At 70.0% G+C, this 57,671-nt stretch carries 49 protein-coding genes and 3 tRNA genes (2 of these 52 only partly in view); 28 read left to right on the plus strand and 24 right to left on the minus strand.

The features are described 5' to 3' along the window. From BMZ18_RS01090 to BMZ18_RS01105, 4 genes are all read right to left on the minus strand, one after another. On the minus strand, positions 1–260 hold the beginning of the coding sequence (locus BMZ18_RS01090) for a hypothetical protein (RefSeq protein ID WP_068361833.1). 280 nt of this gene lie to the left of the window's left edge; the window shows 260 of its 540 coding nt (coding positions 1–260); its start codon is at positions 258–260; its stop codon lies off the left edge, out of view. Between the two features lie 246 nt (positions 261–506). Then, a tRNA-Val gene (locus BMZ18_RS01095) sits at positions 507–578 on the minus strand. Between the two features lie 36 nt (positions 579–614). After that, positions 615–1,079 carry a peroxiredoxin gene (locus BMZ18_RS01100; protein ID WP_068361830.1) on the minus strand — a complete coding sequence of 155 codons (465 nt, stop codon included), beginning with the start codon at positions 1,077–1,079 and terminating at the stop codon, positions 615–617. After that, entirely contained in the window at positions 1,079–1,501 is a 423-nt protein-coding gene (locus tag BMZ18_RS01105) for a DUF3052 domain-containing protein (protein ID WP_068100293.1), read from the minus strand. Before BMZ18_RS01105 ends, BMZ18_RS01100 begins: the two co-directional genes overlap by 1 nt. A 262-nt stretch (positions 1,502–1,763) precedes the next feature. Between BMZ18_RS01105 and aceE the strand changes: the two genes are divergently transcribed. The 6 genes from aceE to BMZ18_RS01135 all read left to right on the plus strand — a co-directional run bounded on the left by aceE (position 1,764) and on the right by BMZ18_RS01135 (position 10,435). Next, positions 1,764–4,640: a pyruvate dehydrogenase (acetyl-transferring), homodimeric type gene (gene aceE / locus BMZ18_RS01110; protein ID WP_082894946.1), complete on the plus strand. Its 2,877-nt coding sequence runs from the start codon at positions 1,764–1,766 to the stop codon at positions 4,638–4,640. A 35-nt stretch (positions 4,641–4,675) separates the two neighbouring features. Further along, on the plus strand, positions 4,676–6,079 hold the full coding sequence (locus BMZ18_RS01115) for a PucR family transcriptional regulator (RefSeq protein WP_082894945.1): 1,404 nt from the start codon (positions 4,676–4,678) through the stop codon (positions 6,077–6,079). Positions 6,080–6,207: 128 nt separating this feature from the next. Further along, on the plus strand, positions 6,208–7,125 hold the full coding sequence (locus BMZ18_RS01120) for an ACP S-malonyltransferase (protein ID WP_068361883.1): 918 nt from the start codon (positions 6,208–6,210) through the stop codon (positions 7,123–7,125). Between the two features lie 175 nt (positions 7,126–7,300). Beyond that, on the plus strand, positions 7,301–7,612 hold the full coding sequence (acpM, locus tag BMZ18_RS01125; RefSeq protein WP_068100291.1) for a meromycolate extension acyl carrier protein AcpM: 312 nt from the start codon (positions 7,301–7,303) through the stop codon (positions 7,610–7,612). A gap of 8 nt (positions 7,613–7,620) precedes the next feature. After that, positions 7,621–8,871 carry a KasA/KasB family beta-ketoacyl-ACP synthase gene (locus BMZ18_RS01130; protein WP_068105331.1) on the plus strand — a complete coding sequence of 417 codons (1,251 nt, stop codon included), beginning with the start codon at positions 7,621–7,623 and terminating at the stop codon, positions 8,869–8,871. 130 nt (positions 8,872–9,001) lie between these two features. Then, on the plus strand, positions 9,002–10,435 hold the full coding sequence (locus tag BMZ18_RS01135; protein WP_068361828.1) for an acyl-CoA carboxylase subunit beta: 1,434 nt from the start codon (positions 9,002–9,004) through the stop codon (positions 10,433–10,435). Between the two features lie 36 nt (positions 10,436–10,471). Here BMZ18_RS01135 and BMZ18_RS01140 read toward each other — a convergent pair whose 3' ends face one another. Next, the gene (locus BMZ18_RS01140; RefSeq protein ID WP_068361825.1) at positions 10,472–10,975 is read right to left on the minus strand and encodes a DUF3145 domain-containing protein; all 504 of its coding nucleotides are present in this window, start codon (positions 10,973–10,975) and stop codon (positions 10,472–10,474) included. Positions 10,976–11,101: 126 nt separating this feature from the next. Continuing rightward, positions 11,102–11,947: a serine hydrolase domain-containing protein gene (locus BMZ18_RS01145; protein ID WP_244516369.1), complete on the minus strand. Its 846-nt coding sequence runs from the start codon at positions 11,945–11,947 to the stop codon at positions 11,102–11,104. 75 nt (positions 11,948–12,022) lie between these two features. On the opposite strand from BMZ18_RS01145, the gene BMZ18_RS01150 reads away from it, so the two are divergent. Beyond that, positions 12,023–14,173: a molybdopterin-dependent oxidoreductase gene (locus BMZ18_RS01150; RefSeq protein ID WP_068361822.1), complete on the plus strand. Its 2,151-nt coding sequence runs from the start codon at positions 12,023–12,025 to the stop codon at positions 14,171–14,173. On the opposite strand, the gene BMZ18_RS01155 is transcribed toward BMZ18_RS01150, so the two are convergent. Continuing rightward, positions 14,151–15,992, minus strand: coding sequence for a putative bifunctional diguanylate cyclase/phosphodiesterase (locus BMZ18_RS01155; RefSeq protein WP_068361819.1), 1,842 nt, complete (start codon positions 15,990–15,992; stop codon positions 14,151–14,153). The two genes, BMZ18_RS01150 and BMZ18_RS01155, sit on opposite strands and share 23 nt — an antisense overlap. A 181-nt stretch (positions 15,993–16,173) precedes the next feature. Between BMZ18_RS01155 and BMZ18_RS01160 the strand changes: the two genes are divergently transcribed. The 6 genes from BMZ18_RS01160 (at position 16,174) to BMZ18_RS01185 (ending at position 23,998) form a co-directional block, all read left to right on the plus strand. Next, on the plus strand, positions 16,174–16,566 hold the full coding sequence (locus tag BMZ18_RS01160; protein ID WP_068100284.1) for a PAS domain-containing protein: 393 nt from the start codon (positions 16,174–16,176) through the stop codon (positions 16,564–16,566). A 14-nt stretch (positions 16,567–16,580) separates the two neighbouring features. Continuing rightward, positions 16,581–17,372, plus strand: coding sequence for a hypothetical protein (locus BMZ18_RS01165; protein WP_068361816.1), 792 nt, complete (start codon positions 16,581–16,583; stop codon positions 17,370–17,372). Further along, positions 17,369–19,483 carry an Rv1355c family protein gene (locus BMZ18_RS01170; RefSeq protein WP_068361813.1) on the plus strand — a complete coding sequence of 705 codons (2,115 nt, stop codon included), beginning with the start codon at positions 17,369–17,371 and terminating at the stop codon, positions 19,481–19,483. The genes BMZ18_RS01165 and BMZ18_RS01170 overlap by 4 nt, the downstream gene beginning before the upstream one ends. Before the next feature lie 59 nt (positions 19,484–19,542). Beyond that, positions 19,543–21,411, plus strand: coding sequence for a putative bifunctional diguanylate cyclase/phosphodiesterase (locus BMZ18_RS01175; RefSeq protein ID WP_244516370.1), 1,869 nt, complete (start codon positions 19,543–19,545; stop codon positions 21,409–21,411). Positions 21,412–21,481: 70 nt separating this feature from the next. Then, positions 21,482–21,555, plus strand: a tRNA-Ile gene (locus BMZ18_RS01180). Between the two features lie 193 nt (positions 21,556–21,748). Further along, entirely contained in the window at positions 21,749–23,998 is a 2,250-nt protein-coding gene (locus BMZ18_RS01185; RefSeq protein WP_082894944.1) for a putative bifunctional diguanylate cyclase/phosphodiesterase, read from the plus strand. 32 nt (positions 23,999–24,030) lie between these two features. Here the strand turns inward: BMZ18_RS01185 and BMZ18_RS01190 are convergent, their stop codons facing one another. Continuing rightward, positions 24,031–24,786 carry a GAF and ANTAR domain-containing protein gene (locus BMZ18_RS01190; RefSeq protein WP_082894943.1) on the minus strand — a complete coding sequence of 252 codons (756 nt, stop codon included), beginning with the start codon at positions 24,784–24,786 and terminating at the stop codon, positions 24,031–24,033. 208 nt (positions 24,787–24,994) lie between these two features. Between BMZ18_RS01190 and treS the strand changes: the two genes are divergently transcribed. The 7 genes from treS to BMZ18_RS01225 all read left to right on the plus strand — a co-directional run bounded on the left by treS (position 24,995) and on the right by BMZ18_RS01225 (position 31,429). Continuing rightward, positions 24,995–27,178, plus strand: coding sequence for a maltose alpha-D-glucosyltransferase (gene treS / locus BMZ18_RS01195; protein WP_068361810.1), 2,184 nt, complete (start codon positions 24,995–24,997; stop codon positions 27,176–27,178). Positions 27,179–27,234: 56 nt separating this feature from the next. Continuing rightward, positions 27,235–28,179: a methionyl-tRNA formyltransferase gene (locus BMZ18_RS01200; RefSeq protein WP_068361807.1), complete on the plus strand. Its 945-nt coding sequence runs from the start codon at positions 27,235–27,237 to the stop codon at positions 28,177–28,179. A gap of 50 nt (positions 28,180–28,229) precedes the next feature. Then, entirely contained in the window at positions 28,230–29,300 is a 1,071-nt protein-coding gene (locus tag BMZ18_RS01205) for a YihY/virulence factor BrkB family protein (RefSeq protein WP_068361804.1), read from the plus strand. A gap of 134 nt (positions 29,301–29,434) precedes the next feature. Further along, positions 29,435–30,334 carry an SDR family NAD(P)-dependent oxidoreductase gene (locus BMZ18_RS01210; protein WP_068361801.1) on the plus strand — a complete coding sequence of 300 codons (900 nt, stop codon included), beginning with the start codon at positions 29,435–29,437 and terminating at the stop codon, positions 30,332–30,334. A gap of 40 nt (positions 30,335–30,374) precedes the next feature. Then, positions 30,375–30,935: a hypothetical protein gene (locus tag BMZ18_RS01215; protein ID WP_068100261.1), complete on the plus strand. Its 561-nt coding sequence runs from the start codon at positions 30,375–30,377 to the stop codon at positions 30,933–30,935. 42 nt (positions 30,936–30,977) lie between these two features. Continuing rightward, positions 30,978–31,050, plus strand: a tRNA-Asn gene (locus tag BMZ18_RS01220). Between the two features lie 142 nt (positions 31,051–31,192). Next, positions 31,193–31,429, plus strand: coding sequence for a hypothetical protein (locus BMZ18_RS01225; protein ID WP_068100259.1), 237 nt, complete (start codon positions 31,193–31,195; stop codon positions 31,427–31,429). Here the strand turns inward: BMZ18_RS01225 and dnaG are convergent. The 3 genes from dnaG to BMZ18_RS01240 form a co-directional block, all read right to left on the minus strand. Continuing rightward, complete coding sequence (gene dnaG / locus BMZ18_RS01230) at positions 31,426–33,348, minus strand: DNA primase (RefSeq protein WP_068100257.1); 1,923 nt, start codon at positions 33,346–33,348, stop codon at positions 31,426–31,428. The two genes, BMZ18_RS01225 and dnaG, sit on opposite strands and share 4 nt — an antisense overlap. A gap of 101 nt (positions 33,349–33,449) precedes the next feature. Then, positions 33,450–34,736, minus strand: coding sequence for a deoxyguanosinetriphosphate triphosphohydrolase (locus tag BMZ18_RS01235; RefSeq protein ID WP_068100255.1), 1,287 nt, complete (start codon positions 34,734–34,736; stop codon positions 33,450–33,452). Continuing rightward, the gene (locus tag BMZ18_RS01240; RefSeq protein WP_068100253.1) at positions 34,736–35,440 is read right to left on the minus strand and encodes a YdcF family protein; all 705 of its coding nucleotides are present in this window, start codon (positions 35,438–35,440) and stop codon (positions 34,736–34,738) included. The genes BMZ18_RS01235 and BMZ18_RS01240 overlap by 1 nt, the downstream gene beginning before the upstream one ends. Before the next feature lie 108 nt (positions 35,441–35,548). Between BMZ18_RS01240 and BMZ18_RS01245 the strand changes: the two genes are divergently transcribed. Beyond that, positions 35,549–37,570: a TPM domain-containing protein gene (locus BMZ18_RS01245; RefSeq protein WP_074921681.1), complete on the plus strand. Its 2,022-nt coding sequence runs from the start codon at positions 35,549–35,551 to the stop codon at positions 37,568–37,570. A gap of 60 nt (positions 37,571–37,630) precedes the next feature. Here the strand turns inward: BMZ18_RS01245 and BMZ18_RS01250 are convergent, their stop codons facing one another. Continuing rightward, positions 37,631–39,016, minus strand: coding sequence for a glycine--tRNA ligase (locus BMZ18_RS01250; protein WP_068361795.1), 1,386 nt, complete (start codon positions 39,014–39,016; stop codon positions 37,631–37,633). A 206-nt stretch (positions 39,017–39,222) separates the two neighbouring features. On the opposite strand from BMZ18_RS01250, the gene BMZ18_RS01255 reads away from it, so the two are divergent. Continuing rightward, positions 39,223–39,639, plus strand: a complete 417-nt coding sequence (locus tag BMZ18_RS01255) for an ArsR/SmtB family transcription factor (protein ID WP_082894942.1) — start codon at positions 39,223–39,225, stop codon at positions 39,637–39,639. After that, complete coding sequence (locus BMZ18_RS01260) at positions 39,636–40,043, plus strand: Fur family transcriptional regulator (RefSeq protein WP_068100239.1); 408 nt, start codon at positions 39,636–39,638, stop codon at positions 40,041–40,043. The genes BMZ18_RS01255 and BMZ18_RS01260 overlap by 4 nt, the downstream gene beginning before the upstream one ends. Before the next feature lie 16 nt (positions 40,044–40,059). Here BMZ18_RS01260 and BMZ18_RS01265 read toward each other — a convergent pair whose 3' ends face one another. From BMZ18_RS01265 to BMZ18_RS01280, 4 genes are read right to left on the minus strand one after another with little or no spacing between them, the layout of a single operon-like run. Beyond that, positions 40,060–40,464: a hypothetical protein gene (locus BMZ18_RS01265; RefSeq protein WP_068100237.1), complete on the minus strand. Its 405-nt coding sequence runs from the start codon at positions 40,462–40,464 to the stop codon at positions 40,060–40,062. Beyond that, entirely contained in the window at positions 40,461–41,270 is an 810-nt protein-coding gene (locus tag BMZ18_RS01270) for an isoprenyl transferase (RefSeq protein ID WP_068100235.1), read from the minus strand. Before BMZ18_RS01270 ends, BMZ18_RS01265 begins: the two co-directional genes overlap by 4 nt. Continuing rightward, a complete protein-coding gene (recO, locus tag BMZ18_RS01275) occupies positions 41,224–42,027 on the minus strand; it encodes a DNA repair protein RecO (protein ID WP_068361792.1) in 804 nt (267 codons plus the stop codon). Before recO ends, BMZ18_RS01270 begins: the two co-directional genes overlap by 47 nt. Positions 42,028–42,080: 53 nt before the next feature. Then, a complete protein-coding gene (locus BMZ18_RS01280; RefSeq protein ID WP_068361789.1) occupies positions 42,081–42,578 on the minus strand; it encodes an SRPBCC family protein in 498 nt (165 codons plus the stop codon). A 135-nt stretch (positions 42,579–42,713) separates the two neighbouring features. On the opposite strand from BMZ18_RS01280, the gene BMZ18_RS01285 reads away from it, so the two are divergent. Further along, entirely contained in the window at positions 42,714–45,077 is a 2,364-nt protein-coding gene (locus BMZ18_RS01285) for an FdhF/YdeP family oxidoreductase (protein ID WP_068361786.1), read from the plus strand. A 599-nt stretch (positions 45,078–45,676) separates the two neighbouring features. Here the strand turns inward: BMZ18_RS01285 and era are convergent. The 7 genes from era to hrcA all read right to left on the minus strand — a co-directional run bounded on the left by era (position 45,677) and on the right by hrcA (position 52,805). Continuing rightward, entirely contained in the window at positions 45,677–46,600 is a 924-nt protein-coding gene (gene era / locus BMZ18_RS01290) for a GTPase Era (protein ID WP_068361783.1), read from the minus strand. Further along, a complete protein-coding gene (locus BMZ18_RS01295; RefSeq protein ID WP_068100225.1) occupies positions 46,597–47,961 on the minus strand; it encodes a hemolysin family protein in 1,365 nt (454 codons plus the stop codon). The genes era and BMZ18_RS01295 overlap by 4 nt, the downstream gene beginning before the upstream one ends. Further along, positions 47,958–48,509 (minus strand): rRNA maturation RNase YbeY, encoded by a 552-nt coding sequence (gene ybeY / locus BMZ18_RS01300; RefSeq protein WP_068100223.1) that lies wholly within the window; start codon positions 48,507–48,509, stop codon positions 47,958–47,960. Before ybeY ends, BMZ18_RS01295 begins: the two co-directional genes overlap by 4 nt. Positions 48,510–48,546: 37 nt before the next feature. After that, the gene (locus tag BMZ18_RS01305; protein ID WP_068100221.1) at positions 48,547–49,557 is read right to left on the minus strand and encodes a PhoH family protein; all 1,011 of its coding nucleotides are present in this window, start codon (positions 49,555–49,557) and stop codon (positions 48,547–48,549) included. A gap of 166 nt (positions 49,558–49,723) precedes the next feature. Then, positions 49,724–50,521: a 16S rRNA (uracil(1498)-N(3))-methyltransferase gene (locus BMZ18_RS01310; RefSeq protein ID WP_068361780.1), complete on the minus strand. Its 798-nt coding sequence runs from the start codon at positions 50,519–50,521 to the stop codon at positions 49,724–49,726. Positions 50,522–50,524: 3 nt separating this feature from the next. Further along, positions 50,525–51,673, minus strand: coding sequence for a molecular chaperone DnaJ (gene dnaJ, locus BMZ18_RS01315; RefSeq protein WP_068105321.1), 1,149 nt, complete (start codon positions 51,671–51,673; stop codon positions 50,525–50,527). 88 nt (positions 51,674–51,761) lie between these two features. Next, entirely contained in the window at positions 51,762–52,805 is a 1,044-nt protein-coding gene (gene hrcA / locus BMZ18_RS01320) for a heat-inducible transcriptional repressor HrcA (RefSeq protein WP_068361777.1), read from the minus strand. 97 nt (positions 52,806–52,902) lie between these two features. Here hrcA and BMZ18_RS01325 point away from each other — a divergent pair, with 97 nt between their 5' ends. Then, on the plus strand, positions 52,903–53,208 hold the full coding sequence (locus BMZ18_RS01325; protein ID WP_068100215.1) for a type II toxin-antitoxin system VapB family antitoxin: 306 nt from the start codon (positions 52,903–52,905) through the stop codon (positions 53,206–53,208). Positions 53,209–53,225: 17 nt separating this feature from the next. Here BMZ18_RS01325 and hemW read toward each other — a convergent pair whose 3' ends face one another. Beyond that, a complete protein-coding gene (hemW, locus tag BMZ18_RS01330; RefSeq protein WP_068361774.1) occupies positions 53,226–54,443 on the minus strand; it encodes a radical SAM family heme chaperone HemW in 1,218 nt (405 codons plus the stop codon). A 258-nt stretch (positions 54,444–54,701) separates the two neighbouring features. Here hemW and BMZ18_RS01335 point away from each other — a divergent pair, with 258 nt between their 5' ends. The 3 genes from BMZ18_RS01335 to cysD form a co-directional block, all read left to right on the plus strand. Next, positions 54,702–56,405: a nitrite/sulfite reductase gene (locus BMZ18_RS01335; RefSeq protein WP_068100211.1), complete on the plus strand. Its 1,704-nt coding sequence runs from the start codon at positions 54,702–54,704 to the stop codon at positions 56,403–56,405. Between the two features lie 73 nt (positions 56,406–56,478). Continuing rightward, positions 56,479–57,210 (plus strand): phosphoadenylyl-sulfate reductase, encoded by a 732-nt coding sequence (locus BMZ18_RS01340; protein ID WP_068100209.1) that lies wholly within the window; start codon positions 56,479–56,481, stop codon positions 57,208–57,210. After that, positions 57,207–57,671 carry the 5' end (the start) of a sulfate adenylyltransferase subunit CysD gene (gene cysD / locus BMZ18_RS01345; protein ID WP_068361772.1) on the plus strand. Its footprint extends 468 nt past the window's final position, so 465 of the gene's 933 nt are visible here — the first part of the coding sequence; it begins with the start codon at positions 57,207–57,209; its stop codon lies beyond the right edge, outside the window. Before BMZ18_RS01340 ends, cysD begins: the two co-directional genes overlap by 4 nt.

Consider the following 57,671-nt stretch of genomic DNA (forward strand, 5'->3'; position numbering starts at 1 on the left):
GCCTCGTTGTAGTTCTGCGTCGGCGCACCGTTCCCGCTGCTTCCGGCGCCACTGCTGCCGGCACCGCCGATCACTTCGCTGAGAATGCGCACGCCGCCGGTGATGGTGCCGATCGGATCGTCGATCAGTCCGCTCCCGGTGCTGCTGCCGAAGGTCGGTTCCGCCGATGCCGCGACGGGCGCACCGATTCCGAGTGCCGCCACCATCACGGCCACCACGGCCACTCGCTTGTTTCCACGTCCGAAATCGTTGCGACTCATCACATTTCCTCACCGTACCGGGCGGTCCTTCCGCTACTGCCATGATGTCAGTGCGCGAATCCCGGGCTTGTCATTCGATCGGACGAAAAGCCTGACGCGAGCCCGAACGGCTCCCCGGTTCTACCCGGGCTCCCCCGATCGGGGGCGCCGGACCGTAACCGGGGCGCCACTCGACGCGGCCCCTGCCCGCGGGGCACGGGGCACGGGGAACGGGGCACGGACAAGGCGAAGACAGAAGAAACAGTGTGGGCGCAGAGGGGTTCGAACCCCCGACCGCTGGTGTGTAAAACCAGAGCTCTACCGCTGAGCTATACGCCCTCGCGTGCCGGCGTGAGAACCCCCCGGCGAACGCGGTCAAGACCCTAACGCGGCGAGCGCGTTCTCCCAAGCGCCCTGGTCACGAGCTTCGCCCGGTCCCATCATCTCCGCGAACCGGATGACGCCCTCGGTGTCCACGAGGAAGGTGCCGCGGTTGGCGAAGCCCAGCTTGTCGTTGAACACCCCGTACTGCTGCGCGACCTCGCCGTGGGGCCAGAAGTCGGACAGCAGGGGGAAGAGATAGCCCTGCTCGGCGGCCCAGATCTTGTGGGTGGGCGGCGGGCCGACGGAGATGGCGACGACGGCGGTCTCGTCGTTCTCGAACTTCGGGAGTTCGTCGCGGACTCGGCACAGCTCGCCCTGGCAGGTGCCGGTGAAGGCGAGCGGGAAGAAGATCAGCAGCACGTTCTTGCGTCCGCGGTAGTCGGACAACGAGACGGGCTGATTGTTCTGATCCTTGAGCGTGAACTCGGGCGCCTGCGCGCCCACCTCGAGGGGCATCAGCGCTTGGCGGGGCGAGCCTTGGGCTGCACCAGGCGGCTGCCGATCCAGGACCCGAGGTTGGTCGACGACGTCTGCGTCAGACCGGCCGTGGGGGCGGACTCGGCGATCTCGCTGGGCTCGACGTGCCCGGACTGGCCGGTCTTGGGCGTGAGCACCCAGACGAAACCGTCGTCGGACAGGGGCGTGATGGCGTCCATGAGGGCGTCGACCAGATCACCGTCGCCGTCCCGCCACCACAGCAGCACGACGTCGACCACCTCGTCGGAATCCTCGTCGACGGTCTCGCCGCCGATGGTCTCTTCGACGTCGGCCCGCAGGTCTTCGTCGGTGTCCTCGTCCCAACCCAATTCCTGCACGACCATGTCGTGGGTGATTCCGAGCTTGTGGGCGTAGTTCCGATCGTCCGCCGCGGCGACCACGGTCGTGTCCTCCTCATGGGTGGGGTGGTGAAGCAGGGCCGTGCAGGTCCGAGTTCGCCTCGGCCCGTGGAGAAAGTGTGCAGTAGACAAAGCGAACATGCTCGGGCGCCCCGGCGCAAGCCGACGCACCCGCGAACCGTTGAATTGATTTCACGGGTACCCATTACCAGACCACCTGCACCGGACGGGGGTCGATGGGGCAGGATTGACCTCGATCACCATGAGACCGAAAGGCGAGTCGGCGTCACAGGACCGGCCCGCGATGGAACGGGGCACCACCACGCACCCGCCAGATCGAGGAGAGACGTTGTCGGAAGCGACCAAGGAAGGGCGCGACGGGGCTGCGGCCGACGTCGGCGCAGTGGCTCGGAGTGCGAACTCGGACGGCCGGGTGCGAGTGATCCGAGAGGGGGTGGCCTCGTATCTCCCGGACATCGATTCCGAGGAGACCTCGGAGTGGATGGAATCGTTCGATCAGCTTCTCGAACGGTCCGGCCCCCAGCGTGCGCGGTATCTGATGTTGCGGATGCTCGAGCGGGCCGGTGAGAAGCGTGTCGCGATTCCGTCGCTGACCTCCACCGACTACGTCAACACCATCCCCACCGAGAACGAGCCGTGGTTCCCCGGCGACGAGTCCATGGAACGTCGCTACCGGGCCTGGATCCGCTGGAACGCGGCGATCATGGTGCACCGCGCGCAGCGTCCCGGCGTGGGCGTCGGCGGTCACATCTCCACGTACGCGTCGTCGGCGGCGTTGTACGAGGTGGGCTTCAACCACTTCTTCCGCGGCAAGGACCACCCGGGCGGCGGCGACCACATCTTCATCCAGGGTCACGCCTCCCCCGGCATCTACGCCCGCGCGTTCCTCGAGGGCCGCATTCCGGCCGAGCGGATGGACGGATTCCGGCAGGAGTACAGCCACGCCGATCAGGGCGGCGGTCTGCCGTCGTACCCGCATCCGCGGTTGATGCAGGACTTCTGGGAGTTCCCGACGGTGTCGATGGGCCTGGGCCCGATGAACGCGATCTACCAGGCGCGGTTCAACCACTACCTCGACGACCGCGGCATCAAGGACACCTCCGATCAGCACGTGTGGGCGTTCCTCGGCGACGGTGAGATGGACGAGCCGGAGTCGCGCGGTCTGGCCCACGTGGCCGCCACCGAGGGTCTGGACAACCTGACCTTCGTCATCAACTGCAACCTCCAGCGCCTCGACGGGCCGGTGCGCGGCAACGGCAAGATCATCCAGGAACTGGAGTCGTTCTTCCGCGGTGCCGGCTGGAACGTCATCAAGGTGATCTGGGGCCGTGAATGGGACGCGCTGCTGCACGCGGACCGCGACGGCGCCCTGGTGAACCTCATGAACACCACGCCCGACGGCGACTTCCAGACGTACAAGGCCAACGACGGCGGGTACGTCCGTGATCACTTCTTCGGCCGCGATCCGCGGACGAAGGAACTGGTCAAGGACCTCTCCGACAGCGACATCTGGAACCTCAAGCGCGGTGGGCACGACTACCGCAAGGTGCACGCCGCCTACGCCGCGGCGATGGCGCACAAGGGTCAGCCGACGGTGATCCTGGCCCACACCATCAAGGGCTACACCCTGGGCAAGCACTTCGAGGGCCGCAACGCCACGCACCAGATGAAGAAGCTGACCCTCGACGACCTCAAGGCGTTCCGCGACATCCAGCACATCCCGATCTCCGACGAGGAGCTCGAAAAGGATCCGTACCTGCCCCCGTACTACCACCCGGGGCCGGACGCGCCGGAGATCCAGTACATGCTCGACCGCCGTAAGGCGCTCGGCGGGTTCGTTCCCGAGCGACGCACGTCGGCGAAGCCGCTGGCGATGCCGCCGGACTCGACCTACAAGTCGATCATGAAGGGGTCCGGCAAGCAGGAAGTCGCGACCACCATGGCGTTGGTGCGCGTGATGAAGGAACTGTTGCGCGACAAGGAGATCGGGCACCGCGTCGTGCCGATCATCCCCGACGAGGCCCGCACGTTCGGCATGGACTCGTGGTTCCCGTCGCTGAAGATCTACAACCGCAACGGCCAGCTCTACACCTCGGTCGATGCGGAATTGATGCTCGCCTACAAGGAGAACGCCACCGGCCAGATCCTGCACGAGGGCATCAACGAGGCCGGGTCGACGTCGTCGTTCACCGCCGTCGGCACCTCCTACGCCACGCACGGCGAGCCGATGATCCCGCTGTACATCTTCTACTCGATGTTCGGCTTCCAGCGCACCGGCGACGGCCTGTGGGCGGCGGCGGACCAAATGGCCCGCGGTTTCGTCCTCGGTGCCACCGCCGGCCGCACCACGCTGACCGGTGAGGGCCTGCAGCACGCCGACGGACACTCGCTGCTGCTCGCCGCAACCAACCCCGCGGCCGTCGCGTACGACCCGGCGTTCTCCTTCGAGATCGCGCACATCGTCAAGGACGGGTTGCGACGGATGTACGGCGGCACCGACGGTGTCGAGGGGTTCGGCGGCGAGAACATCTTCTACTACATCACCCTCTACAACGAGCCCTACCGCCAGCCGGCCGAGCCGGAGAACCTCGACGTCGAGGGTCTGCTCAAGGGCATCTACCTGTTCCAGAAGGGACAGGTAGACGGCCCGAAGGCGCAGATCCTGGTCTCCGGTGTCGGGATGCCGTCGGGCCTGCGTGCGCAGGAGTTGCTCGCCGAGGACTACGGCGTGTCCGCCGACGTCTGGTCGGTCACCAGCTGGGGCGAACTGCGCCGCGACGGGGTCGACGTCGAGACCGAGGCGCTGCGCAACCCGGGCGAGACCCCGCGCGTGCCGTACGTGACGCAGAAGCTGCAGGACGCGGAAGGTCCGTTCGTCGCTGCCTCCGACTGGATGCGGGCGGTGCCGGATCAGATCCGTCAGTGGGTTCCGGGTGACTACGTCACGCTCGGTACCGACGGTTTCGGATTCTCGGACACCCGTACCGCGGCGCGTCGGCACTTCAACGTCGACGCCGAGTCGATCGTCGTCGCGGTGCTCTCGGCGTTGGCGAAGGCGGGACAGGTCGACGCCGACAAGGCCGTCGAGGCGGCCGAGCGCTACCAGATCGACGACGTCCTCGCCGCACCGATCTCGACGTCCGACCCCGGCGTCGCCTGACGGGTCGCTCGCGGGCGGGGGCGTAGGTTCGATCCATGACCGACGCCTCCCCCGCGCCCTCGTCCGGTGAGGACACCGACGCGTCCGCGTCCGGCGAGGAGACGGAGTCGGCGCGGGACGCCGAGCGCATCAGAGAACGTCGCGAGATCCGCAGGGCCGCGGCCGAGGTGGGAACACCCGGCGCGGCCCTGCGGCGCGCTCGGCAGGAGCGCGTGCCTTTGCCCGACGCCCTGCTGCGCCGGGTCAAGCAGTTCTCGTCGCGTCTGTCGACGGAAGCGTTGACGCAGATGGAGGGCCAGTTGCCCTTCGTGCGCGACCTGGACGCCAGCCAGCGGGCCAGCGTGCAGCTGTTGGTGCAGACGGCCGTCGTGAATTTCCTCGAGTGGCTGCAGAATCCGGAGAGCGACATCCGGTTCAGCCTCGACGCGTTCCAGGTGATTCCGCAGGACCTGGCGCGGCGCCTGACGCTGCGTCAGACGGTCGACATGGTCCGGGTCGCCATGGAGTTCTTCGAGCAGTGGCTGCCGGCACTCGCGCGCAACGACGAGCAGTTGGTGGCGCTCACCGAGGCGGTACTCCGGTACGGGCGCGAGTTGGGGTTCGCGGCGGCGTCGGTGTACGCGAGTGCGGCGGAGTCGCGCGGCGCCTGGGACACCCGCCTCGAGGCGCTGGTGGTCGACGCCGTGGTGCGCGGGGACACCGGCTCGGACATGCTCTCGCGCGCGGCGACGCTCAACTGGGACGCGACGGCGCCGGCCACGGTGTTGGTGGGGTCGCCGCCGCCCGATCAGGGTGTGTCGGTGGTCGGCACCGTGCACTCGGTGGCCAGCCGCCACGGCCGCGCCGCGCTGGCGGTGGTGCAGGGCACACGGTTGGTGATGGTGGTGAGCGGCTCGATGTCGGGGGACCCCGCGTCGGCGGCGTTCCTGAACGATCTGATGGCGAACTTCTCGACCGATCCGGTGGTGATCGGTCCGACCACCCGCACGTTGGGCGCGGCGCATTCGAGTGCGGTGGAGGCGTTCGCCGGCATGCAGGCGGTGGTCGGCTGGCGCGGTGCGCCGCGCCCGGTGCACGCGGGCGAGTTGTTGCCGGAGCGAGCGTTGCTGGGCGATCCGGCGGCGGTCGGCACGCTGAACGACGCCATCGTCACCCCGCTCGCGGCGGCCGGCGGTGGCCTGTCGGACACGCTCGACGCGTACCTCGACTGCGGCGGGGCGGTCGAGACTTGTGCAAGATCACTGTTTGTTCATCCAAATACTGTCCGCTATCGACTGAAGCGCATCGCCGACGTCACCGGTCGCGACCCCACCAACGCGCGCGACGCGTACGTGCTTCGTGTTGCTGCAACAGTGGGAAGACTGGCGCAATCGCATAACGAAAGTCCATCACCGATAACAAGCGTCACAGCCGGAACATTTGGAAACCTCATACGGTAACGAATCTTGCGCCTCGGACGATGCGTCGCTCTCTGCAGGGGGTTTGTAGGGTTCCGACAAATCGAGGTCGTGAGGTTCATCGCGGACGACATCTCCTCGAGAGGGCCTCACAGTGTTCTCTTATGTCCGTGACTGCGTTGCTCTCGCCCGGACAGGGCTCTCAGAAACCCGGCATGCTGACGCCGTGGCTCGAACTCCCCGGAGCCGCCGACCGTCTCGCCGTGTGGTCGCAGGCTTCCGGTCTCGACCTCGTTCGCCTCGGCACCACTGCCGGCGCGGACGAGATCACCGACACCGCGGTGACGCAGCCGCTGGTCGTCGCGGCCGCCCTGCTGGCGTTCGAGGAATTCGAGCGCGTTCACGGCCTCCCCGAGAACCTCGTCGTCGCCGGACATTCCGTGGGTGAACTCGCCGCCGCCGCGGTCGCCGGTGTCGTCACCGCCGACGAGGCCGTTCGCCTCGCCGCCGTGCGCGGCGCGGCCATGGCCGAGGCCTGCGCGCAGGCGCCGACCGGCATGTCCGCCGTGCTCGGTGGGGACGAGGACGCCGTGCTCGAGCGACTCACGGAGCTGGGCCTCGAGGCCGCCAACCGGAACGCCGCCGGCCAGATCGTCGCGGCCGGCCTGCTGACCGGTCTCGCCGACCTCGCCGAGAACCCGCCCGAGAAGGCACGGATCCGTCCGCTCCCGGTGGCCGGCGCGTTCCATACGCGCTTCATGGCTCCGGCCCGCGACGCCGTCGACACCGCAGCTGCCTCGATTCGACCGGCCGACCCGACTCGTCGGTTGCTCTCGAACTACGACGGCCGTGAGGTCACCACCGGCGCCGAGGTCCTCACCAAGCTCGCGGCTCAGGTCACCCGTCCCGTCCGGTGGGATCTGTGCACCGCATCCCTCAAGGCGGCCGAGGTCTCCCACCTGGTCGAACTCCCGCCCGCGGGCACCCTGGTCGGCATCGCCAAGCGCGAGATGCGCGGCACGCCCACCACGGCTCTCCAGACTCCGGAGGACATCTCCGGCCTCACCCTGCCGGTCTCGGTCGGCTAGGTTACTGCGCGCGGCGAACCCTGCCGCGCGTCCCGGTTCGCCGGGGCCCACCCGGTCGACGTCCGTCGCCCGGAACCCGGTCGGCACGCGCCGCCGGGACGAGATCTGCTTCCGATCGGTCGCGCGCGTCCGATCGGGGAACGACGCAGTCACAACCAAGAAGGGAGCCACCTACGTGGCCACGCAGGAAGAACTCATCGCCGGACTCGCCGAGATCATCGAAGAGGTCACCGGCATCGAGCCGTCCGAGGTGACCGTCGAGAAGTCCTTCGTCGACGACCTGGACATCGACTCGCTGTCGATGGTCGAGATCGCCGTGCAGACCGAGGACAAGTACGGCGTCAAGATCCCGGACGAGGACCTCGCGAGTCTGCGCACCGTCGGTGACGCCGTGTCCTACATCCAGAAGCTCGAGTCCGAGAACCCCGAGGCGGCCGAGGCCATCAAGGCGAAGTTCGAGGGCCAGAGCGGCACCGCAGGCGAGTGAGCCAGGCCGTGACCACGCCCAACACAGCCAACGGGGGCTTCCGCAACGTCGTCGTGACCTCGCTCGCGGCCACCACCTCGATCGCCGGTGACGTCGACGCCACGTGGAAGGGTCTGCTGAACGGCGAGAGCGGTATCGACGTTCTCGAGGACGATTTCGTCACCGAGTACGATCTTCCGGTTCGCATCGGCGGTCACCTCGCCGTGAACCCGTCGTCGCTGCTGTCCCGAGTGGAGCAGCGACGCATGAGCTACGTCGAGCAGATGGCGTTCGTTCTGGGCAAGGAAGTCTGGAAGAACGCCGGCAGCCCCGAGGTCGATCCGGAGCGCCTCGGCGTCTCGATCGGCACCGGCCTCGGTGGCGGCGACGCCCTGCTCGATGCGGACAAGAAGATGCGCGAGGGCGGATACCGCAAGGTGTCTCCGCTCTCGGTCCAGATGATCATGCCCAACGGCCCGTCGGCCGTCGTGGGACTCGAACTCGGCGCTCGCGCCGGGGTGATCACGCCCGTGTCGGCGTGTTCGTCGGGCTCCGAGGCCATCGCGCACGCGTGGCGCATGATCGTCATGGGCGATGCCGACGTCGTGGTCACGGGTGGGGTCGAAGGACACATCGACGCGGTGCCGATCGCGAGCTTCTCGATGATGCGTGCGATGAGCACGCGGAACGACGATCCGAAGGCCGCCTCGCGTCCCTTCGACGTCGATCGGGACGGCTTCGTGTTCGGTGAGGCCGGCGCGCTCATGGTCATCGAGTCCGAGGAGCACGCCAAGGCTCGTGGCGCGACCATCCACGCGCGACTGCTCGGTGCCGGAATCACGTCGGACGGCTACCACCTGGTGGCCCCCGATCCGGCCGGTACCGGAGCGGCGCGTGCGATGCGTCGCGCCATCGAGACCGCGGGTCTCACCGCGGCGGACATCACGCACGTCAACGCCCACGCCACGGCCACCCCCATCGGGGACACCGCCGAGGCCGCGGCGATCGGCGCCGCCGTCGGCAAGCACGCCTCGGTGTACGCACCGAAGTCGGCACTGGGCCATTCGATCGGCGCCGTGGGCGCCCTCGAAGCGGTCCTGACCGTCCTCAGCGTCCGGGACGGCATCGTCCCGCCGACGCTGAACCTGGACAACCAGGATCCGGAGATCGATCTCGACGTCGTCAAGGGCGAAGCCCGTCGCGGCGAGATCGGTTACGCGCTGAACAACTCGTTCGGCTTCGGAGGGCACAACGTCGCCCTCGCCATCGGTCGAGCCTGACCGACGGCGAGAGCAGCTCGACCCCCGGGTGGGGCGGGGCGCACGGTGAACGATCACCGACGCGCCCCGCCCCGACCCACCACTCCCGGCCCGGATCGCCTCGCGGACCGACGGCAGAAGGAGAAGTTCCGTGACCGTTCTCGCTCCCCACGCGCGCGGCGCGGCCGACGTCGATCCCCGCGATCCGCTGGCCCGTCTCGAACGACTCTTCGACTCCGCCTCCATCGCCCTGCTGCACCCCCGTGACAAATCCGGGGTCGTAGCTGCGCGTGGGGAGATCGACGGCGTCCCCACCATCGCCTACTGCTCCGACGCCACCGTCATGGGCGGTGCCATGGGCGTGGACGGCTGCAAGCACATCGTCTCGGCCATCGACACCGCGCTGGACGAGAACGCGCCGATCGTCGGCATCTGGCATTCCGGCGGCGCCCGTCTCGCCGAGGGTGTCGAGGCGCTGCACGCCGTCGGTCTCGTCTTCGAGGCCATGGTGCGCGCGTCCGGCCGCATCCCGCAGATCTCCGTCGTCCTCGGCTTCGCCGCGGGCGGCGCGGCGTACGGGCCGGCTCTGACCGACGTCGTCGTGATGGCCCCGGAGGGTCGCGTGTTCGTCACCGGGCCCGACGTGGTCCGCAGCGTCACCGGCGAACAGGTCGACATGGCGTCGTTGGGCGGTCCCGACACCCACTACAAGAAGTCCGGCGTGTGCCACATCGTCGCCCATGACGAGCTGGACGCCCTCGCCCGCGGGCGACGCCTGGTGTCGATGTTCTGCGATCAGGGCAGCTTCGATCTTGCCGCGGCCCAGCACGGCGACACCGACCTCCGCGCGCTGCTCCCGGACTCCAACCGCCGCGCGTACGACGTGCATCCGGTGATCCACGAACTGCTCGACAACGTCGAGGGCGAGTCGTCGTTCGAGGAATTCCAGGGCGGCTGGGCGCGCAGCATCGTGACCGGCCTCGGTCGCCTCGGCGGCCGGACCGTCGGGGTGATCGCCAACAACCCGATCCGACTCGGTGGCTGCCTGAACTCCGAGTCCGCGGAGAAGGCCGCACGCTTCGTCCGACTTTGCGACGCGTTCGGCATCCCGCTCGTCGTGGTCGTCGACGTGCCGGGCTACCTCCCCGGCGTCAGCATGGAGTGGGAGGGCGTCGTGCGCCGCGGAGCGAAGCTGCTCCACGCCTTCGCCGAGGCCACGGTCCCCCGCGTCACGCTGGTCACCCGCAAGATCTACGGCGGCGCGTACATCGCGATGAACTCTCGCGCGCTGGGCGCCACCGCGGTGTACGCGTGGCCCGAGTCCGAGGTCGCGGTCATGGGCGCCAAGGCCGCCGTGGGCATCCTGCACAAGAAGGCCCTCGCCGCGGCGCCCGAGCACGAGCGCGAGGCGCTGCACGACCGGTTGACCGCCGAGCACGAGGCCATCGCCGGTGGTGTCGATCGGGCGGTCGGTATCGGCGTGGTCGACGCGGTCATCGATCCCGGTACCACCCGCAGCACGCTCACCCGTGCCCTGGCCGCCGCACCGGCGCGGCGCGGGCGGCACAACAACATCCCGCTGTAGCGGCCCGCCGGGGTAGGCCCGGCGAGCCGAGCCGGATCAGCTCGCGAGCCAGGTCACCTCGGCGCCGGTACCGCCGAGACGGAACTGCTCGAGTTCGTCGTCCCAGGCCGTGCCGAGGGCGTGGTCCAGGTCGGCGGCGAGGTCCGCGCCGCCGCCGGCGAGGATGGCCTTGATGCGTTGCTCCCCCACCACGACGTCGCCGTTGGCGGACGTGATGCCGTGCCACAGGCCGAGTCCGGGAACGTGGGCGAAGCGTTCGCCGTCCACGCCCTCACCGGGGTCCTCGGTGACCTCGAAGCGCAGCATGCGCCACGAGCGCAGGACCGCGGCCAAGCGCGAGCCGGTGCCGACGGGCCCCACCCACTCGGTGGTGGCCCGCAGCTGACCGGACTGCGCGGGCTGCGCGGTCCACTTCAGATTGGCGCGCGCGTCCAGCGCATCCGACAGTGCCCATTCCACATGCGGGCACAGCGCAGCCGGAGACGAGTGGATCCAGACCACACCCGTCGTCGCGTCCGCGAACTGATTTCGTGCGTTCACCGTTGCCTCCAGCCTCGACGAGGGACGTCTTCCCCAACGGCCCGACGAGTCGACTGCGCGACGGCTGCATACCAGTGTGCCTCGAGTTACCGCTGTTACACCAGTCGTACGGAGTGTCGCGGCAGTTCAGGCGGCGAGTCGGTCGAGAACCCGGTCGGAGAGCTCGGTCCACACCGGCTTGGCCCAGTCTCCGAACGCGCGGTCCGCGAGCACGACCACGGCCAGGTCCGCCTCGGGATCGACCCAGCAGAACGTGCCCGACTGACCGAAATGCCCCACCGTGCGCGGAGAATTGCCGGTCCCGGTCCAGTGCGGCGACTTGCCGTCCCGGATCTCGAACCCGAGGCCCCAGTCGTTGGGCCGCTGCGAGCCGTAGCCCGGCAGGATCCCGGCCAATCCGGGGAACTGCACGCCGGTCGCCTCGCGCAGCGTCTCCGGTGCGAGCAGGGTCGGCGCGAGCAGTTCGGCCGCGAACGCGGTCATGTCCCCCGCGCTCGACCGGGCGCCGTGTCCCGCGGAGCCGACCAGCTCGGTCGCCGTCATCCCCAACGGCGCGAGCACCGCATCCGTCAGGTACTCGGGGAAGTCGATCCCCGTCCGCTCGGTGACGTGCTCGGCCAGGAGCTCGAAACCGGCGCTGGAGTAGATCCGCTTCTCCCCCGGCTGCGCGCTGGGCGTCCGGTCGTCGAAACCGACGCCCGACGCGTGGGCCAACAGGTGCCGGACGGTCGCCCCGGGCGGACCGGCGGGCTCGTCGAGAGTGATGGCTTCCTCCTCCACCGCGACGAGGGCGGCGTACGCGACGAGCAGCTTGGTCACCGAGGCGAGTTCCTGCACCCGATCCGCGTCGCCGTGGCGGGCGACCACCCGGACGTCGCCGTCGGAGCGTCGCAGCACGGCCGCCGAGACGGCCGGAACGGGCCAGTCGCCCAAGGGAGCCAGCAGGTCGTCGTCACCGTCGTGAGGAGTCACGAGGCGACCCTAGACGACGCGTCGGTCCGCCCGTCGGGCCGTGCGAACCGCGTCGGCGGACTAGCGTCGTGGCTCATGACGACCGACGCCGCCGGCACGCGCACCGCGTACGGCACCTGCGCCCTGTGCGAAGCGATGTGCGGACTCGAGTACACGGTGGGTTCGGCCGGTGTCGAGTCGGTCCGGGGCGACAAGAAGGATCCGCTCTCGCGGGGCCACCTGTGCCCGAAGGCCACCGCGCTGGTCGACATCGCGAACGATCCGGACCGGCTGCGCCGACCCGTCCGCCGCACCGCCGACGGTTGGGTGGAGATGGAGTGGGACGCCGCGATCGACCTCGTGGCGCGCCGGCTGTCGGAGATCCGGGACTCCCGGGGCCGCAACGCCGTGGGCGTGTACGTCGGCAACCCGAACGTGCACAGCCTCGGCGCCCTGACGCACGGTGTGCCGTTCCTGTCGATGCTGCGCACCCGCAACCGGTACTCGGCGACGTCGCTGGACCAGTTGCCGCACCAGTTGACCAACATGCTCCTGTTCGGACATCAACTGCGGCAGCCGATCACCGACATCGACCACACGCAGTTCTTCCTCGTCCTCGGCGCGAATCCGATGGCCTCGAACGGCTCGATGATGACCGTGCCGGATTTCGGGCGCCGCGTGAAGCAGCTGCAGGCCCGCGGCGGTCGGATGGTGGTGATCGATCCGCGTCGCACCGAGACCGCGGCCGTCGCCGACGAACACGTCTTCGTCCGGCCCGGCTCGGACGCCTTCCTGCTGCTGTCGATGATCCACGTGATCCTCGGCGACGGCGCGGAACGTCCCGCGGGCTATGTCGACGGCGTGGCCGAGGTGCGCGACGCGGTCGCGGACTTCACTCCGGAGGCGGTCGCCGAGGTGACCGGGGTGCCCGCGGAGACCGTCCGCCGCCTGGCCCGTGACCTGGCAGCAGCCGAGTCCGCCGCGGTGTACGGCCGGATGGGGGTGTCGACGCAGCAGTTCGGCACGGTGTGCCAGTGGGCGATTCACGTCCTGGACATCCTCACCGGCAATCTCGACCGCGTCGGCGGCAAGTTGTTCACCGAGCCGGCGGTCGACCTGGTGCGTCAGAAGATCACGGGCAGAGGGCACTTCGACCTCTGGCGCAGCCGGGTACGCGACCTCCCGGAATTCTCCGGCGAACTGCCGACGTCCACGCTGGTGGACGAGATGACCGTCGACGGTCCGGATCGCATCCGCGCCATGGTGGTCGCCTCGGGCAACCCCGTCCTGTCCGCGCCCGGTGGACGACGGCTGGACGACGCGTTCGCCGGTCTCGACTTCATGGTGTCCTTCGACATCTACGTCAACGAGACCTCGCGTCACGCCGACGTGATCCTGCCGTCGACCACCGCGCTCGAACGCGATCACTACGACCTGATCTTCTCCTCGTTCGCCGTGCGGAACGTCGCCAAGTTCTCCCCCGCCGTTCTGCCGAAACCCGACGGGATGCGTCACGACTGGGAGATCTTCCGCGACCTGGCACTGCGCTACGCCGCCCTTCGTCGCCGCAGCCCGCGCGAGCGCCTGACGCGGGCGTCGGTGATCCGCGAGGTGCGGTTCCGCCTGTCCCCGGCGCGCAGCCTCGACGTACTGCTGCGCCGCGGGCGCCGAGGGCTGTCCCTGCGCGCGCTGCGCCGCGCGCCCCACGGGGTCGATCTCGGCCCGCTCCGGCCGCGTCTGCCCGACGCCCTGCTGACCCCGAATCGCCGCATCGACCTCGCCCAGCCGCTGGTGCTGGACGACGTCGCGCGCGTCCGGGCCGCGCTCGCGGGCACCCCTGCCGCCGACGGGGGGCTCACCCTCGTCGGCCGACGACACCTGCGCAGCAACAACTCCTGGATGCACAACGCCCCGCGCCTGGTGAAGGGCAAGCCGCGGCACGCGCTGCTGATGCACCCCGACGATCTCGCGCCCCGCCGGCTGACGGACGGCGACGCCGTCGAGGTGCGCTCGGACGCCGGGTCGGTCCGCACCGTCGTGGCCGCCTCGGAGGACGTCATGCGCGGCGTCGTGAGCATGCCCCACGGGTTCGGTCACGAGCGCGACGGCGTCCGACTCTCCGTGGCACGCAGCGTGATCGGGCCCAGCGTGAACGACGTGACCGATCCGGACCGGGTCGAGTCCGTGGCCGGCAACGCCGTCCTCAACGGCGTCCCGGTCACCGTCACCCGAGCCGAGGACCGGTAGGCGGCAGGCCGGCCGTTCCGGTCACCGCGGGCACGACCTCGTCGGCCCACGGACCGACGGCCGCACCACGGGCCGGCCCGAACCCGAGCCCGAGCAGCGTGCGGGCCACCTCGGGGTTGTCGACGCCGGTCGCGACCGCGTCCAGGGACATCTCCCGCGCGACGGTCGCCAGGGCTGCGAGCACCGCGCGGTCCCCGGCGTCGCCGACGGCGTCGCGCGCGAACCGGGCGTCGACGGTGAGGACGTCGAGGGGCAGCCGCTTGAGGTGCAGCAGGGAGCCGTACCCACTGCCCACGTCGTCGAGGGCGATGCGGACGCCCGACGCGCGCACGGCGGCCAGGGCGTCGGCGGTCCGGGTCACCGAGTCGACCATGCCCGTCTCGGAGACGCCGACGCACAGCAGTCGCGGATCGACGCCGTACCGATCCAGGGCCGCGGCGACGGCGTCCGGAAACGCGACGGAGGCGACGAACCCCGGCGACAGCGTCACGTGCACGCGGAGATCGGCCCGCCCCGTGCGGCTCAGTCGCGTCGCGTGGGCACGGCACGTCTGCTCCACGATCCAGCGGCCCAGTTCCGGTGCGAGGTTGGACATGTCGGCCACCGGGACGAAGTCCGCGGGCCCGAGCAGCCCGCGGGTGGGGTGCGGCCAACGCACCGACGACTCCACCGCCGTCAGGCGACCGGTACGGAGATCGACCTCGGGGCGGTGGTGCAGCACCAGCGCGCCGGTCGCGACGGCCTCACCCAGGCTCAGTTCGAGGCCGTTGCGCGAGAGGGCCTCGTCGGCGGTGCCCCCGCTGTACTCGACCACCGCGTTGCCGCCGGAGGCCTTGGCGCGCAGAGCCGCCCGGTCCGCCCGGCGGAGCAGCTCGTACGGGTTCTCCGTCCCCACGGTGACGCCGACGCTCGCGGTCCGCGTCACCCGGTCGTCCCCGATCGACATTGGTTCGGCGATCGTGCGTCGTACCCGCTCGCCCAGGGCGACGCCGTCGGCCGCCGTCGTCACGTCACCGACGACGAGAACGAACTCGTCGCCGCCGAGGCGGGCGACGGCGGCGCTCGGCAACCGGTGCGTGAGTCGGTCGGCGACGGTCCGCAGGAAACGATCGCCGATCCCCTGCCCCAGGAAGTCGTTCAGCGCGGACAGCCGATCCACGTCGGCGAACAGAACGGCGATCGGCTCGTCGCCGCGCAGGCGCGTCCGCAGTTCCTCGGAGAGCCCGCGGCGCGCCAACAGCCCGGTCAGCTCGTCGTGCAGCGCGTGACGTCGCAGCTCGTTCTCGGCGGCGACGCGCCGGTGGACCTGGGCGAGCATCGCGCCGACGGCGGTGACCGCGTCGATCTCCTCGGTGCTCCACACGCGGTCGCGGAACGAGACGAAACCGAGCACGCCGAGCGTGCGGTCCTCGCCCACGAGCGGCACCGCGACCATCGTGGTCGACGGCTCCCCCGAGCCGGTGGTCACCCGATCTCGATAGGGACGCGGCTGATCGCTCGGACGGTAAATCATGACGGTGGTCTGGTCGCGTGTCGACGCGAAGACCGGGTCGGCATCACAGAACGGAACGTTGCCGAGCGGGTCCGGATCCGGAATCGACGGGCGCGGGGGCCATTCGGCCACCAGAACGGAGGCGTCGAGGTCGTGGTCGTTGTGGCGGAGGAAGCAGGTGTCGGTGCCGAAATCGGTGTTCAGGTCACGCAACAGCGCGGAGTAGACCCTTTCGACGTTCCGGGCATCCGCGTCGATCAGACCGGTGGCCAACTCGACGACGAGGGCGTCGAGCGGACGGCGGCGCGATACCTGGTCGTCGCCCATGACATGTCACCGAATCCTCCCCGGCTCACCACACCCCGCGAGACCCTGACCAGCCCGTACACCGGGCGGCACCCCGAACCTGTCACACCGTCTGTGACACCCGACAATAGCGTGCCGTCGGTCCGATCCGGAGACTTCCGCCGTCCCCGCGCATCGTATCCGCCTGTGCCACCATCGAGCCATGTCCGCGACTCCTCCTGCCGATTCCGAGGGCGTACCGACCGGCGGCGGGGGCCTGCCGTCGCTGTACTACGGAATCGCCCGCTCCGCCGACGCGACGACGGTGCACGACGAGTCCGGCGCTCTCACCTTCTTCAACGCCGCGTGCTCACGACTGCTGGGGTACGACGCCGACGAACTCGCCTCGCTCACCGGCGACGGCATCGTGCATCCGGACGATGCCGCGCTCCTCGCCGAGGCCACCGACCGCGCGACCCTCTCCCCGGGCGGGTCGGCCGACACGCAGCTGCGACTGGTGCGCAAGGACGGTTCCGACGTCCTGGTCCGCCTGGGCCTGTCGCGGGTCGAGGTTTCCGGCCGTCGCTACCTCGTCGTCGAGTCCGTGCCGGCCTGACGGCCGCACCCGCCGTGGTGTCGACGCTCGATGCGTGCCCCGAGCTGTCCGCGGTCCTCGCGCCGCGGTCCGACCGCCCGTTCGGCTACTACGTCGACCGGATCTTCGGCTACGTGGTCACCGTCGGAACTCCGCGGTCCGACCCTTCCCTCTGGCGCCGCTTCCTCGACGGTGCGCGTGCGAGCTACGCCCGGCACGGCGTCGACGCGGCGCTGGAGTTCGACCGCATCGCGGACGGTCGATCCACCACCCTGTTCTTCTCCGCGCTGGACGACGCCGGGCACCCGGTCGCCGGTGCCCGAGTACAGGGGCCGTACGAGCGGCCCGATCAGACCCACGCCGACCAGGAGTGGATCCCCGTCCCGGCGGGGCGAGCCGCGCTGCGCGAGCTGGTCGCCGCCCGGCTGACGGACGGGGTGGTCGAGCTCAAGACCGGCTGGGTGGATCCGGCCGTTCCCCGTGATCGTCGCCTGGCCGACATGATCGGGTTCTCCGGGCCGCTCGCCGGAACCGTCCTGGGCGTCCGACACACCCTGGTCACCGCGGGCGATCACGCGCTCGGCCTGTGGGAGCACGCGGGCGCCGTCCTCGTCGACGAGGTTCCCCCCACGCCCTATCCCGATGCGCGGTACCGCACCCGCGCCCTGTTCTGGGACCGGGCGACGTACGCCGACCGGGCGTTGCCCGATCATCGTCGACGGATCGCGGTGGCGTCGGAACACGTGCGCCGCACCGCCCTTCGCGCCCCCGACCGCGCCCGCGCCGCGGCCGCGGCACACTCGTCAGCCGGACAGAGGACCCCATGACCACCGCCACCGCCACCGTCCTGGACCCGCGCGATCCCGACGACCTGCGCACGCTGCACCGCCTGCGACGCAGCCCCGGCATCACCGTCCTCGACACCCTGAGCCGGCAACGCCGCACCCTCGCCGAGGTGGTGCCGACACCGGACGCCGCCGTTCTGGACGAGGCACCCCGGTGGATCCACTACCCGTGGCGACACACACTCGTCCATCTCCTCGGGCCCACCGGTTTCCGGTTGCTGCGGCTCGACCGAAACCGGAACAAGATCACCGCGGCGGAGCAGGACCGGCTGCGCGAGGTGCGGATCGGTGTCGTCGGTCTGAGTGTCGGCCACGCGGTTGCCCACACCCTCGCTCTCGAAGGTCTCTGCGGCACCCTGCATCTCGCCGACTTCGACACCCTCGACCTGTCGAACCTCAACCGCATTCCCGCGGGAATTCTCGATCTCGGCGAACGCAAGACCGATGTCGCCGCTCGTCGCATCGCCGAACTCGATCCCTACCTCGACGTCCGGTGCCGACCGGAGGGCGTCACGGCGGACTCGGCGGACGACTTCGTCGCCGGGGTCGATCTCGTCGTCGAGGAATGCGATTCCCTCGACGTGAAGGTGCTGATCCGCGAAGCCGCACGCCGACACCGTGTTCCGGTGATCATGGAGACCTCCGACCGCGGGCTCCTCGACGTCGAGCGGTTCGATCTCGACCCCGAGCGTCCGCTGTTCCACGGCGCGGCGGGGGTGGTCACCTCCGACCGTGTCGCCGGCCTGAGCACCCACGACAAGGTTCCCTACGTCATGGCCATCCTCGGTGCCGATCAGGTGTCTTCGCGCTTCGCCGCCTCGATGGTGGAGGTCGATCGCACCGTGTCGACATGGCCCCAACTCGGCGGCGACGTCGCCCTCGGCGGCGCGACGGTCGCGGCGGCGGTACGCCGGTGGGCTCGCGGCGACGCGCTGCCCTCGGGGCGTGTGCGGATCGACGTCGACGGCGTCCTGGACGGACTGGCCGATCCCGGGCAGGCCGATCCCGGGCAGGCTGTCCCCGAGCAGGCGACCGTCCCGGGTCCGGTGGAGGTCGCACAGCCCGCCGACCGCGCGGTGGACCGCATCGCGCACTGGGCGCGCCGCGCCCCCTCGGGGGGCAACGTGCAGCCCTGGTTCGTCGAGACCGCGGACGAATCGCTGACGGTCACACTCGATCCGGCGCGGACGTCGGGACTCGACGTGCGGCGCCGGGGCAGTGCCGTCGCCGTCGGGGCCGCCGTGCTGAACGCACGGATCGCCGCCGCGCACGAGGGACTCTCGGCCACGGACACAGTGGTCGACCTCGGTGACGACGTCGTCCGGGCCGAGGTCGTCCTCGGCGGCGGCGCGGTGTGCCGCGAGGAGGCGGAGCTGTTCCCCGCGATGTCCACCCGCGGCACCAATCGCCACCACGGCCGCCCGCAGCCCCTGGACACCACGACGGCAGCGGCACTGCTCGGCGCCGCCGAGGCGGAGGGGTGCCGCTGGGTGTGCAGCGACGACCGCAGCACGCTCGCGGCGATCGGCGAGATCCTCGCCGAGTCCGACCGCGTCCGTTACCTCACGCAGCACTTGCACGCGGAGATGATGTCGGAGCTGCGGTGGCCCGGAGATGCGGACCCGGACACGGGAATCGACGTCGCCACCCTCGGTCTCGACCGGACCGATCTGGTCAAGTTGGACGTCGCCCGGCGGCCGGAGGTCATGCGTCATCTCGCGGAGTGGGACACCGGCTCGGCACTGGGAGACGACTCGCGGGACCGGCTGGCGGCCACGTCGGCGGTCGGATTGGTCCTCGTCGACGGGGACCGGGCCGCCGATTTCGTCCGCGGCGGGCGCGCCGTGCAACGCGTCTGGATCACGGCGGAACGGCACGGCCTCGCCGTGCATCCGGTCTCGCCGGTATTCCTCTACGCCCGAGACGATTCGGAGTTCCGGGCGCTCGCGCCGCGTCACGCGGACCACCTCGCTCGACTGCGAAGGGAACTGACGGGTCTGCTCGTCGTGGATCCGGCAACGTCGATCGCCCTGGTTGTGCGCCTGTCCCACGGGGCCGCCCCGGCGCTGCGAAGCCGTCGCAGACGGGTGTGAACAGGCCGTTCGCGGTATGGTCACGCCGGAACCGGAACGCTCCGATTCCCGAACGCGCCGTGGCGGATGCGTTCGCGGCGCGCGAGGAGGCATCGACGGTGGAGTTGTCGCCGAGCCTCGACGTCCTGGTCACCCGCGTCGCCACCCACCTCATCGGGGCGGACGCGCCCACGGCTCCGTCCGCCTACCGCGCCGGTCTGCGTGACCTCCGGGACTGGTTCGGCGTGGACACCGTCTTCCTCCGCCATCACGACTCCCACCACCGGATCACCACGCTGGTCGCCGAATGGCCGCGGCGCGAGCACGTTCCGGATCCGGACCCACTCGGCGTCGTCGAGTTCGCCGGAGCCGATCCGGTGTTCGCGGCCACCGAGCATCTACAGGAGCCGTTGGTGTTCCGGCCGGGGTCACCCGCACGGGCCTACGCCGAGCGAGTCGAGTCGGCATCGGGCATGAGTGCGGTGTCGATGGTGGCCGTGCCGCTGCGATCGGGTCCGGCCACCACCGGCGTTCTCGGGTTGGTGGCCGCGGGCGATCGCCAGTGGACCGAGGACGAGCTCGGCGCACTCAAGGCCACCGCCTCCCTGTTCTCCCAGGTCCAGGCACGGGTGTCCGCCGAGGAACGTCTGCGCTGGGCCGCGCGGCACGACGCCCTCACCGGCCTGCTCAACCGGCGGGGCATGGCCGACGAGCTGTCCGCCCGGCTCGCGGAGGGGCGCCCCCGCTTCGCGGTGCTCTACTTCGACCTGGACCGCCTCGAAGCCCTCAACGACGTGCTGGGCCACACCGCCGGTGACGAGTTCCTGCGCACCGTCGCCGAACGTCTGCGCCGGTTCACCGACGACGACTCCTTGTTGTGCCGCTGGGGCGGAGACGAATTCGTGCTGCTGCTTCCCCGCGCCACGACCGAGGACGAGGCGTACGTCGAGGCGTGCGGCCTGCTGATGTCGGTGACCGCTCGGGTCGAACTCGCCGGCGACGTCGTCTCGCGCACCGCCAGTATCGGGGTGGCCGTCGCGCGGCCCGGCATCGACACCGTCGACTCGGTCATCGCGGGCGCGGATCAGGCCGCGATCGCGGCGAAGAGCGCAGGCGGCAACGCGGTCTCGCTGTTCACCGACGAGATTCGCGAACGCACGGCGCTGCGCAACGACATCGAGCTGCACCTGCGCGCCGCCATCGAGAACGATGCGCTGCTGCTGCACTTCCAGCCCGAGATCGACCTGACCACCGGGCGGATCACGGCCGTCGAGGCTCTCGTGCGGTGGCTGCACCCGACGCGCGGCATGATTCCGCCCGCCGACTTCGTCGGCATCGCCGAGTCGGTCAACCTGGCCACCGAACTCGGTCGGTGGGTGCTGAACGAGGCGTGCCGGACCTACGCGTCGTGGCGGCAGCGACTGGGCGAGTCGACCATCACCCTCCGGGTGAACGTCTCACCGGCCCAACTGGTGTCGCGGGACTTCATCGGCGTCGTGGAGACGACCCTCGCCCGCCACGCGATGTCCCCCGCAGACCTGTGCATCGAGATCACCGAGGTGGCCGTCGTGCACGACGTCACGCTCGCCGCCCGCGCCCTCGCGGCCGTGCGCGCGTTGGGAGTTCGTGTGGCGATCGACGACTTCGGTACCGGCTACAGCTCGCTCTCGCACCTGAAGACGTTGCCCGTCGACGCGGTGAAGATCGACCGCGAGTTCGTCGCCCATCTGGACACCGACGCCGCTGATCGCGCCATCGTCGGCGCCGTCGTCACCCTCGCCACGGCGTACCGACTCGACCTCATCGCCGAGGGCCTCGAAACCGTCGAGGCCCGCACGGCGTTGCTCGATCTCGGCTGCACCCGCGCGCAGGGCTACCTCTACGCGCGTCCCGAGCCCGCCGAGGTCGTCTTCGACATGCTGCGCGTCGGAACGCTGATGCCGTCGTGACCGCCGCAACCGTGCTCGCCGGACCGGGTAACGTATGGCGCGCGCCGCGACGGGTCGTCGGCGGCGCGACGGGGCGGTAGCTCAGTCGGTCAGAGCCGTGGACTCATAATCCATTGGTCGCGGGTTCGAGCCCCGCCCGCCCCACCGAGAATCGCCGCAGTCGCCACCTCCCTGTGGATTCACCACGCCCGATCCTCGACTCAGGTCGCCGCGTCCGCGTTTCTGCTACATTCTGTACTTCCAGTTTGTTTTGTCGGCGCTCGGCCGTCTCGTCGCCTCGTCCCGGCAGGTGATCTGAGGGTGGGGCGTCGCAGGTCGAGGGGCGCGGGAACGGTCAGTGACGTGCGAGCAGGAACCGGAAGACGGACCCACCGCCCTGGTTCGGGCCGTCGGGGCCGCGGTGGATCGCTCCGCCGTGCCGGTTCTGCTCGTGCGCGCGGACGGACGGGTGGTCCGGGCCAACCCGGCGGCCCGCCTCCGCCTCGGGGACGTCGCGGCGTCGGCCGACCGCGCCTGGACGCTCGAACTGCCCGGCAGGGCGGGTCCGCAGGACTCGCCGGCCATCGTCCGGGCGGGTGGTACGTGGTTCGGCCGCGCCGAGTTGGTGCAGTCGACCGGAAAGAGGGTGCCTGTGTCGACATCGGCGTTCGCGGTACACGACCGGGACGAGGATCCTCTGATCGTCGCCACCCTGCGCACTCCCGAGCTCACCCTCGATCCCCCGCGCGGCGCGTCCGACGAGATCCAGGCCGTGCTCCGCGCCTCCCGCGACGCCGAGGAGCGGCACGATCGGCTGGCGGAACTGTCCCGCTTGGCGTTGCGGGGTCGCATGGGCGATCTGCTCGCCGCGTCCGCCGACACGGTCGCGTACCTGCTCGGCGCCCGGCTCGCGACCATCTCCCGCGTACATGCCGACCCGACCACTATCGAGACGGTGGCCACCACCGACGGCGGTGACTCCCCTCTCGCACGCGGGAGCGACACCGTTCCGGCGTTCGTGGGGACGACCGGGACACCGTTGCTGTGGCGGGGCGAGACCCTCGATCACCGCATCGACGCCGACGCCCTGCGGAACGCGGGCTTCGAGAACGCCGTCGCGGTGCCGATCGAAGGCGGCGGGCGCCCGTGGGGTGTACTCGCCGTCTTCGGCGTCGATCCGGGGCGTCCCGCCGACGGAACCGCGGCGCCGGTGGCGCCGGTGGCCGGCTCGGACGCGATTCCCGAGCCGTCCGTTCTCGACGAGGTCGCCGACATCGTCGGTGCCGCGGTGCACCGCGTCGGGGTGGAACGCGAACTGCGCTACCGCAGTCTGCGCGATCCGCTGACCGGACTCCCCAACCGCGCCCTGGCGCACGACCGCATCGGCTCCGCCGTGGAACGCGGCCTCGTCGCCGGCTCGTGCACCGCGGTCATGCTCATCGATCTCGACGACTTCAAGTCCATCAACGACGGGCTCGGCCACGAGGCCGGGGACACCGCCCTGGTCGCGGTGGCCACCCGACTCGCGCGCGCGTCGCGGCCCGGTGACACCGTGGCGCGACTCGGCGGCGACGAGTTCGTCGTGGTGTGCGAGAACCTGCGCGACGAGGACGACGCCGTGGCGGCTGCGGCGGTGTACGGCGACGCCGTCCGCGCCCCCGTCTCGGTGGAGGGCAACGATCTGGTCATCACCGCGAGCATCGGGGTCGCGGTGACCACCACCGACGTCCCGGTCAACGAGCTCGTTCGTCGAGCCGACGTCGCGATGTACCGCGCGAAGGACACCGGCCGGGGCCACGTCGCGCTGTTCGACCGCGACGATCGCGACCACCGCCGCCTGCAGTTGGCGCTGTCGGCGGATCTGCGCGCGGCGCTCGAGAGCCGGTACCTCACGCTCGCCTATCAACCGATCTTCGACATCGGCACCGGCCGCATCACCGCCGTCGAGGCGTTGGCGCGGTGGGAGCACCCGACGCTGGGGTCGGTCAGCCCCGAGACGTTCGTCGCCATCGCGGAGCGAACCGGTCAGATCGACCGGCTGGGACTCTGGGCGCTGCACTCGGCGTGCCGTCAGGCCGCGGAGTGGCAATCGATCGCCGACGTCGGTGTCCGCGTGAACGTCTCGGCGCTGCAACTGCGTCGACCGGGGTTCGTCTCGGCCGTGGCCCGAGTGCTGGCCGAGACGGGGCTACCGGTCGGCCGACTGGGCCTCGAGATCACCGAGACCGTGTGGCTCGCCGACACCGCGCAGGTGCGCGACGCGCTCACCGAGCTGCACCGGATGGGGGTGTCGATCCTCCTCGACGACCTCGGCAGCGGACACAGCTCGGTCACCTACCTCAACCGCTACCCGGTCATCGAGGCCTTCAAGATCGACCAGAGCTACATCCAGGCCATGCCCGGCAAACGGCCGGAAGCCATCGTGTCGGCCATCGTCTCCCTGGCGCACGCGTTCGACGTCACCGTCGTGGGCGAGGGCGTCGAGACACAGGCGCAGTTCGACCGGCTGCGGGAAAGCGGATGCGATCTGGCGCAGGGATTCTGGCTCGCGGAACCGACCGACGCGGCGACCATGACGGACATGCTGCGCGAGCGCCGGGCCGGCTGAGGAACCCGAGCCGGGCACGATCCCGCGCCGAGTTACTCGGACCGGTCGTCGGGGTCGTTCCGGCCGGTGGACGTCCGCTGGACGAATTCGGCGGCCACGTCGCGCACCCGCAGTCCGCGGCGCTGCGCCTCGTCCGACAGGGCGGCGAAGGCGGCCTCTGCGTCGACGCCGTCCATGGCCATCATGATGCCGCGGGCCTGTTCGATGGGTGCCCGCTGCTCCATGGCCTCGCGCAGGGCGCGCACGGCGGAGGCGGCGTCGCTGTAGCGGGTGTGCTCCCCGATCGCGCGGCCCACCGTCGTCGTGATGCCCTCGAGCACGTCGGTGTCGATGTCGTCGAACGCGTGATCACGCAGACCGTAGAGGTTGAAGGAGCCGATCACCCCGTCGAGCGTGCGGATCGGCGACGCCAGCACCGACAGAATGCCCTCCGCACGGGCGGCGTCCGTGAAGTCGGGCCACCGGTCGTCCCGGTCGGTGCAGTCGACCACCACGCTCTCGCCGGTGCGCGACGCCTGCAGGCAGGGCCCGGCCCCTGCGTCGTACTGGTGTCGGTCCACTTTCAGGGTCAGCAGGTCGGTGTACGTCGCGGTGTAGGTCGAGCCGTCGAAATCGATTGTCACGCCGCAACTGTCGGCACCGGGGATGATGTCGTGCGCCAGGTCGACGGCTTTCTGCAGCAACTCGACCACCTGGTCGGTGTCCTCGATTCGTCCGCCCAGGGCCGCGAGAATCTCGCCGAGCCGCCCGGGCGTCAGGCTCGGTCCGGCCTGCCCCTCGGTGTCCATGGAGATATTCGATCACACGGCCCGCGAACCGGCCGGAACACTCGGCCTCCTGCTGCGTAGGCTCGTGCTCGGTCACTACTCGTTTCGACGACGAACGGGTCGGGTAGCCGTCCCGTCGGTGCCGGGTTGCTCTCGCCCGGTCCCCGGGGGACGGGCCGTGTGGCCGGTGGAGGGCAGTAATCGGGCGGTCGGCGATGACGGAGGAACTGTGGATCCGGAAGTGCAGCACGAGCCCAGCGAGATCTCCTACGACGAGAACTTCTATCCAGCGCGGCCGCGGCCGCTGAAGCCGTCGGTGCGGCGCGCCTACCGGACGCCCGGGGACCTGCCTCGCGGTGACGCGGAGGCGGACAACCCGGAGTACGTGTCCTGGCTGGTGCAGCGGTCCATGCTGCAGGACGCCAAGCTCATCGCCGAGCAGCTGTCCGGCAAGGGCAGCATGTGGCAGAACCCCTACGCCTCACCGGATCCGCGCGGCGCCGTCGAGCGCGCCCCCGTCTGGTTCACCGCCTACCCCATCTCGCTCATCGCCTCGCCGGGCCAGAGCTTCCTGGCCACCCTCGGCGACGAGTCGCTCTGGCAGCTGTTCTCGGACATCGGCATCACCGCCGTGCACACCGGCCCCGTCAAGGAGGCCGGTGGACTGCACGGGTGGCACGCCACGCCGTCGGTCGACGGTCACTTCGACCGCGTGAGCATGCAGATCGATCCGGCGTTCGGGTCCGAGGAGGAGTTCCGCCGCCTCTGCGTGGTCGCCTCGGCCTACGAGGGCATCGTCATCGACGACATCGTGCCCGGCCACACCGGCAAGGGAGCGGACTTCCGCCTCGCGGAGATGGCTTACTCCGATTACCCCGGGATCTACCACATGGTGGAGATCGAGCCGCAGGACTGGCATCTGCTTCCGCGGGTCGGCGCCGGCCGGGACTCGGTCAACATCGACGCCGACGCCGAGGCCGAACTGGCTCGCGCCGGCTACATCGTGGGCCAGCTCCAGCGCGTCATCTTCTACGAGATGGGCGTGAAGGAGACCAACTGGAGCGCGACGCCCATCATTCGCGGCGTCGACGGCGTGGAGCGCCGCTGGGTCTACCTCCACTACTTCAAGGCCGGTCAGCCCTCGATCAACTGGCTCGACCCGTCGTTCGCCGGCATGCGTCTGGTCATCGGCGACGCGTGCCATTCCATCGCCGATCTCGGCGCCGGCGCCCTGCGTCTGGACGCCAACGGCTTCCTTGGCGTCGAGCGGCGGACCGAGGGCCCCGGATGGTCGGAGGGCCACCCGCTGTCCGAGGCCGCGAACCATCTCATCGCGAGCGTGGTGCGCAAGATGGGTGGGTTCACGTTCCAGGAGCTGAACCTCACCATCGACGACATCAAGGCGATGGGCGGCAGCGGCGCGGACCTGTCCTACGACTTCATCAACCGGCCCGCGTACCACCACGCGCTGGTGATGGGGAACACCGAGTTCCTGCGCCTGACGATGAACCTCGCGCGCGATCACGGCGTCGACACCGCATCGCTGGTCCACGCGCTGCAGAACCACGACGAGATGACGTTCGAGCTGGTGCACTTCGCGACTCTGCACAAGGAAGACGAGTTCTCCTACGGCGGCGAGGTGATCAAGGGCGGCGATCTCGGAGACCAGATTCGCGCGGAGCTGTGCGAGCGACTGACCGGCCGGTGGGCCCCGTACAACCGCACCTTCACCAACAACGGCATCGCGTGCACCACGGCCTCGGTGATCACGGCGTCGCTCGGCATCCGGGACCTCGACCGCATGGACGAGACGGACATCGAGACCGTGAAGCGGGCGCACCTGCTCCTCGCGATGTACAACGCACTGCAGCCGGGCGTCTTCGCGCTGTCCGGATGGGACCTGTGCGGGGTGCTCCCCGTGCCGGCCGAGGAGGTGGCCGACCTCATCGCGGAGGGCGACACCCGATGGATCAACCGCGGCGCCCACGATCTGATGAACTACGCTCCCGACGCGACCCGCTCGGAGTCCGGTATCCCGCGAGGCCGCAGCCTCTACGGATCGCTGCCCGAGCAGATGAAGGACGGATCGTCCTTCGTGCGGCAGCTCTCGCGGATCCTCGACGTGCGGAACCGCTACGGCATCGCCACGGCGACGCAGCTCGACGTGCCGTCGGTGTCGCACAAGGGACTGCTGGTGTTGGTGCACCAGCTCGCCAACGGTCTGGTCCAGGCCACGGTGCTCAACTTCACCGGAGACGAGATCACCGCGACGGTGCAGTCCAAGCACCTCCCGGGCGGGGCCACGGTGGTGGATCTGTTCACCGATCACGAGGTCGGCACGGTCGACGAGCTGGGAAGTTTTCTGCTGACACTCGCTCCGTACCAGGGCATTCCGGTGATGCTGAAGGGCTGACCACGCGGTGGCGACCCGTCGGTAACGTCAGCAAAGGGTAGGCTAATCTATCTCGCATGCGCGTTGCGATGTTCGGGTATCAGACCTGGGGTCACCGCACCCTGCAGGCCCTCCTCGACTCCCCTCACGAGGTGGTCCTGGTGGTCACCCATCCGCCGAGCGAGCACTCCTACGAGTCGATCTGGTCCGACTCCGTCGAGGACCTCGCCCGGAGCCACGGCATCGCGGTCCACCTGGCTCAACGGCCCGACGACGCCCTCGCGGCCCGGTTGCGCGACGCGGCGCCGGACATCGTCGTCGCCAACAACTGGCGCACCAAGCTGCCGCGCGAGATTTTCGACGCGCCGCCGCACGGCACGCTGAATCTGCACGATTCGCTGCTGCCTCGGTTCACCGGATTCTCCCCCGTCATCTGGTCGCTGATCAGCGGCGCCACGGAGACCGGTCTGACCGCTCACCGGATGGACGACGACCTCGACACCGGCGACATCGTGGTCCAGCGTGCGGTGCCGATCGGCGAGCGAGACACCGCCACGGAACTCGTCCAGGCCACCATCGACCTCATCCCGGAGGTGCTCACCGAAGCGCTGGCCGCCATCGAGAGCGGTACGGCCGAGTGGACACCCCAGGACCTCGCCCAGCGCACCTTCTTCCACAAGCGCTCGGACGTCGACAGCCGGATCGACTGGACCTGGCCCGCCGAGGAGATCGACCGCCTGATCCGCGCCCAGTCCGACCCCTACCCCGACGCCTGGACTCACTACCGCGGTGAGCGCATCGGCATCACCCGCGCCCACGTCTCCACCTGCTGCTACGGCGGTACTCCCGGCCGCGTGTTCATCCACGAGGGCGACGGGATGGCCATCGTCGCCGGCCCGTCGGCCCACCTCGGCCGGAATCGTGCCCTCGTCGTCGACGAGGTCCGCACCGCCGACGGCCGCACCGTTCCCGCGACGGAGTTCTTCCCCCACGGCGGCGGGTATCTGACCGACCGGCCCTGACGGCAGTCCACCACGGTTTCCACCCCGGTCGCCGGGGGAAGACGGTCGGTATGACCACCACGCGACCGACCGCCGCCGACCCGTCGACGTCGTACGACCCGGACGACGATCGCAAGCCGGATTCGCCCACGGACCTGACCAAGCCGTCGTTCCTCTACGTCGTCCGCAAGACCGCGCGCGAGTTCTCCAAGGACCAGTGCACGGACCTCGCCGCGGCTCTCACGTACTACGCGGTTCTGTCGATCTTTCCCGCGCTGCTGGCCATGGTGTCCCTGCTCGGCGTCTTCGGCCAGGGCGAGCGCACGGTGAACGCCGTCCTCGACATCGTCTCCGACCTCGGCCCGTCGTCGGCCGTCGACACGTTGCGAGAACCGATCTCCCAGTTGGTCGCGACGCCGACCGCCGGCCTCGCGTTGATCATCGGTCTCGCCGGTGCGATCTGGTCCGCCTCCGGCTACGTCGGGGCCTTCGGACGCGCGATGAACCGTATGTACGAGGTCGACGAAGGTCGGCCGGTCTGGAAGCTGCGCCCGGTCATGCTGCTGGTGACGTTGATCGGCCTGATCTGCCTCGCCGCCGGCGCGTTGATGCTGGCGGTCAGCGGACCGGTAGCGCAGGCGATCGGCGACGCCGTCGGACTCGGCGACACCACGCTCATGATCTGGAACATCGTGCGCTGGCCCCTCATCCTGATCCTGGTGGTGATCGCGGTGGCGGTGCTCTACTACGCCACGCCGAACGTCCAGCAGCCGAAGTTCCGGTGGGTCAGCACGGGGGCCGCGTTGGCCATCGTTACCTGGATCGTCGCTTCGGCGCTGTTCGGGTTCTACGTCGCCAACTTCTCGAGCTACAACGCGACGTACGGATCGCTTGCGGGCGTCGTCATCTTCCTGTTGTGGCTGTGGATCACCAATCTCGCGCTGCTGTTCGGCGCGGAGCTGGACTCCGAACTCGAGCGAGGGCGCGAACTGCAGGCCGGGCTGCGCGCAGAGGAGCATCTGCAACTGCCGGAGCGCGACACTCGTGTGTCGGAGAAGAACGCCGAGAAGGACGCCGAGCACGTCGAGCGGGGCCGCTCGCTCCGACTCTCGCGCGGCAGAGACGACTCCGCTCCGCGGTAGTCCAGCGCGCGGACCCGCCACGAATCTCCTGTGTCACCGCGGCACCTTTCGGTCGCGAATCCCGGCGTCCAGCCCTCGGCGCCCCCCGGCTCAATCCGACTCGGTGCGCCCACCGCGCACGTCTGCGAGGCATCATGTCGTCCACCCGCTCGTCCCGATTCGATCGTCCCGGCCCCGGCACCGCTCTGATCACCGGCGCGTCCAGCGGCATCGGCCGCGCCACCGCTCACCTCTACGCCGAACGCGGCTGGTCGCTCGTCCTCTGTGCCCGCGGGCGCGAAGGACTCGAGGACGTTGCCGACCAGTGCCGTCGGCGCGGTGCCGCTGACGTGGCGATCAAGCCCGTCGACGTCTCGGACGGCGACGAGGTTCACAAGATGGTCACGGAGACCGTCGAACAGTTCGGCCGAGTCGACGTGTGCGTCCACAGCGCCGCGGTCATGTCCTACGGAACGTTCCTGGACACCCCCGCCGAGGTGTTCGACCACGCGATCTCCGTCGATCTGATCGGCGCGGCCAACGTCGCACGGTCGATCCTGACCGTCTACCGCGACCAGGGCGACGGGCACCTCGTCATCATCGGCTCGCTGCTCGGACGCATCGCCGTGCCCTGGATGGGCACGTACGTCACCGCCAAGTGGGGACTGCGCGGCCTCACGCGCACGCTGCAGCAGGAAATGCAGCAGTACCCCGGCATCCACGTCAGCTCGGTGGCGCCCGGCGCGGTCCGCACCCCGATCTACGAGCAGGCCGCCACCGTGGTCGGGCGCGCCGGATCTCCCCCGCCGCCGGTGACGACGCCCGAGGTGATCGCCCGCGCCGTCGACCGCGTGGTGCGCAAGCCGCAGCGCGAGCGTGACGCGGACGCGGTCTTCGGCTACGTCAACAAGGTCGCTGCCCTGGGCTACACCGTCGTGCCGGCGGTGTTCGACCGACTCGTGGGGCCGCTCATGTGGCGCTTCGGCATCTCGCGCGAGCCCAAAGACGATGCGGAGGGCAATGTATTCCGCTCCCGAAGCCCCTATCGACAGTGATCCCCCGTCACCGGACCGATCCTGAGACAGACTGACGGGTATGGCCCCTCGACGCCTCGCTCCCCAGCACCTCGGCTCGCTGATCGGTGCCGTGTTCGGCCTCGTCTTCGTGCTCGTGAACTCCGCGACGTCGCCGACACCCGTCCGAGTGGTGCTCGTCGTCGCGGCGATGGCGGCCGCGGCGCTGGTGCTGGTGGGTATCGCGCGCGGTCCGGCCCCGTCGACTCCGCCCTCGGTGCGCCCGTTCGGGCGCGGCTACTGGGCCGTCGTCGCGGCCGAGGTGGTGGCCATCGTGGTCGGCGTGCGCGTCGTCGCAGCGGCCGGACACCCACAGGCCGGGGTCGCGTGGGTGGCCACCGTCGTCGGCGTGCACTTCGTGGTGCTCGCGGTGCTGTGGCGGCTACGGCTCTTCCACGTCCTCGGCGGGGCCCTCACCGCCCTCGGCGTGGCCGGGCTCGTCCTGGCGTTCGCGGGCGCACCCGCCGTCGCGACGGACCTGACCGCGGGTGTCGGATCCGGCGTCGTGCTGCTCGTCTTCGCCCTGGTCGGAGTGTGGAGAGCCGGTGGTACCAGGCGATTTGGCAGTGCACGGGTGCTATGAGTTAGAGTCTCTTCTCGGCCGGTCACGTACCGGCTGCAGCATTCCCCCATAGCTCAATTGGCAGAGCATTCGACTGTTAATCGAAGGGTTTCTGGTTCAAGTCCAGATGGGGGAGCTTTCGACAGGCCCCGGATCGCGCTCGATCGGTCCGGGGCTTTCTCGTGTCTCCGCCCGAGGGGTGGGGTGCACGCACGGGGGTATGACATCGGGCAGGATGGACACCCCGTCACCCGACCACCGAGAGGACCGCTGCACTCATGATGCGTTTGTTGGTCGGCGTCGCTGCCGGATACGTGCTCGGCACCAAAGCCGGCCGCGGTCGGTACGAGCAGATCTCCCGCGCCACCAAGGCCGTCGCCTCGAGCCCGGCCACCAAGAAGATCGTCACCGCGGGCCGGCAGAAGCTGTCCGATTCGCTGAACACCCAGCCGAAGCTCGAGCCCATGAAGCAGTACGACGACACGCAGGTGTTCGTCCCGCGCGACCAGCTCTAGATCGCGGGGAACTCCGCGTCGGTGGTGCTGCCCACCGCCTGTTCGAGCAGGCTGCGGCGATACTGCTCGAGCGCGATGAGGTCGCCGAAGAGCGCGTTGTAGTCCTCCGGCTTCTCGATCGGCGACATGCGCTGGAGCTTCGACTTCAGCTCGGCGACCTGGCGACCCACCCAGACTTCCTGCAGCCGGGCCAGCACGCCCGAGATGTAGCGCGGGGTCGCCTCCTCCGAGATGGGCATCGGCTCGACCGCCAGCTCGGTCACCAGGGACCGCAGGCCCTTCGCCTCGGCCTTCTTGCCGACGGCGTCGAGCCACTCTCCTCCCCCGAGTCCCGCCGCGGTGCCGCCGGCCTCCCGGACGGCGTCCGAGACCGCGGCGTACGCCGGGTGACCGAAGGTCTCCGGGGGCAGCGAGTCGAACACCGAGCCGGCGATACCGGGGTGCTGCATCACCGCCTTGAGCGCCTCCCGCTGGGGCCACAACGTCGGATCGTCCCGACGCGGGTGAGCCGGCCCGGCCGGCGCGGCGGAATCCTCGGTCGGCCGGGACGGGCGACGCAACGGTGCGGGCGCGGCGCCCTTGGCGATCTTCGCGGCCTCCTCGCGGACCCGCCCGACCACCATGCGCTCGTCGATCCACCCCACCCAGCCGGACAGGCGCGCAGCGTAGTTGTCCCGCAGCGCGCGGTCCTTCATCTGAGCGACCATCGGTACGGTGCGGCGCAGCGCCTCCACCTGCCCCTCGGCGGTGTCGAGGTTGCACTCGGCGAGCGCGCCCCGAATGGCGAACTCGAACAACGGAGTACGACGAGCCACGAGGTCGCGTACGGCGGCGTCGCCCTGGCGCAGCCGTAGATCGCACGGGTCCATTCCCTCGGGCGCGACGGCGATGAACGTCTGTCCGGCGAGCTTCTGATCGCCGGAGAACGCCTTCATCGCCGCGGCCTGCCCGGCCTCGTCGCCGTCGAAGGTGTAGATGATCTCGCCGCGCCAGAACTTGTCGTCCATGAGCAGCCGACGCAGCAACGCGAGGTGGTCGTCACCGAATGCCGTGCCGCACGACGCGACGGCGGTGGTCACGCCGGCGAGGTGCATCGCCATGACGTCGGTGTACCCCTCGACGACGACGGCCTGATGCCCCTTGGCGATGTCCTTCTTGGCCAGGTCGAGACCGAACAGCACCTGGGACTTCTTGTACAGCAACGTCTCCGGCGTGTTGACGTACTTGCCGGGCATGGTGTCGTCGTCGAAGATCTTGCGGGCGCCGAAGCCGATGACGTCGCCGGCGAGGTTGCGGATGGGCCACAGAAGTCGGCGGTGGAACCGGTCGATCGGACCCCGCTTGCCCTGCCGCGCCAGCCCCGCGGCTTCGAGCTCGGCGAACTCGAACCCCTTCTTCAGCAGGTGCTTGGTCAGCGTGTCCCAGCCGCCGGGAGCGAAGCCGCAGCCGAACAACCGCGCGGCCGCCGCATCGAAGTTGCGCTCGGTCAGGTAGTCCCGTGCGGCCTGCGCCTCGGGCGATCCGAGCTGCTCGGCGTAGAACTGTTGCGCCGCAGCGTTGGCCGCGACCAGACGCGCCCGCGTGCCGCGGTCCCGCTGGACGGAGGTACCGCCGCCCTCGTAGTCGATCCGGTAGTTCAGCCGGTCGGCGAGCTGCTCGACGGACTCGACGAAGCTGATGTGCTCCATCTTCTGCAGGAACGTGTAGACGTCCCCGCCCTCGCCGCACCCGAAGCAGTGGAACGTGCCGTGGTTCGGCCGCACGTGGAACGACGGCGTCTTCTCGTCGTGGAACGGGCACAGGCCCATCATCGAATCGCCGCGCGGCGCCTTCAGGGCGACGTACTCGCCGACGATGTCCTCGATGCGCGTCCGTTCACGAACGGCCGCGATGTCTCGTTCGGGTATTCGGCCGGCCACCGGGACAGTCTAGGCGTCCGGTCCGACGGCCCTGCACGGGCGAGCGGGGCGCTCTCCAGCCCCGGGAGCGGCCCGCTCTCCGACCCCACGAGCGGGCCGCTCTAGCCCCACGACGCCTGCGCGCCGAGGCTGGCGGCGTCGATGCGTTCGAGCCGGGACTCGGTGCAGGACGCGATCTGGTCGACGACGACGCGGGTGCGGGCGGCGTCGTCACCGGCGGCGGACCAGGCCGGCAGGAACATCGGGTCGAGCGAGGCGGGTGCGGAGTGCAGCAGCCACGCGGCGACGCGGTGGATGCGGTCGCGTTGGCGGTCCTGGCGGCGGCGGTGGCCGTCGTCGGACATGACGTACCGCAGCGCCATGGTCTTGAGCAGCGCCACCTCGGCGCGGACCAGCTCGGGAACGGACAGGTCGGCGTCGTAGCGCCGCACCGCGCGTCCGTCGGCGGCCTCCCGGGTGGACGAGACGGCGGCCGTGGTGAACCGCCCCACCAGCTCGCTCGTCATGCGCTTCAGGGCGACCGAGCGGACCAGGGTGCCGTCGTACCCGGCGGCGTCGGAGACCACCGGCAGCTCCGACAGTCGTTGCGCCGCCTCGCACATCAGGTCACGGTCCAGTCCGCGGAACTCGCGGATCGCGAGGTCGGCCAACGCGTCCTGCTCGGCCCGATCGGCGAGCGAACGGAGGTCGATGCGCCCGGCGATGACGCCGTCCTCGACGTCGTGCACCGAGTACGCGACGTCGTCGGCCCAGTCCATGGCCTGCGCTTCGAGGCACTGCCGCCGCTCCGGCGCCCCGGCGCGCACCCAGGCCAGGGTGGCGGCGTCGTCGTCGTACGCGCCGAACTTGGCGCCCGGCGACGGCCTGGTCCACGGGTACTTGATCGCCGCGTCCAGCGACGCGCGGGTGAGGTTGAGTCCGGCGCTACGACCGTCGTCGCCGAGCACCTTCGGTTCCAGCGCGGTGAGGATGCGCAGGTTCTGCGCGTTGCCCTCGAAGCCGCCGCAGGACGCGGCGACCTCGTCGAGCGCGCGCTCACCGTTGTGGCCGTAGGGCGGGTGACCGATGTCGTGGGCGAGCCCGGCGAGCTCGACCAGGTCGGGATCGCACCCGATGCCGTCGGCGATGCTGCGGCCGATCTGCGCCACCTCGAGCGAGTGGGTCAGCCGCGTGCGCGGCGTGTCGCCCTCCCGCGGACCGGTCACCTGGGTCTTGTCGGCCAGTCTGCGCAGTGCCGCCGAGTGCAGCACCCGAGCGCGGTCGCGGGCGAACGCACCGCGCGATTCGGCGGCCGACTCCGGCGCGAGGCCGGCGGACTTCGGTGCCTCCGGAACCCGGCGGTCGACGTCGGCGTCGGTGTAGGTGTCGGTCGCAGGCCGGCCGGCCATCACTGTCCTGCCGTGTAGGAGAAGTCCGCGGAGTGGTGGGTGAGCTGGTACCACAGCAGAGCCGCTGTCTCCCGGCCGATTCCGTGGATCTGCGACTCCCGCGTGTACACCGCGGGTCCCTGCCGGGTGGGCGAGGTCCACGCGTCCAGACCGGCGTCCTGCGCCATGGTGCGCGTCCGCAACGAGTGCCACGGGTCGCTCACCAGCGTCACCCGATTCAGGCCGCGGCTCTGCAGTTCGGCGGCCACCGCCTCGATGCTGCGCAGCGTGTCCGAGCCCTCCTCGACGGCGACGACGTCCTGCGCCGGCACCCCCTGGTCGACGAGGTAGGTGCGGCCCGACGCGGCCTCGGTGTAGTTGTCCCCCACCTGTTTTCCGCCGACGGTGACCACCAGCGGGGCGATACCGGCCTGGTAGAGCGCCGAGGCCTGCGCGAGCCGCGCCTCGAACACCGACGACGGCACGCCGTCGTACTGAGCCGCTCCCAGCACCACGATGGCGTCGGACGGCGTGTGATCGTCGATGCGCGCCACCTGCCACACGCGGACGGCCGTGCCCAGCACCACCAGCAGTCCCACCAGGACGACACCCGCGATCAGCCGACGGATCCACCGCGCCAGCGTGCCGCCGAACCCCAGCCGGGGTGGTCGGGTGGCCGTGTCGCGGTATCCGTCGCGGTCGTCGTAGTAGTAGTCCGTACTCATCGCGACCCAGTTTGCCAGCCGCACCTGTGACCGACGTGTGCGGCGCGCACGTGCAGGGGGCGTCCGGATCACCTGAAAGTCGTGCCAGACGACCGGTAGGTTCCCCCCATGACTTCGGCCTCCACGCGAACGGCCCGCTCCGTGCTCGCCGCGCTGATCCTGCTGACCACCCTGCTGGGCGGCGGTGTGGCGAGAGCCGAGGAGCCGTTCCGCGTCCCGGAGCAGGTCACGGACCTCTCCGGCGTCCTCGACGACGGTGACCGCGCCGAGGTCGAGGCCGCTGTCGATCGGCTCTACACCGACCAGGGGCTGCGGCTGTGGGTGGTACTGGTCGACGACTTCTCCGGCGTCCCGTACGCCCAGTGGGGTGAGCGCACCGCCGTCGCCAGCGACTTCGGCGACCGCGACATCCTGCTCGCCGTCGCCACCGTCGCCCGGTCCTACACGCTGAACGTCCCGCAGGCCCAGACCGCCATCTCGAACTCGGAGATCTCCGACCTCGAGCAGAGCAGCATCGAACCCGCCCTGCGCGAGGAGCAGTGGGCCGGCGCCGCCACCGCCGCGGCGACGGGGCTCGCCAAGGCCGTCTCGACCACCGGTTCCGGATCGGCCGGACTGTGGGTCGCTCTCGCCGTCCTCGTCCTGGTGGTCGTCGGCGCGATCGCGTTCGGACGCATCCGGACCGCCCGCCGTCGTCACGCGGCGGCCGAGGCGGCACGCACGGTCGACGGCAGCGATCCGGCCGCGCTGGCCGCCCTGCCCGCCGACGTCCTCGACGAGCGGGCGCGCGAGATCCTCACCGAGACCGACGAGGCCGTCCGCGCCAGCGCCGAGGAACTGGCCGCGGCCACGGACGAGCTCGGCGAGGCCGGCGCCCGCCCCTTCACGACGGCGTTGGCCGACGCCCGTCGGGCGCTCGCCGAAGCCCACGAACTGCGTCAACGTCTCGACGACGCGATCCCCGAGTCTCCGGAGGAACGACGCCGGATGGTCGAGCGCATCGTCACCTCCTGCGCGGAGGCGGACCGCGTGCTGGACGAGAAGGTGGCCGAGTTCGACGAGATTCGCAACCTGCTGATCGACGCGGGCGCGCGGCTCGACGCGCTGACCCAACGGCAGGTCGAGCAGACGGCGCGACTCGAGGGCTGCGCGGCCACGCTGGAGTCGCTGCGGTCCCGGTACGACGCGTCCGTGCTCGCCCCGGTGGCCGACAACGTCACGCTGGCGCGTGAGCAACTCGCGCTGGCCGACTCGGCGATCGACGACGGACGGGACGCCGCCGCGCAGCCGGTCGGTCAGCAGGGACCGGTGGTCGCCGCCGTGCGCACGGCGGAAAGTGCGCTGACCCGGGCCCGCACGCTGCTCGACGCCGTCGATCACGCGGACGAGGACATCGTGGCGGCTGTCGACCAGTTGCCCGCCGCGATCGCCGACGCGCGTGAGGACGTGGCGACGGCGGACCGGTTGGCGACGCACGGCGGCGAGGCGTTGGCGTCGGCCCGGTCGGCGACCGTGGCCGCGATCGAGCGTGCGGAGCGCTCGGGCGCCACGGACCCGCTGGGGGCGATGCACGCCCTCGTCTCCGCCGACGCGGCGCTCGACGACGCGCTCGCCGCGGCCACGGAAGCGCAGCAGCGGGACGAGCACGCCCGCGCCCGCCTCACCCGCGACCTCGCCGCGGCGTCCGCGCAGGTTCGGGCCGCGAACGAGTTCATCGCCTCGCGCAGCGGCGCCGTGAAGGTCCAGGCCCGCACCCGGCTGGCGGAGGCGGAACGGCACCTGCAGGCCGCACAGCACTTCGCGGAGTCGGACGCGCCGCGCGCCCTGCAGCACGCCGCGGCCGCTCTGTCCTTGTCGGCGCAGGCGTCGCACGCGGCGCAGGCCGACGTGGCCGACTGGGAGGCGACGCAGCGGCCGCGCCATTCCGGCGGCTACGGCGGCGGATCCACGGCCGGCGGCGTGCTCACCGGGGTGCTCATCGACAGCGTGCTGCGCGGCGGCTTCGGCGGCGGGCGCTCCTACGGAAACCGCCGCAGCGGTGGCTACGGCGGTTTCGGTGGTGGACCCCGGTCGTTCGGTGGGTCGGGGTCCTCGGGGCGGATAGGCAGGAGCTCCGGAGGCCGGTTCTAGAGTGGCCTCCGGCCCCGTGCGCCTTTTGCACATCCTGAGATGTGCAAAAGGCGCACGGGGTCAGCTGCCGATCAGCCGGGCGGCGAGGTAGCCCTCGACCTGGTCGAGGGCGATCCGCTCCTGCGCCATCGAGTCACGTTCGCGGATGGTCACGGCGTGGTCGTCGAGGGTGTCGAAGTCGACCGTGATGCAGAACGGGGTGCCGATCTCGTCCTGGCGGCGGTAGCGGCGACCGATGGCGCCGGCGTCGTCGAATTCGACGTTCCAGTGCTGACGCAGCGTGGCCGCGAGGTCCTTCGCCTTGGGCGTGAGGTCGGCGTTGCGGCTGAGCGGGAGCACGGCGGCCTTGACGGGGGCGAGGCGCCGGTCGAGGCGCAGCACGGTGCGCTTGTCCACGCCGCCCTTGGCGTTGGGGGCCTCGTCCTCGTGGTAGGCGTCGACGAGGAACGCCATGAGCGAACGGGTCAGTCCCGCTGCGGGTTCGATGACGTACGGGATGTAGCGCTCGTCGGCGGCCTGATCGTAGAAGCTGAGGTCCTGGCCGGAGTGCTTGGCGTGCGTCGACAGATCGAAGTCGGTGCGGTTGGCGATGCCCTCGAGCTCACCCCAGGCACTGCCCTGGAACTCGAAGCGGTACTCGATGTCGACGGTGCGCTTGGAGTAGTGCGAGAGCTTCTCCTGCGCGTGCTCGTAGAGACGCAGGTTCTCCGGGTCGATGCCGAGGTCGGTGTACCACTTCATGCGGTAGTCGATCCAGTACTGGTGCCACTGCTCGTCCTCGCCGGGCTTGACGAAGAACTCCATCTCCATCTGCTCGAACTCGCGGGTGCGGAAGATGAAGTTGCCGGGCGTGATCTCGTTGCGGAAGCTCTTGCCGATCTGGCCGATGCCGAACGGCGGCTTCTTGCGCGACGTGGTGAGCACGTTGGCGAAGTTGACGAAGATGCCCTGCGCGGTCTCGGGTCGGAGGTAGTGCAGGCCGGCCTCGTCGTCCACGGGGCCGAGGAAGGTCTTGAGCAGTCCGGAGAACGCACGCGGTTCGGTCCAGGAGCCGGGCTCACCGGTCTCGGGGTCGCGAATGTCGGCGAGGCCGTTCTCGGGCGGGTGGCCGTGCTTCTCCTCGTACGCCTCGAGAAGGTGGTCGGCGCGGTAGCGCTTGTGGGTGTGGAGCGATTCGACCAGCGGGTCCGAGAAGGTCTCGACGTGACCGGACGCCTCCCAGACCTCACGCGGGAGGATGACCGAGGAGTCGAGGCCGACGGTGTCCTCGCGGCTGGTGACCATGTTGCGCCACCACTGCTTCTTGATGTTGTCCTTGAGCTCGACGCCGAGCGGGCCGTAGTCCCACGCGGACTTGGTACCGCCGTAGATCTCGCCGCACTGGTAGACGAGTCCCCGGCGTTTGGCCAGGTTGGCGACGGTATCGATCTTGGACTTCGGAGCCACGGGGCCAGTTCTCCATCTCGGGTCGTGAGTCGGTGGTGGCGGAGCGCGGACGTGGTGTGTCCGGCCGCGACACATCAGACTATCGGCCCGGTGGGGTCTCGCGGACCACCGCGTCCGCGACGCGCCCCGGTTGACATGCGCCATCACGCATATCACAATGATTACGATTTGCAATAACGACGACTCGACGACGGGGTGTTCTCTCGATGAGCGTGCCGCACGCGGTGCCGGATCCCGGCTCCACCCTTCCCCATCCGGCGACGGATCTGCCGCCCAAGGAGGTGCTGACCGGCGCCGGGGATCTGCTGCGGGCGCTCGCCGCACCGGTTCGGATCGCGATCGTGCTGCAGCTGCGCGAGTCGGCGCGGTGTGTGCACGAACTGGTGGGTGCCCTCGGCGTCACCCAGCCGTTGATCAGCCAGCACCTGCGCGTGCTCAAGGCCGCCGGGGTGGTGAACGGCGAGCGGTCCGGCCGGGAAGTGCTCTACCGGTTGGTGGACGACCATCTGGCGCACATCGTCGTCGATGCCGTGGAGCATGCGACCGAGGGGTCTGCGCATGCGACCGAGGGGGCTGCGCAGGCGACCGAGGGTGCGGCTGGGACGGACGGTGCCGGTCGATGAGCGCGACGAAGACCGTCGGCCTCCGGTCGACCAAGCAGCGCAGCGCGATCTCGGAGTTGCTCGACACGGTCGACGAGTTCCGTTCGGCGCAGGACCTGCACGACGAGTTGCGACGACGCGGCGACGGCATCGGCCTGACCACGGTCTATCGGACGCTGCAGGCAATGGCCGACGCGGGCACCATCGACGTGCTGCGCACCGATTCCGGGGAGTCGGTGTACCGCCGCTGCTCCGCCGGCCACCACCATCACCTGGTGTGTCGAGACTGTGGTTTCACCGTGGAGGTCGAGGGCGCCGCGGTGGAGCGGTGGACCAAGTCCGTGGCCGGTGAGCACGGGTTCACCGACGTCAGTCACACGGCGGAGATCTTCGGCCTGTGCAGCGAGTGCGCCGCCAAGGACTGAGACTGCCGGACGGGACTCAGGGCACCAGGCCCACGCGCGCCTTCTCGACGCCGGACAGCACCAGGACCAGCATGGTCATGAGCGGCTCGTCGTCGAGTCCGGTGGCCGGGAAGGTGTAGCGCAGGATCACGTCGGCCTGCGATCCGTGACCCACCACCGAGATCGACCCGAACTGGGACTCGGCGTTGCGCGCGGCCACCTTGGCGCGCAGCCCACCGGACGACGGCCGATCCCACGCGAGGACCGACGTCAGCGCGAGCACCTCGAGACCTGGCCCCAGCGCGACGGCCCGCAGCGAGCACAGGGCGCCCGCGTACGTGAAGCCGAGCGAGCCGTCGTCGGCCACGGTGACGTCGGCGAACTGGCCGAGGATCACGCGCGTCCGGTCCTGCAGGGCCGCGACCACGTCGTGCTCGGTCATTTCACTCCCCCGAATCGCCGGTCACGCGAGGCGAACTCGACGCACGCGGCCCACAGATCGCGGCGGTCGAAGTCCGGAAACAGCTTCTCCTGGAACACCATCTCCGCGTAGGCCGACTGCCAGAGCAGGAAGTTCGACGTGCGCTGCTCGCCGGAGGGCCGGAGGAACAGGTCGACGTCCGGCATGTCGGGCTCGTCGAGGTAGCGGGCGAACGAGGCCTCGGAGATCTTCTCCGGATCGAGCTGCCCGGCCGCGGCCCGCCGGGCGATCTCGCGGGCGGCGTCGACGATCTCCGCGCGGCCGCCGTAGTTGACGCACATGGTCAGCGTCATGACGGTGTTGTCCTTCGTCAGCTCCTCCGCGATCTCGAGCTCGCGAATCACGCTGCGCCACAGCCGCGGTCGTCGCCCCGCCCATCGCACCCGGACGCCCATCTCGTGCATCTCGTCACGGCGTCGACGGATGACGTCGCGGTTGAAGCCCATGAGGAACTTGACCTCGTCGGGACTGCGTCGCCAGTTCTCCGTGGAGAACGCGTACGCCGACAGCCAGCGCACGCCGATCTCGATGCAGCCCTCCACGGTGTCCATGAGCACCGCCTCGCCGCGTTCGTGGCCGGCCGTACGGGGCAGCCCGCGGTCCTGCGCCCAGCGTCCGTTGCCGTCCATGACCAGGGCGACGTGGCGCGGAATCAGCTCCGGCTGCAGGATCGGCGCCCGCGCCCCCGACGGGTGCGGGCTCGGCGGGCGCACGGCGCGACTATCGGACGGGGTCGGCTGCTCGCGACGACGGATCACGGGTCTCATCCTGCCCGACGGTCCCGTCCGCGGGGGCACCGCGCTCGACCAGCGGCAGGGTTCGCAGTTGCCGCTCGAGGTGCCATTGCAGGTGCGCGGCCACCAGACCGCTCGCCTGCGTCCGCACCGCGTCCGCCGTCGCGACGGCCGCGGGCCAGTCGCCGCTCTGCAGGGCGGCCATGAGGTCGAGGACGCCGGCGCCCGGAGTCGCCGCCCCGGCCGGCCGGCACTGCGTGCACACCGCACCGCCGGCGGCCACGTGGAACGCCCGCAACGGGCCGGGCGCCGAGCACGTCGCGCACTCGGTGAGCGACGGCGCCCACCCGGCGAAGTTCATGGCGCGCAACAGGAAGGCGTCGAGAACCAACTCCGGTGGCCGCTCCCCGGAGCCGAGGGTGCGCAGCGCGCCGACGGTCAGCGAGTGCAGCCGCGGAGCGGGGGCGTGTTCCTCGCCGGCGAGCCGCTCTGCCGTCTCGAGGATCGCGCAGCCGGTGGTGTAGCGGGCGTAGTCGGCGACGATGTCGGCGCCGAAGGCGTTCACCGTCTGCACCTGGGTGACGATGTCGAGGTTCCGGCCCGGATACAGCTGGACGTCGATGTGCGCGAACGGTCCGAGCCGGGCGCCGAACTTCGAGGTCGTGCGGCGCACGCCCTTGGCCACGGCGCGCACCAGCCCGTGGTCCCGCGTCAACAGCGTGACGATGCGATCGGCCTCGCCGAGCTTGTGCTCGCGCAGGACGACGGCGTGATCCCGGTAGGACCTCACGACTCACCCACGCCGTCCAGTGTGGCACGTCGGCACATCTCGTCGGGACGGGCTCAGGGCGCGCCGAGGTCCCGCTGGAGCGACGCGAGGGTCCGGGCGATGTTGCGTCGCTGAAAGTCCGCGAAGAGGCTGCCCCGCGTCGCCACCTTGTCGAAGACCGCGGCGAGCGCGTCCGGCCACGGACGGTCGTCGGTCCAGGTCTCGGTGACCCGAGTACCGCCGTCGACGGGGTCGAAGCGGTACTCCCACGAGGCGATGGGAGTGCGGAGGATCGGCCGGCGCGGACCGATGGCCTGCACGGTGAACGCGAAGCGCTCCCCCGGGTCCGCCGCCGTCACCACGCAGCGCGTCGACCATCGCGCGGGCCCGCGGCGGTTGGTGCCGACGAACGTCATCCCGACGTAGGTGCCGCCACGTCGCGGATCGGCGACGACGGCACCGGTGTTCTCGGGACTCCAGCGGGCCATGCGGGTGGGGTCGGCGAGAGCGGCGTAGACCTCGTCGGGCGGGGCCGCGACGACGACGGAATCGGAGACGGTTCGAGTGCGCACTCCCGACACGGTATCCGTGCGCTCCGCCGGGTACCCGGAAGGCCAAGACCCCGATCGCCGATGTCCAGTCCGATGCCACGGTTACTGTCGAGTGACGTCCGATGCGGGGGGACGAGCCGAAGAGAGAGTGTGGCCATGAGTACACGCGGAGTGCGTGATTACGACGAAGCGGATCTGTCCGTCGAGAAGCCCAAGACGCATGCTGCCGGGCCCACCGCCGTCGCGGTGTCGATGTATCGGTCGCTCGACCGAATGGGTCCGATCCGGACCGCGAAGACGCTGCTGGACCTGAACCAGGCCGAGGGTTTCGACTGCATGAGTTGCGCGTGGCCGGATCCCGATCCCGGGCATCGACACACCGCGGAGTTCTGCGAGAACGGCGCCAAGGCCGTCGCCGAGGAGGCCGACACCCGCCGCGCCACCCCGGACTTCTTCGCCCGCCACTCCATCGCCGAGCTGGACTCGCACAGCGAGCACTGGCTGGGCCAGCAGGGCCGCATCACCCACCCGATGGTCAAGCGACCCGGCGGAACGCACTACGAGGAGATCGACTGGGACGAGGCCTTCGACCTCATCGGAGCGCAGCTGCGCGCGCTCGATCCGGACGAGGCCGTGTTCTACACCTCCGGCCGCGCGTCCAACGAGTCGGCATTCGTCTATCAGCTCTTCGTCCGGGCCTACGGCACCAACAACCTGCCGGACTGTTCCAACATGTGCCACGAGTCGACGTCGATCGCCCTGCAGGAGTCGATCGGCATCGGCAAGGCCAGCGTCACGCTCGACGACGTCTACGACGCCGAGTTGATCGTTCTGGCGGGCCAGAACCCGGGCACCAACCACCCGCGCATGCTTTCCGCCCTCGAGAAGGCGAAGAAGAACGGCGCGAAGATCCTCGCGATCAACCCGCTGCGCGAGGCCGGTCTGATCAACTTCAAGAACCCCCAGACACCGCGCGGAATGATCGGTCCCGGAACCGATCTCGAGGACATGCACCTGCCGGTGCGGATCAACGGCGACCTCGCGCTGTTCCAGGCCTTCGGGCATCTCCTGCTCGAGTGGGGCGCCGTCGATCACGAATTCGTCCGTGAGCACACCACCGGGTTCGACCTGTGGAAGCAGCACATCGAGACGCTCGACTGGGCGGAGGTGGAAGCGACCACCGGTCTGAGCCGCGCCGTCATCACCGACGCGGCCCGGATGCTCCGCGATTCCTCGGCCACCGTCTTCTGCTGGGCCATGGGCATCACCCAGCATCACAACGCGGTGAACACCGTCAAGGAGATCACCAATCTGGCGTTCCTGCAGGGGAACATCGGCAAGCGCGGTGCCGGGCTGCTGCCGGTGCGCGGACACTCCAACGTCCAGGGCGACCGCACCATGGGCATCTGGGAGCGCGCGCCCCAACACTTCCTCGACGCGATCCAGAAGGAATTCGGCTTCGACCCGCCGCGAGAGAACGGCCTGGACACCGTCGACTCGATCCGGGCCATGCGTGACGGCAAGGCGCACTTCTTCCTGGGGCTGGGCGGCAACTTCGCCCAGGCCGCACCCGATTCCGACGTGACGTTCCAGGCGCTGCGGAACACCAAGATGACGGTGCACATCTCCACCAAGATCAACCGGTCGCACCTGGTGTGCGGCGACACGGCGTTGATCCTGCCGACCAAGGGACGGACCGAGAAGGACATCCAGGCCAGTGGGCCGCAGTGGATCTCGGTGGAGGACTCCACCTGCTCGGTGCACTCCTCGCGTGGTCCGCTCGAGCCGGCGAGCCCCCACCTCAAGTCCGAGGTGGAGATCCTCACCCGCATCGCGGAGGCCACCATCGGCGACCGGTACGGGTTGGACTGGAAGGGTTTCCGCGACGACTACCGGAACATCCGCGAGCACATCTCGCGCGTCGTCCCGGGGTGCGCCGGATACGAGGTGAACGTCCGTCGCCCCGGCGGCTTCGTCCTGCCGCACCCGCCGCGGGACTCGCGGACGTTCCAGACCGAATCGGGTCTCGGCCAGTTCGCCGTCTCGCCCATCGAGGCGCTGCAGGTCCCTCCGAAACACCTGCTGCTGCAGACGTTCCGGAGCCACGACCAGTTCAACACCACCATCTACGGACTCTCCGACCGCTACCGCGGCATCGAGGGCGGGCGCCGCGTGATCTTCATGCACCGCGGCGACATCGCCGAACTGGGCTTCCGTGACGGAGATTTCGTCGACATCACCACCCGATGGGAGGGCGACGACAGGGTGCGCTGCGCGGAGAACTTCCGCATCGTGGAGTACGCCACGCCCAAGGGTTCGGCGGCGGCCTACTACCCCGAGACCAACCCCCTCGTGCCGCTCGATTCCACTGCGGCGGAGAGCAACTGCCCCACCTCCAAGGGCATCGTGGTGTCCCTGACTCCGGCCTCGGCGCGGCACAAGGCGTCGGGTGACGGGCAGGATCGGGTCCGGTCGGACGAGGGGCACAAGTCCCACCCCCAGCCCGAACACCTGTCCTGACCCCAGCGGTCCTCGGTGCACCGGTTGCAGCCACACAGGTTGTGACCGGTGCACGTGGCCGACGACCCGTGCAACCCGCTCGGGTTCCCGCCACCCGCACGGGTTGCAACCCGTGCACTTGGCTGCACCCTGCGCAGCTCGCTACCTGCTTCGGTTTCCGCAACCTGCTACGGGTACAACAGGAGCAAGTTGCTGGAACCGGAGCAACTTCGGAGCGCGCACCTCCGACTCGAACGTCAAACGGTCCCCGGGACCACAACCCGCTCAGGTTCCAGCCACCCTCACCGGTTGCAACCCGTGCACTTGGCTACACCCTGCGCAGCTCGCTATTTGCTCAGGTTCCAGCCACCCTCACAGGTTGTAACCCGCGCACTTGGCTACAACCTGCGCAGCTCGCTACTTGCTTCGGTTTCCGCAACCTGCTCCGGGTACAACAGGAGCAGGTTGCTGGAACCGGAGCAACTTCGGAGCGCGCATCTCCGACTCGAACGTCGAACGGTCCCGCGACCACAACCCGCTCAGGTTCCAGCCACCCTCACAGGTTGTAACCCGCGCACTTGGCTACAACCCGCGCAACCTCGCGACGCGCGGAGCCACCCTCAGAAACCGAGCTTGCCCATCTGCTTCGGATCGCGCTGCCAGTCCTTCGCCACCTTCACGTGCAGGTCGAGGTAGACCCTGGTGCCGAGGAGCTTCTCGATCTGGGTACGGGCGGCTGTCCCCACCTCGCGCAGGCGCGCACCGCCCTTGCCGATCACGATGGCTTTCTGCGACTGCCGCTCGACGTAGAGGATGGCGTGGACGTCGAGCATGTTGTCGTGGCCCTCGCGGGGCAGGACTTCCTCGATGACCACGGCGAGGGAGTGCGGGAGCTCGTCGTGCACCCCTTCCAGGGCGGCCTCACGGATGAGCTCGGCCATCATGGTGTCCTCGGGTTCGTCGGTCAGCTCGCCGTCGGGGTAGAACGCCGGGCCGGGCGGCAGCACGGACGCGAAGACGTCGACCACCACCTCGACCTGCTCGCCCGACGCGGCGGAGACGGGCACCACCTCGGCGTCGCCGCCCAGGAGGTTCGAGACGGCCACCAGCTGTTCCATGAGCCGCTGTTTGGACACCTTGTCGATCTTCGTGACCAGCCCCACCACCGGCGTGCGCGGCGCGTTGGCCCGCACCTGCTCGAGGATGAACCGGTCGCCGGGGCCGATCTTCTCGTCGGCGGGGATGCAGAACCCGATGGCGTCGACCTCGGAGTAGGTGTCGCGCACCAGATCGTTGAGCCGCTGCCCCAGGAGGGTGCGGGGACGGTGCAACCCGGGCGTGTCCACCAGGATCAGCTGCGCGTGGTCCCGGTGCACGATGCCGCGGATGGTGTGGCGCGTGGTCTGCGGGCGTGACGACGTGATCGCGATCTTGCTGCCCACCAGCGCGTTGGTCAGGGTGGACTTGCCGGTGTTCGGCCGGCCCACGAAGCACACGAAGCCGGATCGGAACTCCGTCTCGTCGCCCTGGTCGGTTCCGGTCATCTCCGATGCTCCTCACGCTGCGTCTCGGCACCGTCGGCCGATCCGGGGGTTCCTCTGTCTCGACCCGACTCCCCGTCGGCGTCCTCGTCGTCACGGGTGAGCTTCTCGGCCAGCACCGTGTGCACCCGCACGCGGCCGCGGGCGTCACGCCCACCCTCGGCGATCAGCCGCAGACCGTGCGCCTCGACCACCGAGCCGGGCAGCGGGACGCGGCCGATCTCGTAGGACAGCAGGCCACCCACGGTGTCGACCTCGTCGTTGTCGATCTCGATGTCGAACAGCTCGCCCAGATCCTCGAGCGGGAGCCGGGACGACACGCGAATTCGGCCGTCGTCCAATGGATCCACCGGCGCGACCTCGTCGGTGTCGTACTCGTCCGCGATCTCTCCCACGATCTCCTCGAGCACGTCCTCGATGGTCACCAGTCCGGCCGTGCCGCCGTACTCGTCGACGAGCACGGCCATGTGATTCCGGTCGCGCTGCATGTCGGCCAGCAGGCCGTCGAGGGGCTTGGAGTCGGGCACGAATACGGCCGGCCGCATGATGTCGTCGACCCGGACGCTCCGCCCGCCGTCCGAGGACGTGTAGGTCCGCTCGACGAGGTCCTTCAGGTAGACGATGCCGAGGATGTCGTCGACGTTCTCTCCGATGACGGGGATGCGGGAGTGCCCACTGCGCACGGCGAGGGTGGTGGCCTGGCCGGCCGATTTGCCGCGTTCGATCCACACCATCTCCGTGCGGGGCACCATGACCTCGCGTGCGGAGGTGTCGCCCAGCTCGAAGACGGACTGGATCATCTGGCGTTCCTCGGCGGCCACGACGCCGCGTTCCTGCGCGAGGTCGACCAGTTCCCGCAGTTCGATCTCGGATGCGAACGGCCCGTTGCGAAATCCACGACCGGGCGTGATGGCGTTGCCCACGAGGATCAGCAGTCGGCTGATCGGACTCAGCAGCACGCCCAGCGCCCGGAGCGGGTAGGCCGCGCCGAGGGAGAGGGAGTAGGCGTGCTGACGGCCGAGCGTTCGGGGCCCGACGCCGATGACGACGTAGTCGACCACCACCATCACCGCCGCGGCGACACCGAGCGCGACGGCGGGTTCGAGCAGATCCAGCAGGGCACCCGCGAAGACGACCGTGGAGCCGATCTCGCACAGGATGCGCAGCAGCACCATGAGATTGACGTAGCGGGGCCGGTCGGCGAGCACGCGCAGCAGTTCGACGGCGCCGCCGCGTTGGTCCTTGACCATCTCCTCCACACGCGCCGAGGAGACCGTGTTGATGGCCGAATCGACGGCGGCGAACAGGCCTCCCAGCGGTACCAGCAGCACCGCCAGCACGATGAGGGCCGGAGCGTCGGTCACCGGGTGGACTCACCACCGGGCGAGGTGAAGCCGGTCTTGCCCAGGAGGCGACTGTCGCGTTCGGCGGCCGCGGCCTCGCGCTCGCTGCGGCGCAGGCTCTCGTACCACTCCTCGAGCAGACTGTTCTGGAGACCGAACATCTCCTTCTCCTCGTCCGGCTCCGCGTGGTCGTAGCCCAGCAGGTGCAGCACCCCGTGCACGGTGAGCAGCGCCAACTCATGCGCCAGCGAGTGACCGGCCTTCTCCGCCTGATCGGCTGCGAACGACGGGCACAGCACGATGTCGCCCAGCATGGACGGTCCGGGTTCCGGCGCATCGGGTCGGCCGCCCGGCTCGAGCTCGTCCATCGGGAACGACATCACATCGGTCGGTCCCGGCAGGTCCATCCACCGCATGTGCAGATCGGCCATGGTGGGCGAGTCCACCAGCACCATCGACAACTCCGCCGCCGGGTGGACGTCCATGCGCGCGATGGCGAACCGCGCGACGGAGATCAGGTCCTCCTCGCCGACGTCCATTCCGGATTCGTTGGAGACCTCGATGCTCATGCGATCACCGTAAACGACCGTCGGCGTCCGACCGGAATCACCGGCGACGTGCGGCGCGATTCGGTCCGGCGTTCCCGCGGGCCGCGTCGTGGCGGTCGTAGGCGTCGACGATGCTCGAGACGAGACGATGCCGCACGACGTCCGACGAATCGAGCCGAGCGAAGTGGATGTCGTCGATGTCGGTGAGAATCTCCGTCGCCGCCCGCAGGCCCGACGTCGAGCCGCCCGGCAGGTCCACCTGCGTGATGTCGCCGGTGACCACGATCTTGGAATTGAAGCCGAGCCGGGTCAGGAACATCTTCATCTGCTCGGCGGTGGTGTTCTGCGCCTCGTCGAGAATGATGAACGCGTCGTTGAGCGTGCGGCCACGCATGTACGCCAGCGGCGCGACCTCGATGATCCCGGCCTGCATCAACTTCGGAATCGCCTCGACGTCCATCATGTCGTGCAGTGCGTCGTGCAGCGGGCGCAGGTACGGATCGATCTTGTCGTGCAGCGTGCCGGGCAGGAACCCCAACCGCTCCCCCGCCTCGACCGCCGGCCGGGTCAGGATGATGCGCGAGATCTGCTTCGCCTGCAGTGCCTGCACGGCCTTCGCCATGGCGAGATATGTCTTGCCGGTACCGGCCGGACCCACCCCGAAGACGATGGTGTTGGCGTCGATCGCGTCGACGTAGCGCTTCTGGTTCAGCGTCTTCGGCCGAATCGTCTTGCCGCGACGCGACAGGATGTCCAGGCTGAGCACCTCGGCCGGACTCTCACTGACCCCACCGTGCAGCATCGCGACGGTGCGTCGCACCGCGTCCGGCGTGACCGGACCGCCGGCCGCGACCACCCCGGCCAGTTCGGTCAGCACCCGCTTGCCGACGGCGATGTCCGACGGCACACCGTCGAGCGTCACGACGTTGCCACGCACGTGCACGTCGGCGGACAGCACCTGTTCGAGAGCGCGAAGGTTCTCGTCGGCCGATCCGAGCAGCGGGAACATGACGGCCGGGTCGAGCTCGAACGACTCGGATGTCGCGGGCACAGCGGCTTCGCTGAGCAAGGGGCGGGCGGAGACCCGAGCCGACCGAGCGGCCGAGGAACGAGAAACGTTGTCTGTCACGTGTGCGGTATGGCCTGCTTTCGGTGCTCGTGAACTGCGGCGCTCGTGAACTGCGCTGTCCGTACTGACACCGAGTCTAACCGCGCCCACCGACAGCGCATTCCGATTACTCGGTGGGGTGCGCCGAAGGCGGAACCGGAACCGCGAGAGGCGACCCGCCCGACCACCGGTCGGTCAGCACCCCGATCGCGCCCAACGCCACCGACGCCGCCGTGGACGTCCGCAGCACCGTCGGTCCGAGGACGGTCGGACGGGCCCCGGCCTCGGACAGCGCGGCGAGCTCCTCGTCCGACAGACCGCCCTCCGGTCCGACCACCAGCACGATTCGAGTCGCGGCGCGCAACCCGGCATCCGCCAGAGGCTCGCGCGCCGATTCGTGCAACGCCAACGCCACCCCGCCGTCGCGCACACAGCCGGCGACGAGATCGAGGACGTCGGCCGTCGACGCGAGGTCGGTGACCTCGGGAAAGAGAGCGCGTCGCGACTGCTTGGCCGCGGCCAGCGCCGCGTGGCGCCACTTGGTCACGCCCTTCTCCGCCTTCGGACCGGACCACCGCGAGACGCACCGCGACGCCTGCCACGGCACGACGACGTCGACACCCGCCTCGGTGGCCGACTCCACGGCGAGCTCGGCCCGGTCGGACTTCGGCAGGGCCTGCACGACGGTCACGGGCGGCGTCGGCGCGGGCACCGTCCGGACGTCGTCGACGACGAAGTCCAGGGTGTCGCGCGCGGTCCCGGTCACCTCGACCGTGGCCAGCGTTCCCCGTCCGTCGGACAGCACGATGTGCTCACCGGTGACGGTGCGCCGCACCGTCACCGCGTGGCGCCCCTCCGGACCGGCCAACACCCCGCGCGCTCCGATCGGCGGCACGTCGGCCAGGTGATAGACGCTGGCGACCACGGATCAGCGGGAGAACGCGTCGCGCAGGCGCGAGAACAGACCGCCCGTGTGCTGGGACGACGTGGTGACCACCTCGGCGTGATCGCGCTCACGGTGCTTGCGCAGTTGCTTGAGCAGTTTGGTCTCGGTGGAGTCGAGACGGGCGGGAATCACCACCTCGAGGTGCGCGTGCAGATCGCCGCGGACACCGCTGCGCAGCTTGGGCATGCCGTGTCCGCGCAGGACCTGCACGGCACCCGGCTGCGTTCCGGGGTCGATGGAGATCTCGGTGGGTCCGCCGAGGATCTCCTCGATGGTCACCTGCGTCCCCAGCGCCGCCTCGGCCATCGGCACCCGGATGGTGCAGTGCAGGTCGTCGCCGTCACGCACGAACGTCGAGTGGGTCTTCTCGACCACCTCGGCGTAGACGTCCCCGGCGGGACCGCCGCCGGGGCCGACCTCGCCCTGGCCCGCGAGCCGGATGCGCATGCCGCTGCCGACCCCGGCGGGCACCTTCACCGCCAGGTCACGACGCGCACGAACCCGTCCGTCGCCCGCGCACTTGCGGCACGGATCCGGGATCGTCTCGCCGGCACCGCGGCAGGTGGGGCACGGACGCGCGGTCATCACCTGGCCGAGGAACGACCGCTGCACCGACTGGACCTCGCCGGCGCCGCCGCAGGTCTCGCAGCGCACGGGCTTCGAGTCACCGTTGGTGCCCGATCCGGTGCACACGTCGCACAGGATCGCCGTGTCCACGGCGATGTGCTTGGTCACGCCGGTGGCGCACTCCTCCAGAGTGAGCGTGGTGCGCAGCAGCGAATCCGAGCCCGGCTGCACCCGGCCGCGGGGACCGCGGGTGCCGCCGCCTCCGCCGCCGAAGAAGGCCTCGAAGACGTCGCCGAGACCGCCACCGAAGCCGGCGCCGCCGAAGCCGCCCGCGCCTCCGCCGCCGCTCTCGAGCGGGTCGCCGCCGAGGTCGACGATGCGGCGCTTCTCCGGGTCGGACAGCACCTCGTAGGCCGCGCTGATGTCCTTGAACTTGGACTGCGCGGCCTCGTCGGGGTTGACGTCCGGGTGGTACTCCCGCGCGAGCTTGCGGTAGGCGCGTTTGATCTCCTGGTCGCTGGCCTTGCTGTCGACGCCCAGGGTGCCGTAGTAATCGCGTGCCACGTGAGTGCTCATGTCCTCTGTGTCGTGTTCGTGGTCGTACTAGGTGCGTGCAGTGGTCGTACAGGTCGTGGTCGGGTACCCGCGCGCGTCAGCGTTCCGCGAGCACTTCGCCGATGTACCGGGCCACCGCCGCCACGGAGGCGATGGTGCCGGGATAGTCCATCCGTGTCGGTCCGAGAACGCCGAGACCGCCGAGAATGTTTCCCGCGGAACCGTAGCCGGTGGACACCACGGACGCGCCGCGCATCTCCTCCACCTTGGTCTCCTCGCCGATCTGCACCGTCACCCGCCCCGTCTCCTGGGTCGCGGCGAGCAGCTTGAGAACCACCACCTGCTCTTCCAGCGCCTCGAGGACGGACCGCAGCGAGCCGGGGAATCCGCTGAGCGCGGCGAAGTCGGCGGCGTTGCGGGTGAGGTTCGCGGTGCCGCCGAGCACCAGACGCTCCTCGGGGTGTTCGACCAGCGTCTCGACCAGCACGGTCGCTGATCTGATCACGGCGTCCCGCAGATCGTCCGGGGCGTTGTCGGCCAGTTCCGACACGGCGATCGACGCCTGCGCCAGACGCTTGCCCTCCAGCGCCCCGCCGAGAAGGGCACGGAGGCGGGCCAGGTCGTCGTCGCCGAGGACGTCGCCGAGTTCGACGATGCGCTGGTCCACCCGGCCGGAGTCGGTGATCAGCACCAGCAGCAGCCGTGCCGGCGTCAACGCGACCACCTCGAGGTGACGCACCGAGGACGCCGACAGCGTGGGGTACTGGACGACGGCGACCTGCCGGGTCAGCTGCGCCAGGAGTCGGACGCCCCGACGTAGCACGTCGTCGAGATCGACGCCCGAATCCAGGAACTGCAGGATGGCTCGCCGCTCGGCGGCGGACAGCGGCTTGACGTCCGCGATGCGATCGACGAACTGGCGGTATCCCTTGTCGGTGGGGATGCGGCCGGAGCTGGTGTGCGGTTGGGTGATGTACCCCTCCGCCTCGAGCACGGCCATGTCGTTGCGCACGGTGGCGCTGGACACTCCCAGGTTGTGGCGCTCGACCAACGCCTTCGATCCGATCGGCTCCTGGGTGGCGACGTAATCGGCCACCAGAGCACGGAGGACCTGGAAACGTCGATCCTCGGTCGTCGACACTCGTTCCTCCCTCACGCTCGTCCTGCCCGACCAGCCGATTCTAGTCGCCGGCCGGCGGCCCTACCCCGTGTGGCCGACCACCTCTACTGTGACGTGAGTGATCTTCAAGGGAGTGCGCGACGGCAAGCCGTATCCCGAGCACGGTCTGTCCCTTCGGGACTGGTCCAAGATCCCGCCGCGGCAGCTGCGGCTCGACGAGATCGTGACCACCACCAAGGTGCTCGAACTCGACCGGCTTCTGTCCGAGGACAGCACGTTCTACGGAGACCTGTTCCCGCACGCGGTGCATTTCCGCGGCGTCGTCTACCTCGAGGACGGTCTGCACCGGGCCGTGCGCGCGGCGCTGCGGAATCGCACCGTGCTGCACGCCCGGGTCTTCGACTACGACGCGATCATGGGGTAGGTGCCGGCCGAGCCCGCTCAGTCGAGCACGTCCCGGACGACGCCGTCGGCGAGGAGTCGTCCGCGGTCGGTGAGGACGTAGCGATCGCCGCGGCGGTCGAGCAGTCCGGACCGGACGGCGTCGTCGGCCCGGTCGCGCTCCGCCGGGTGCAGGTCCTCGGCCGCGACACCAGTACGCAGTCGCACGGTGAGCATCACGCGCTCGAGGTGGCGTTCGTCGTCGGTCAACACCTCGCTGTCGGCGACGGGCAGCAGTCCACCGGCCAGGGTCTCGGCGTAGCGGGCGGGGTGCTTGACGTTCCAGAACCGGGTGCCGCCGACGTGACTGTGGGCCCCGGGGCCGATCCCCCACCAGTCCCCGCCGTCCCAGTAGCCGAGGTTGTGTCGGCAGGCGGCGCCCTCGCCGCGGGCGAAGTTGGACACCTCGTACCAGGCGAAACCGGCCGCGCCGAGCGTCGCGTCGATCCGTTCGTAGCGGGCCGCGAGGACGTCGTCGTCGGGCATGGGGATCTCGCCGCGTCGGACGCGACGAGCCAGCGCCGTGCCGTCCTCGACGATGAGCGCGTAGGCCGAGACGTGGTCGACGCCGGCGTCGATCACGGCGGCGAGCGACGCGTCGAGGTCGGCGTCCTCCTCGCCGGGGGTGCCGTAGATGAGATCGAGGTTGACGTGCGTGAAGCCCGCGTCGGCCGCCTCCCGGGCCGCCGCGACGGCGCGACCGGGCGTGTGAGTCCGATCGAGGGCGGCGAGCACGTGCGGCGCCGCGGACTGCATGCCCAGCGAGACGCGGGTGTAGCCGGCCGCGCGGATGCCGTCGAAGAAGGCCGGAGAGGTCGACTCGGGATTCGACTCGGTGGTCACCTCGGCGTCCGGCGCCAGGTCGAACGCGGCTCGGGTCGCGTCCAGCAGGTCGGTCAGACCACTCGCCCCGAGCAACGACGGCGTCCCGCCGCCCACGAAGACGGTGTCCACCGTGGGAACGGCCCCGGCCTCGCGCGCGAAGACGGCCGCGGCCGACTCCAGTTCGCGGCGCACGCCGTCGAGCCACGACTGCGGGGACGCGGAGCTGCCCAGCTCCCCCGCGGTGTAGGTGTTGAAGTCGCAGTAGCCGCACCGCGTCGCGCAGAAGGGAACGTGGAGGTAGAGCCCGAACGGGTGGGCGGGCCGCGAGAACGCCGCGCTCGGCAGCGGATGCGCCGCCGCAGTGGCGAGGGGTGGAGAGGTCACCGTGTCCATTGTCCTCCCCCGGTCCCGGGGCGTACGACGGGAGTGTCCGCCCGCCGTGGCAGAATGTGGCGCATGACCGTCGTGGAGATCATGCTGGTGGCTCGCCGCCACGTCGATCTCGCGCGCGTCTGCAGCTGTCTGGGGCCCATCGTCTGACCTTCCCGCCAGCCCGCACACTCCCGGCCGGTCGGGGACGAGGTGTGCGGACCAGCCCTCCGGACCCTCTCGCTCCCGCCCGCGCCCCGAATCCTCTGGAGCGCGAACTTCGTGACGACACCTGAGACCGCATCCCCCGCACCCCGCGCGCGATCGCCGCGGCCGGCCAAGCGCCGGTCCGAGGGCCAGTGGGCGCTGGGCTACCGGGAACCGCTGAACCCGAACGAGCAGAACAAGAAGGACGACAACCCGCTCAACGTGCGGGCGCGGATCGAGAACATCTACTCCAAGCAGGGCTTCGACAGCATCGACAAGAGCGATCTGCGGGGCCGGTTCCGCTGGTGGGGTCTCTACACCCAGCGCGAGCAGGGATACGACGGCACGTTCACCGGCGACGAGAACATCGACCTCCTCGAGGCGAAGTACTTCATGATGCGCATTCGCTGCGACGCGGGCGCCCTGACCGCGCAGCAGCTGCGCACCCTCGGCGAGATCTCCACGGAGTTCGGCCGCGATACCGCCGACCTCTCCGATCGGGAGAACGTCCAGTACCACTGGATCCGGGTGGAGGACGTACCCGAGATCTGGCGTCGCATCGAAGCGGTCGGCCTGAAGACCACCGAGGCCTGCGGCGACTGCCCGCGCGTCGTCCTCGGTTCGCCGCTCGCCGGGGAGTCGCTCGACGAGGTGCTCGATCCCACCCCCGCCATCGACGCGATCGTCGAGCGGTACATCGGCAAGCCCGAGTACTCGAACCTGCCGCGCAAGTTCAAGACCGCCATCTCCGGCCAGCAGGACGTGGTCCACGAGGTCAACGACGTGGCGTTCATCGGCGTGAACCACCCGGAGCACGGCCCCGGCCTCGACCTCTGGGTCGGCGGCGGACTGTCCACCAACCCGATGCTCGCGCAGCGTCTCGGCGTGTGGGTGCCTCTCGACGAGGTGCCCGACGTGTGGGAGGGCGTGGTCTCGATCTTCCGCGACTACGGCTACCGCCGCCTCCGCAACAAGGCGCGGCTGAAGTTCCTGGTCAAGGACTGGGGCGTCGAGAAGTTCCGCGAGGTCCTCGAGACCGAGTACCTGAAGCGGCCGCTGCTCGACGGGCCGGCGCCGGAGAAGCCGACGCGCCCCATCGACCACGTCGGCGTGCAGAAGCTGAAGAACGGGCTGAACGCGGTGGGCCTCGCCCCGATCGCGGGTCGAGTGTCCGGCACCATCCTGCAGAAGGTGGCCGATGCCGCCGAGCGAGCCGGCTCGGACCGCATGCGGTTCACCCCGTACCAGAAGCTCATCGTCCTCGACATCGCCGACGAGAAGCTGGAGCAGTTCATCGCCGAGATGGACGCACTGGGGTTGCCCGCGCGGCCGTCCGCATGGCGCCGAAACCTCATGGCGTGCAGCGGTATCGAGTTCTGCAAGCTGTCCTTCGCCGAGACCCGCAAACGGTCGCAGGTGCTGGTGCCCGAGCTCGAGGAGCGGCTGGCGGACATCAACGCGCAGCTCGACGTGCCGATCACCGTGAACATCAACGGCTGCCCCAACAGCTGCGCGCGCTCGCAGGTGGCCGACATCGGGTTCAAGGGTCAGCTGGTCGACGACGGCAACGGTGGCCAGGTGGAGGGCTTCCAAGTCCACCTCGGCGGCAGCCTCGGCTTCGACAGCGCGTTCGGCCGCAAGCTGCGCCAGCACAAGGTCACGAGCACCGAGCTCGGCGACTACATCGACCGTGTGGTGCGCAACTTCGTCAAGCACCGCACGGAGGGCGAGCGCTTCGCCCAGTGGGCCGTGCGCGCGGACGACGCGGACCTGCAGTGACGCGCGTCGGGAATCGGGAACCGCGGGGTGGCGTTCGTCACCACGTCACCACCTCCTCGCGAAAGGGTGCGTCATGAGCGTTGCCACTCACCGCCATCTGTCCGAGCAGCAACTCCGGGAGATCGCCGAGCGCGGCGCTCGTGATCTCGTCGACGCCTCGGCCGAGGATCTGCTCCGGTGGACCGAGGACACGTTCGGCGACGACTACATCGTCGCCTCCAACATGCAGGACGCAGTGCTGGTGCACCTCGCCGCGCAGATCCACCCCGGCGTGGACGTGCTGTTCCTCGAGACCGGCTACCACTTCCCCGAGACGATCGGCACGCGCGACGCGGTCGAGCAGGTCTACGGCGTCAACGTCATCGACGCGTCCACCACCGTGTCGGTCGCCGAGCAGGACCGCCTCGAGGGCAAGGACCTCTTCGCGCGCGACCCGGCCCGCTGCTGCGCCCTCCGCAAGGTGGTGCCGCTGAAGCGGGAGCTCGCCAACTACAGCGCCTGGGTCACCGGGATCCGGCGGGTCGAGGCGCCCACCCGTGCCAACGCCCCCCTGGTCTCGTTCGACGAGGCGTTCGGTCTGGTGAAGATCAACCCCATTGCGGCGTGGTCGGACGACGACATGCAGGACTACATCGACCGCCACGGCATCCTCGTCAATCCCCTGGTGGCGGAGGGCTATCCGTCCATCGGGTGCGCGCCGTGCACCGCCAAGCCCGCCCCCGGAGCGGATCCGCGCAGCGGCCGTTGGGCGGGAAGCACCAAGACCGAGTGCGGTCTGCACTCCACCGAGGAAGGAACGCGATGACCGCGGCGACCGAACGGGTCGTCGACGTCACCCACGTCGACGAACTCCGCGCTCTCGAAGCGGAGTCCGTGCACATCATCCGAGAGGTCGTCGCCGAGCTCGAGCGCCCGGTGCTGCTCTTCTCGGCCGGCAAGGACTCCATCGTCCTCCTGCGGTTGGCGGAGAAGGCGTTCCGGCCGTCGCCGGTACCGTTCCCGGTCATGCACGTCGACACCGGGCACAACTTCCCGGAGGTCATCGAGTTCCGCGACCGGCGGCTCGCCGAGGCCGGCCATCGCCTGGTCGTCGCGTCGGTCCAGGAGTCGATCGACTCCGGGCGCGTGCGCGAGATCGGCGGTCCCAGCGGATCGCGCAACCGTCTGCAGACCCGCACGTTGCTGGACGCGTTGGAGGCCAACAAGTTCGACGCCGCGTTCGGCGGCGCGCGTCGCGACGAGGAGCGCGCTCGCGCCAAGGAACGC

The organism is Rhodococcoides kroppenstedtii (assembly GCF_900111805.1).
In the GTDB taxonomy this organism is placed as follows: domain Bacteria; phylum Actinomycetota; class Actinomycetes; order Mycobacteriales; family Mycobacteriaceae; genus Rhodococcoides; species Rhodococcoides kroppenstedtii.

Bases quoted from the DNA above. Each gene is read 5' to 3' on its own strand.
- BMZ18_RS01100 (WP_068361830.1), bottom strand. From the start codon at position 1,079: ATGCCCCTCGAGGTGGGCGCGCAGGCGCCCGAGTTCACGCTCAAGGAT.
- aceE (WP_082894946.1), top strand. From the start codon at position 1,764: ATGGAACGGGGCACCACCACGCACCCGCCAGATCGAGGAGAGACGTTG.
- BMZ18_RS01115 (WP_082894945.1), top strand. From the start codon at position 4,676: ATGACCGACGCCTCCCCCGCGCCCTCGTCCGGTGAGGACACCGACGCG.
- BMZ18_RS01150 (WP_068361822.1), top strand. From the start codon at position 12,023: ATGACGACCGACGCCGCCGGCACGCGCACCGCGTACGGCACCTGCGCC.
- BMZ18_RS01155 (WP_068361819.1), bottom strand. From the start codon at position 15,992: ATGGGCGACGACCAGGTATCGCGCCGCCGTCCGCTCGACGCCCTCGTC.
- BMZ18_RS01160 (WP_068100284.1), top strand. From the start codon at position 16,174: ATGTCCGCGACTCCTCCTGCCGATTCCGAGGGCGTACCGACCGGCGGC.
- BMZ18_RS01170 (WP_068361813.1), top strand. From the start codon at position 17,369: ATGACCACCGCCACCGCCACCGTCCTGGACCCGCGCGATCCCGACGAC.
- BMZ18_RS01190 (WP_082894943.1), bottom strand. From the start codon at position 24,786: ATGGACACCGAGGGGCAGGCCGGACCGAGCCTGACGCCCGGGCGGCTC.
- BMZ18_RS01200 (WP_068361807.1), top strand. From the start codon at position 27,235: ATGCGCGTTGCGATGTTCGGGTATCAGACCTGGGGTCACCGCACCCTG.
- BMZ18_RS01205 (WP_068361804.1), top strand. From the start codon at position 28,230: ATGACCACCACGCGACCGACCGCCGCCGACCCGTCGACGTCGTACGAC.
- BMZ18_RS01210 (WP_068361801.1), top strand. From the start codon at position 29,435: ATGTCGTCCACCCGCTCGTCCCGATTCGATCGTCCCGGCCCCGGCACC.
- BMZ18_RS01215 (WP_068100261.1), top strand. From the start codon at position 30,375: ATGGCCCCTCGACGCCTCGCTCCCCAGCACCTCGGCTCGCTGATCGGT.
- BMZ18_RS01225 (WP_068100259.1), top strand. From the start codon at position 31,193: ATGATGCGTTTGTTGGTCGGCGTCGCTGCCGGATACGTGCTCGGCACC.
- BMZ18_RS01235 (WP_068100255.1), bottom strand. From the start codon at position 34,736: ATGGCCGGCCGGCCTGCGACCGACACCTACACCGACGCCGACGTCGAC.
- BMZ18_RS01240 (WP_068100253.1), bottom strand. From the start codon at position 35,440: ATGAGTACGGACTACTACTACGACGACCGCGACGGATACCGCGACACG.
- BMZ18_RS01245 (WP_074921681.1), top strand. From the start codon at position 35,549: ATGACTTCGGCCTCCACGCGAACGGCCCGCTCCGTGCTCGCCGCGCTG.
- BMZ18_RS01255 (WP_082894942.1), top strand. From the start codon at position 39,223: ATGAGCGTGCCGCACGCGGTGCCGGATCCCGGCTCCACCCTTCCCCAT.
- BMZ18_RS01260 (WP_068100239.1), top strand. From the start codon at position 39,636: ATGAGCGCGACGAAGACCGTCGGCCTCCGGTCGACCAAGCAGCGCAGC.
- BMZ18_RS01265 (WP_068100237.1), bottom strand. From the start codon at position 40,464: ATGACCGAGCACGACGTGGTCGCGGCCCTGCAGGACCGGACGCGCGTG.
- BMZ18_RS01270 (WP_068100235.1), bottom strand. From the start codon at position 41,270: ATGAGACCCGTGATCCGTCGTCGCGAGCAGCCGACCCCGTCCGATAGT.
- BMZ18_RS01285 (WP_068361786.1), top strand. From the start codon at position 42,714: ATGAGTACACGCGGAGTGCGTGATTACGACGAAGCGGATCTGTCCGTC.
- era (WP_068361783.1), bottom strand. From the start codon at position 46,600: ATGACCGGAACCGACCAGGGCGACGAGACGGAGTTCCGATCCGGCTTC.
- ybeY (WP_068100223.1), bottom strand. From the start codon at position 48,509: ATGAGCATCGAGGTCTCCAACGAATCCGGAATGGACGTCGGCGAGGAG.
- hemW (WP_068361774.1), bottom strand. From the start codon at position 54,443: ATGGACACGGTGACCTCTCCACCCCTCGCCACTGCGGCGGCGCATCCG.
- BMZ18_RS01340 (WP_068100209.1), top strand. From the start codon at position 56,479: ATGAGCGTTGCCACTCACCGCCATCTGTCCGAGCAGCAACTCCGGGAG.